This is a genomic window from Streptomyces sp. NPDC001231, from assembly GCF_042896885.1.
Classification (GTDB): Bacteria; Actinomycetota; Actinomycetes; order Streptomycetales; family Streptomycetaceae; genus Streptomyces.
In genome coordinates, this window is the sequence record NZ_JBIAXS010000017.1 from 138,921 (window position 1) to 185,770 (window position 46,850).

General features: G+C 72.3%; 42 protein-coding genes (1 of these 42 only partly in view). 18 read left to right on the forward strand and 24 right to left on the reverse strand.

Annotated features, from left to right (window positions below):
• From ACFY3J_RS21760 to ACFY3J_RS21785, 6 genes are all read left to right on the forward strand, one after another.
• On the forward strand, nt 1–139 hold the end of the coding sequence (locus ACFY3J_RS21760) for an APC family permease (protein ID WP_384181884.1). Its footprint begins 1,397 nt before the window's first position; 139 of the gene's 1,536 nt are visible here — the last part of the coding sequence; the start codon falls outside the window, past its left edge; it ends in the stop codon at nt 137–139.
• Nucleotides 136–1,569 carry an FGGY family carbohydrate kinase gene (locus ACFY3J_RS21765; RefSeq protein WP_390841519.1) on the forward strand — a complete coding sequence of 478 codons (1,434 nt, stop codon included), beginning with the start codon at nt 136–138 and terminating at the stop codon, nt 1,567–1,569. The genes ACFY3J_RS21760 and ACFY3J_RS21765 overlap by 4 nt, the downstream gene beginning before the upstream one ends.
• Nucleotides 1,566–3,002, forward strand: a complete 1,437-nt coding sequence (locus ACFY3J_RS21770) for an NAD(P)/FAD-dependent oxidoreductase (RefSeq protein WP_390841520.1) — start codon at nt 1,566–1,568, stop codon at nt 3,000–3,002. The genes ACFY3J_RS21765 and ACFY3J_RS21770 overlap by 4 nt, the downstream gene beginning before the upstream one ends.
• Complete coding sequence (locus tag ACFY3J_RS21775; RefSeq protein ID WP_390841521.1) at nt 2,999–4,252, forward strand: NAD(P)/FAD-dependent oxidoreductase; 1,254 nt, start codon at nt 2,999–3,001, stop codon at nt 4,250–4,252. The genes ACFY3J_RS21770 and ACFY3J_RS21775 overlap by 4 nt, the downstream gene beginning before the upstream one ends.
• A gap of 152 nt (nt 4,253–4,404) precedes the next feature.
• Nucleotides 4,405–5,913, forward strand: a complete 1,509-nt coding sequence (proP, locus tag ACFY3J_RS21780) for a glycine betaine/L-proline transporter ProP (RefSeq protein ID WP_384182195.1) — start codon at nt 4,405–4,407, stop codon at nt 5,911–5,913.
• Between the two features lie 107 nt (nt 5,914–6,020).
• Nucleotides 6,021–6,704 carry an adenosylcobinamide amidohydrolase gene (locus ACFY3J_RS21785; protein WP_384181876.1) on the forward strand — a complete coding sequence of 228 codons (684 nt, stop codon included), beginning with the start codon at nt 6,021–6,023 and terminating at the stop codon, nt 6,702–6,704.
• 168 nt (nt 6,705–6,872) lie between these two features.
• On the opposite strand, the gene paaE is transcribed toward ACFY3J_RS21785, so the two are convergent.
• From paaE to paaN, 10 genes are all read right to left on the reverse strand, one after another.
• A complete protein-coding gene (gene paaE, locus ACFY3J_RS21790) occupies nt 6,873–7,991 on the reverse strand; it encodes a 1,2-phenylacetyl-CoA epoxidase subunit PaaE (protein ID WP_390841522.1) in 1,119 nt (372 codons plus the stop codon).
• Complete coding sequence (gene paaD, locus ACFY3J_RS21795; RefSeq protein WP_384181872.1) at nt 7,991–8,503, reverse strand: 1,2-phenylacetyl-CoA epoxidase subunit PaaD; 513 nt, start codon at nt 8,501–8,503, stop codon at nt 7,991–7,993. Before paaD ends, paaE begins: the two co-directional genes overlap by 1 nt.
• On the reverse strand, nt 8,497–9,363 hold the full coding sequence (paaC, locus tag ACFY3J_RS21800) for a 1,2-phenylacetyl-CoA epoxidase subunit PaaC (protein ID WP_384181870.1): 867 nt from the start codon (nt 9,361–9,363) through the stop codon (nt 8,497–8,499). The genes paaD and paaC overlap by 7 nt, the downstream gene beginning before the upstream one ends.
• A 13-nt stretch (nt 9,364–9,376) precedes the next feature.
• Entirely contained in the window at nt 9,377–9,679 is a 303-nt protein-coding gene (paaB, locus tag ACFY3J_RS21805; protein ID WP_384181868.1) for a 1,2-phenylacetyl-CoA epoxidase subunit PaaB, read from the reverse strand.
• Nucleotides 9,676–10,689, reverse strand: coding sequence for a 1,2-phenylacetyl-CoA epoxidase subunit PaaA (gene paaA / locus ACFY3J_RS21810; protein WP_384181866.1), 1,014 nt, complete (start codon nt 10,687–10,689; stop codon nt 9,676–9,678). The genes paaB and paaA overlap by 4 nt, the downstream gene beginning before the upstream one ends.
• Nucleotides 10,690–10,865: 176 nt before the next feature.
• A complete protein-coding gene (locus ACFY3J_RS21815; RefSeq protein ID WP_390841523.1) occupies nt 10,866–11,705 on the reverse strand; it encodes an enoyl-CoA hydratase/isomerase family protein in 840 nt (279 codons plus the stop codon).
• On the reverse strand, nt 11,696–12,556 hold the full coding sequence (locus tag ACFY3J_RS21820) for a 3-hydroxyacyl-CoA dehydrogenase family protein (RefSeq protein WP_390841524.1): 861 nt from the start codon (nt 12,554–12,556) through the stop codon (nt 11,696–11,698). The genes ACFY3J_RS21815 and ACFY3J_RS21820 overlap by 10 nt, the downstream gene beginning before the upstream one ends.
• On the reverse strand, nt 12,553–13,308 hold the full coding sequence (locus tag ACFY3J_RS21825) for an enoyl-CoA hydratase/isomerase family protein (RefSeq protein WP_390841525.1): 756 nt from the start codon (nt 13,306–13,308) through the stop codon (nt 12,553–12,555). Before ACFY3J_RS21825 ends, ACFY3J_RS21820 begins: the two co-directional genes overlap by 4 nt.
• Complete coding sequence (locus ACFY3J_RS21830; protein WP_384181858.1) at nt 13,305–14,528, reverse strand: thiolase family protein; 1,224 nt, start codon at nt 14,526–14,528, stop codon at nt 13,305–13,307. The genes ACFY3J_RS21825 and ACFY3J_RS21830 overlap by 4 nt, the downstream gene beginning before the upstream one ends.
• Nucleotides 14,521–16,233: a phenylacetic acid degradation protein PaaN gene (gene paaN, locus ACFY3J_RS21835; RefSeq protein WP_390841526.1), complete on the reverse strand. Its 1,713-nt coding sequence runs from the start codon at nt 16,231–16,233 to the stop codon at nt 14,521–14,523. The genes ACFY3J_RS21830 and paaN overlap by 8 nt, the downstream gene beginning before the upstream one ends.
• 95 nt (nt 16,234–16,328) lie before the next feature.
• Between paaN and paaI the strand changes: the two genes are divergently transcribed.
• Nucleotides 16,329–16,817 (forward strand): hydroxyphenylacetyl-CoA thioesterase PaaI, encoded by a 489-nt coding sequence (gene paaI, locus ACFY3J_RS21840; protein ID WP_384181854.1) that lies wholly within the window; start codon nt 16,329–16,331, stop codon nt 16,815–16,817.
• Complete coding sequence (gene paaK, locus ACFY3J_RS21845; RefSeq protein WP_384181852.1) at nt 16,814–18,160, forward strand: phenylacetate--CoA ligase PaaK; 1,347 nt, start codon at nt 16,814–16,816, stop codon at nt 18,158–18,160. The genes paaI and paaK overlap by 4 nt, the downstream gene beginning before the upstream one ends.
• Nucleotides 18,161–18,218: 58 nt before the next feature.
• Here paaK and ACFY3J_RS21850 read toward each other — a convergent pair whose 3' ends face one another.
• The 3 genes from ACFY3J_RS21850 to ACFY3J_RS21860 form a co-directional block, all read right to left on the reverse strand.
• Nucleotides 18,219–20,552: an FG-GAP-like repeat-containing protein gene (locus ACFY3J_RS21850; RefSeq protein WP_390841527.1), complete on the reverse strand. Its 2,334-nt coding sequence runs from the start codon at nt 20,550–20,552 to the stop codon at nt 18,219–18,221.
• Nucleotides 20,553–20,813: 261 nt separating this feature from the next.
• Nucleotides 20,814–21,011, reverse strand: a complete 198-nt coding sequence (locus ACFY3J_RS21855; protein ID WP_384181848.1) for an antitoxin — start codon at nt 21,009–21,011, stop codon at nt 20,814–20,816.
• A gap of 118 nt (nt 21,012–21,129) precedes the next feature.
• Entirely contained in the window at nt 21,130–23,553 is a 2,424-nt protein-coding gene (locus ACFY3J_RS21860) for an endonuclease/exonuclease/phosphatase family protein (protein WP_390841528.1), read from the reverse strand.
• A 437-nt stretch (nt 23,554–23,990) separates the two neighbouring features.
• Here ACFY3J_RS21860 and ACFY3J_RS21865 point away from each other — a divergent pair, with 437 nt between their 5' ends.
• On the forward strand, nt 23,991–24,548 hold the full coding sequence (locus ACFY3J_RS21865; RefSeq protein WP_390841529.1) for a DoxX family protein: 558 nt from the start codon (nt 23,991–23,993) through the stop codon (nt 24,546–24,548).
• Nucleotides 24,549–24,935: 387 nt separating this feature from the next.
• Nucleotides 24,936–25,820 (forward strand): neutral zinc metallopeptidase, encoded by an 885-nt coding sequence (locus ACFY3J_RS21870; protein WP_384181842.1) that lies wholly within the window; start codon nt 24,936–24,938, stop codon nt 25,818–25,820.
• A 60-nt stretch (nt 25,821–25,880) separates the two neighbouring features.
• Here the strand turns inward: ACFY3J_RS21870 and ACFY3J_RS21875 are convergent, their stop codons facing one another.
• A complete protein-coding gene (locus ACFY3J_RS21875; protein WP_390841530.1) occupies nt 25,881–27,308 on the reverse strand; it encodes an alpha/beta fold hydrolase in 1,428 nt (475 codons plus the stop codon).
• Between the two features lie 269 nt (nt 27,309–27,577).
• On the opposite strand from ACFY3J_RS21875, the gene ACFY3J_RS21880 reads away from it, so the two are divergent.
• The 4 genes from ACFY3J_RS21880 to ACFY3J_RS21895 all read left to right on the forward strand — a co-directional run bounded on the left by ACFY3J_RS21880 (nt 27,578) and on the right by ACFY3J_RS21895 (nt 32,269).
• The gene (locus tag ACFY3J_RS21880; RefSeq protein WP_390841531.1) at nt 27,578–28,564 is read left to right on the forward strand and encodes an ArsR/SmtB family transcription factor; all 987 of its coding nucleotides are present in this window, start codon (nt 27,578–27,580) and stop codon (nt 28,562–28,564) included.
• A gap of 235 nt (nt 28,565–28,799) precedes the next feature.
• On the forward strand, nt 28,800–30,527 hold the full coding sequence (locus ACFY3J_RS21885) for a PHP domain-containing protein (protein ID WP_390841532.1): 1,728 nt from the start codon (nt 28,800–28,802) through the stop codon (nt 30,525–30,527).
• Nucleotides 30,524–31,168, forward strand: a complete 645-nt coding sequence (locus tag ACFY3J_RS21890; protein WP_390841533.1) for a hypothetical protein — start codon at nt 30,524–30,526, stop codon at nt 31,166–31,168. The genes ACFY3J_RS21885 and ACFY3J_RS21890 overlap by 4 nt, the downstream gene beginning before the upstream one ends.
• A 132-nt stretch (nt 31,169–31,300) precedes the next feature.
• Nucleotides 31,301–32,269, forward strand: a complete 969-nt coding sequence (locus tag ACFY3J_RS21895; RefSeq protein WP_390841534.1) for a LysR family transcriptional regulator — start codon at nt 31,301–31,303, stop codon at nt 32,267–32,269.
• Between the two features lie 40 nt (nt 32,270–32,309).
• Here the strand turns inward: ACFY3J_RS21895 and ACFY3J_RS21900 are convergent, their stop codons facing one another.
• The 3 genes from ACFY3J_RS21900 to ACFY3J_RS21910 form a co-directional block, all read right to left on the reverse strand.
• On the reverse strand, nt 32,310–33,605 hold the full coding sequence (locus ACFY3J_RS21900) for an MFS transporter (protein ID WP_384181830.1): 1,296 nt from the start codon (nt 33,603–33,605) through the stop codon (nt 32,310–32,312).
• The gene (locus ACFY3J_RS21905; protein WP_390841540.1) at nt 33,602–34,222 is read right to left on the reverse strand and encodes an isochorismatase family protein; all 621 of its coding nucleotides are present in this window, start codon (nt 34,220–34,222) and stop codon (nt 33,602–33,604) included. Before ACFY3J_RS21905 ends, ACFY3J_RS21900 begins: the two co-directional genes overlap by 4 nt.
• Before the next feature lie 204 nt (nt 34,223–34,426).
• The gene (locus ACFY3J_RS21910; RefSeq protein ID WP_384181828.1) at nt 34,427–35,632 is read right to left on the reverse strand and encodes a cytochrome P450; all 1,206 of its coding nucleotides are present in this window, start codon (nt 35,630–35,632) and stop codon (nt 34,427–34,429) included.
• 472 nt (nt 35,633–36,104) lie between these two features.
• On the opposite strand from ACFY3J_RS21910, the gene ACFY3J_RS21915 reads away from it, so the two are divergent.
• Nucleotides 36,105–36,776 (forward strand): GntR family transcriptional regulator, encoded by a 672-nt coding sequence (locus ACFY3J_RS21915; protein WP_390841535.1) that lies wholly within the window; start codon nt 36,105–36,107, stop codon nt 36,774–36,776.
• A 9-nt stretch (nt 36,777–36,785) separates the two neighbouring features.
• Nucleotides 36,786–37,793 carry a 1-aminocyclopropane-1-carboxylate deaminase gene (locus ACFY3J_RS21920; protein WP_384181824.1) on the forward strand — a complete coding sequence of 336 codons (1,008 nt, stop codon included), beginning with the start codon at nt 36,786–36,788 and terminating at the stop codon, nt 37,791–37,793.
• A gap of 774 nt (nt 37,794–38,567) precedes the next feature.
• Here ACFY3J_RS21920 and ACFY3J_RS21925 read toward each other — a convergent pair.
• The 6 genes from ACFY3J_RS21925 to oxc all read right to left on the reverse strand — a co-directional run bounded on the left by ACFY3J_RS21925 (nt 38,568) and on the right by oxc (nt 44,856).
• On the reverse strand, nt 38,568–39,320 hold the full coding sequence (locus ACFY3J_RS21925) for an SDR family NAD(P)-dependent oxidoreductase (RefSeq protein WP_384181822.1): 753 nt from the start codon (nt 39,318–39,320) through the stop codon (nt 38,568–38,570).
• Nucleotides 39,321–40,102: 782 nt separating this feature from the next.
• Nucleotides 40,103–41,230, reverse strand: coding sequence for a CapA family protein (locus ACFY3J_RS21930; RefSeq protein WP_384181820.1), 1,128 nt, complete (start codon nt 41,228–41,230; stop codon nt 40,103–40,105).
• A gap of 44 nt (nt 41,231–41,274) precedes the next feature.
• Entirely contained in the window at nt 41,275–41,736 is a 462-nt protein-coding gene (locus ACFY3J_RS21935; protein ID WP_390841536.1) for a hypothetical protein, read from the reverse strand.
• A 20-nt stretch (nt 41,737–41,756) separates the two neighbouring features.
• Nucleotides 41,757–41,990 (reverse strand): hypothetical protein, encoded by a 234-nt coding sequence (locus ACFY3J_RS21940; protein ID WP_141364837.1) that lies wholly within the window; start codon nt 41,988–41,990, stop codon nt 41,757–41,759.
• A gap of 175 nt (nt 41,991–42,165) precedes the next feature.
• Nucleotides 42,166–42,600: an NAD-binding protein gene (locus ACFY3J_RS21945; protein ID WP_384181816.1), complete on the reverse strand. Its 435-nt coding sequence runs from the start codon at nt 42,598–42,600 to the stop codon at nt 42,166–42,168.
• 522 nt (nt 42,601–43,122) lie between these two features.
• A complete protein-coding gene (oxc, locus tag ACFY3J_RS21950) occupies nt 43,123–44,856 on the reverse strand; it encodes an oxalyl-CoA decarboxylase (protein WP_384181814.1) in 1,734 nt (577 codons plus the stop codon).
• A gap of 282 nt (nt 44,857–45,138) precedes the next feature.
• Here oxc and ACFY3J_RS21955 point away from each other — a divergent pair, with 282 nt between their 5' ends.
• Nucleotides 45,139–45,507, forward strand: coding sequence for a hypothetical protein (locus tag ACFY3J_RS21955; protein WP_384181812.1), 369 nt, complete (start codon nt 45,139–45,141; stop codon nt 45,505–45,507).
• Nucleotides 45,508–45,659: 152 nt separating this feature from the next.
• On the opposite strand, the gene ACFY3J_RS21960 is transcribed toward ACFY3J_RS21955, so the two are convergent.
• A complete protein-coding gene (locus ACFY3J_RS21960) occupies nt 45,660–45,833 on the reverse strand; it encodes a hypothetical protein (RefSeq protein ID WP_390841537.1) in 174 nt (57 codons plus the stop codon).
• A 244-nt stretch (nt 45,834–46,077) separates the two neighbouring features.
• Between ACFY3J_RS21960 and ACFY3J_RS21965 the strand changes: the two genes are divergently transcribed.
• Nucleotides 46,078–46,767: a GntR family transcriptional regulator gene (locus tag ACFY3J_RS21965; RefSeq protein WP_384181808.1), complete on the forward strand. Its 690-nt coding sequence runs from the start codon at nt 46,078–46,080 to the stop codon at nt 46,765–46,767.
• Nucleotides 46,768–46,850 lie beyond the last annotated feature (83 nt).

The window sequence follows — 46,850 nt, forward strand, 5'->3', positions numbered from 1 at the left end:
TGCCGTCTACTTCACCGGTCTGCTGATGCGGCGCGGGCGGGACGGGCTGACCATGCCGGACATGGTCGACGTCGACCGCGCCCTGGACGCCGCCGACGGCACGTCCGCGGGCGCCGCCGCGGAAGGGAGCGCACGATGACCGCGATCCTCGCCATCGACCAGGGCACCTCGGGCACGAAGGCCATCGTGGTCGACCCCGAGGAGGGCACCGTCGCCATCGCCGAGGAGACCGTCCGCCCCACCTATCTGAACGGCGGCGGGGTCGAGCAGAACCCGCACGAGCTGCTCGACTCCGTCCTCAACGCCGGCCGCCGCGCGGTGAGCGCGGCCGGCCGTCCGATCGCCTGCGTGGCCCTCGCCAACCAGGGCGAGACGGTCCTGGCCTGGGACCCGGCCACCGGAACACCCCTGACCCAGGCGCTCGTGTGGCAGGACCGGCGCGCGCAGAGCGTCTGCGACGAACTGGCCGAGCACGCCGAGAGCGTCGCCCGGCGCACCGGCCTCGTCCTCGACCCTTACTTCTCCGCGCCCAAGATGGCCTGGCTGCGGCGCAACCTCACCCGCGACGGGGTGGTGACGACCACCGACACCTGGCTGGTGCACCACCTCACGGGGGAGTTCGTCACCGACGCCTCCACCGCGAGCCGCTCACTCGTCCTCGACCTGGACACCGCCGCCTGGGACGAGGGACTCCTGGACCTGTTCGGCCTCGGCGGCGAACGGCTGCCCCGCATCGCCGCCTCCGACGAGGTCGTCGGCACCACCCGGGCCTTCGGCCAGGAGCTGCCGGTGGCCGGGCTGATCGTCGACCAGCAGGCCGCCCTGGTCGCGGAGCGGTGCCTGGAGCCGGGCACCGCGAAATGCACGTACGGCACCGGCGCGTTCCTGCTGGCGAACAACGGCCTGAACCCGGTGCGCTCCAGCGCCGGACTGACCACCTCGGTGGCCTGGCGGGCGGCCGGACGGACGCCGTACTGCGTGGACGGCCAGGTCTACACCGTCGCCTCGGCGGTGCGCTGGCTCCAGGACCTCGGCCTCATCCAGTCCGCGACCGACCTGGACAGGCTGGCGGCGGCCGACGCCGAAGGGGTGCTGTGCGTGCCCGCGTTCGCCGGCCTCGCCGCCCCCTGGTGGGCGCCGGAGGCCACCGCCTCCTTCACCGGAATGACTCTGGCCAGCCGACGCGAACACCTCGTCCTCGCCGTGCTCCAGGGAATCGCCGCGCAGGTCGCCGAGCTGGGCACCCTGGTCGCCAAGGACCTCGGCCGGCCCCTGACCCGGCTGCGCGCGGACGGCGGACTGACCAACTCCGCCGTGCTCATGCAGGCCCAGGCCGACATCGCGCAGATGCCGGTCGACATCTACCCCCACGCCCACGCCACCCCCCTGGGGGCGGCCGCACTGGCCCGCTGCGCCCTCGATCCGGCGCTCGGGCTCGAAGAAGCCGTCGGCGACTGGCAGCCGACCACCGTTTACGAACCCCGCTGGTCCGCCGACCGGGCCGAGGAGTTCCGCACCGCATGGGCGCAGGCCGCGACGGCCCGCGCCGCCGAGGGAGACCATTCATGACCGCCACCCCGCACCGCCCCCACGACGACGTCTTCGACGTCGCGGTGATCGGCGGAGGCATCGTCGGCGCGGCGATCGCACGCGAACTGTCCGGCTACGACGTCCGCATCGCGCTGCTCGACGCCCGCGACGACGTCGGCGACGCCACCAGCAAGGCGAACACCGCGATCCTGCACACCGGCTTCGACGCAAAACCCGGCACGCTCGAATCCCGCCTGGTCGCCCGCGGCTACCACCTGCTGAGCGCCTACGCCGAAGCCACCGGCATCCCCGTCGAACACACCGGTGCCGTCCTGGTGGCCTGGACCGACGAAGAACTCGGCGCGCTGCCCGGACTGAAGGAGAAGGCCGAGGCCAACGGCTACACACACTGCCGGATCATCGACGCCGACGACGTCTACCGACTGATCCCCGACCTCGGCGAGGGAGTCCTGGGCGGGCTGACCGTGCCGGACGAGTCCATCATCTGCACCTGGACCACGAACCTCGCCCTGGCCACCGACGCCCGGCAGCGCGGCACCACGATCCTGCTCGAACACGCCGTGACCGGCGTCGACGAAGGGGTCGAGGCGACCACCCTGCACACCTCGGCCGGTGACGTACGGGCCCGCTGGGTGGTGAACGCCGCCGGTCTCGGCGCCGACCACGTCGACCGGCTCTTCGGCCACGACCGCTTCACCGTCACCCCCCGCCGCGGTGAACTCTTCGTCTTCGACAAGCTCACCCGCCCCATGGTGAACAAGATCGTGCTCCCGGTGCCCACCTCCCGGGGCAAGGGCGTACTGATCTCCCCGACCATCTACGGCAACGTCATGCTCGGCCCCACCGCCGAGGACCTCACCGACCGAACCGACACCGCCACCTCCGAGGACGGCTTCGACTTCCTGCTCACCAAGGGCGAACGCCTCATGCCGCGCCTGCTGGCCGAGGAGGTCACCGCCAGCTACGCCGGGCTGCGCGCCGCGATCGACCACCCCGACTACCTCATCGAAGCCACCCCCCGGCAGCGCTACCTCCTCGTCGGCGGGATCCGCTCCACCGGTCTGACCGCCGGCATCGCCATCGCCGAACACGCCCGCACCCTGCTGGAGGAGGCCGGCCTGGCCCTGCGCCCGCGCGCCGACCTGCCCGAGCCGCCGCGGATGCCCAACATCGGCGAAGCCACCCAGCGCCCCTACCAGGACGCCGGCCTCATCGCCCGCGACCCCGCCTACGGCAGCATCGTCTGCTTCTGCGAACGGGTCACCGAGGGCGAGATCCGCGACGCCTGCCACGCCCCGGTACCCGCCCGCAGCCTGGAGGGCCTGCGCCGCCGCACCCGCGCGATGAACGGCCGCTGCCAGGGCTTCTTCTGCGGCGCGGCCGTCGCCGCCCTGCGCGAGAAGCACCACACAGACGACGGCTGCCACAGCCAGCACAAGGACAACCGATGACCCACCAGCCGCCCCTGACCACGCCCGACGTCCTCATCATCGGCGGCGGCCCCGCGGGCCTGACCGCCGCGGCCGAACTGGCCGGACGCCGGGCCGGCCGTGTCCTCGTCGTCGACCGGGAGCAGGACGCCGGCGGCATCCCCCGGCACAGCGACCACACCGGCTACGGCCTGCGCGACCTGCGCCGCGTGATGACCGGACCCGCCTACGCCCGCCACCTCGTGCGGCAGGCCACCCTGGCCGGAGCGGAGATCCGCACCCGCACCATGGTCACCGGCTGGGCCGACGAGGACACCGTCGACGTCACCAGCCCCGACGGCCGCTACCGCATCCGGCCGCGGGCCATCGTGCTGGCCACCGGCGCCCGCGAACGGCCCCGCACCGCACGCCGCATCCCCGGCGACCGCCCCCACGGCGTCTACACCACCGGCCAGTTGCAGAACCTCGTCCATCTGCACCACCAGCCCGTCGGCAAGCGGGCCGTCATCGTCGGCGGCGAACTCGTCAGCTGGTCCGCGGCCGTCACCCTGCGCGAGGCCGGCTGCACCCCCGCCCTCATGGTCAGCCAGTACCAGAAGGCGGAGTCCTACGCCGCCTTCAACGCGGCCGGACGCACCGTGCTGCGCGTCCCCGTCGCCACCCGCACCCGCGTCACCCGCGTCATCGGCAAGGGCCGCTGCCAGGCCGTGGAGATCGAGCACCTCGACACCGGCCGGCGCCGCACGGTCGCCTGCGACACCGTCGTCTTCACCGGCGACTGGATCCCCGACCACGAACTCGCCCGCTCCGCCGGCCTCGCCCTCGACGAAGGCACCCTCGGCCCGCTCACCGACACGGCGCTGCGCACCAGCCGCCCCGGCGTCTTCGCCGCCGGCAATCTGCTGCACCCCGTCGACACCGCCGACGTCGCCGCCCTCGACGGCAGGCACGTCGCCCAGCAGGTCGTCCACCACCTGAACGGCGAGGACCGGCCGGCCGAGGGCGTCCGGCTGATCGCCGACGCACCCTTCCGCTGGGTCGCCCCGCAGATCCTGCGGCCGAACGACCCCGCACCCGCCCGGGGGCGCCTGCTGCTGTGGACCGACGAGTTCGTCCGCTTCCCCAAGGTGACCGTCCGCCAGGACGGACGAACCCTCGCCCGCCGCACCCTCGCCTGGCCGGCCGCCCCCGGCCGCGTCTTCCGCGTCCCGGCCGGCCTGCTCGTCGACGTCTCACCCACCGGAGGCCCGGTCCACATCGGTCTGCACTGATCCCGGGACGGCCGCTCGCGGGCACACCCGGTGCCCGTGTGGGGAATGTCGCTCTCTCCCGGGTGAACCGTTTGCTGCCGACATGAGTGAGCAAGCGGACCCATGGACGTCTGCGCGCCCAGGAGACGCCCGGGAGAGAGGAGAAGACCCAGATGGTGGACAAGGAAGCCGGCGCCGCCGCGGCGGATGCCGATCCCGAGGCTCTCAAACGCCACCGCACGCTGTTCAGGGCCGTCAGACGGCGCCGGAACCCTCCACTGCGGCGCACCGACATCACCGTCACCGACGAGGCCGCCGTGCAGCGGGCCGTGAAGGCCGCCTCGCTCGGCAACGCCATGGAGTGGTTCGACTTCGGCATCTACAGCTACCTGGCGGTCACCATCGGGCACGTGTTCTTCCCGTCCGGGAACGGCACCGTCCAGCTGCTGTCGTCGTTCGCGACCTTCGCGGTGTCCTTCCTGGTGCGGCCCCTGGGCGGCATGGTCTTCGGCCCGATGGGCGACAAGATCGGCCGTAAGAAGGTCCTCGCCCTGACCATGATCATGATGGCCCTCGGCACGTTCGCCATCGGCCTGATCCCCTCCTACGCCACCATCGGCTTCTGGGCCCCGGTCCTGCTGATCCTCTTCCGGCTGGTGCAGGGCTTCTCCACGGGCGGCGAGTACGGAGGCGCGTCCACGTTCATCGCCGAGTACGCGCCGGACCGGCGGCGAGGCTTCTTCGGGAGCTTCCTCGAACTGGGCACGCTGGCCGGCTACGTCGGTGCGGCCGGCCTGGTGACGCTCCTGACCGCGCTGCTCGGCAACGGTGGCATGGACTCCTGGGGCTGGCGCGTACCCTTCCTCGTCGCCGGCCCGATCGGGCTGATCGGCCTGTACCTGCGGCTGCGACTGGACGAGACGCCCGCGTTCCGGAAGCTGGAGGACGACTCCGTGCACCGGGCGTTTGAGGCGGCCTCCACCGTGGAGGCGACCGCCAGGGGAGACGTGGCGAAGATCTTCCGGAACCACTGGCCGACGCTCATCCTGTGCGTCTGCCTGGTCGGCGCCTACAACATCACCGACTACATGCTGCTGTCGTACATGCCGACCTACCTGTCGGACCGGATGGGGTACTCCGAGACGCACGGCCTGCTGATCCTCATCGCCACCATGGTCGTGCTGATGCTGCTGATCAACCAGGTCGGCAAGCTGTCCGACCGGCTCGGCCGGAAACCGGTCCTGATGACCGGCATGCTCGGCTTCCTGCTGCTCTCCGTCCCGGCGTTCCTGCTGGTCGAGCAGGGCAGCCTGGTCGCGGTGTCCGCGGGGATGCTGATGCTGGGGCTGTCGCTGGTGTGCCTGCTCGGGACGATGTCCGCGGCGCTGCCCGCCCTGTTCCCCACCCAGGTGCGCTACGGCTCGCTGTCCATCGGCTACAACCTCTCCGCCTCCCTCTTCGGCGGGACGACCCCTCTGGTGATCACCGCGCTGATCTCGGTCACGGGCAGCGACCTGATGCCCGCGTACTACTCCATGGCCGCGGCGCTCGTCGGCGTGATCTCGGTGGCGTGCATGAAGGAAACGGCCCGCCGACCGCTGGACGGCTCCCCACCGTCCGTCGCGACCCCGGAGGAGGCCGCGGAACTGGTCGAGAGTCAGGCCCCGCTGCCGAAGTTCTGACCGGCCGCCGCGAGAGTGCGGGCGGGCAGCGGGACCCGGCCCGGTGGGCCCGGGCCTCTCCGCGTAGCATCAGCGGGCCCGTTCCGTCAGCAAGGAGTGCCGAGCCCGTGACCTCCGTCGTCGCGCCGTCCACGGCTGCCGCTCTGCCGGCCCCGCGGTGGCTGACCCGTACCGAGGACGGGCTGCGGCTGCCCGCGCTGCTGTGGCACGCCGGCCCGGGGTGGCGGATGATCAGCAACGCCGTGCTCGGCGGCGGCATCGGAGTGCGCGGCTGGGTCCTCAACGCGCAGGTGGCCCACGGCTATCGGCGCACCGACCCCGAACGCCACCTCGCCGAGCTGGCCGACGCGGCAGGCCTGCACGGCCCGGGAGTGGGCCTGATGACCGCCGCCGACATCGCGGCTCACGGCAGCGCGGGCGACGGCGGCGCCACCGCGGTCGCCACCGCGGGCGTCCGGGTGCGCGGTTGGGCCGCTTCCCCGGCCGCGGGAACGACCGGCCCGAACGCGCCCGGCACCATCAACGTCGTCGCCGCGCTCCCGGCTGCCCTGTCGGACGCCGCACTGGTCAACGCCGTGGTCACCGCGACCGAGGCCAAGGTCCAGGCGCTGCTGGAGGCGGGCTACGACTGCTCCGGCACCCCCACCGACGCCGTGTGCGTGGCCGCCCGTACCCCGGGCGCCGGCGACGAGCTCCACACCTTCGCCGGACCACGCTCACTGTGGGGCGCCCGCCTGGCGCGCGCCGTTCACCGGGCGGTGAGTGAGGCCCTGCCCACTCCGGGGGAGTGAGGAGCGGAGCGCGCTGCGACTGCCCCCGGATGCCGGGTTCCGGCGTGGAGGGCGGGCCTCACCAAGAGCATCGCGGCCGCCGCGCCGACGAGTTCGAACGCGTACGGCGCCCGGCCGGTAGGCGGCCGCCACCGCGCCCCGGCGCCGCCCACGACACTCAGGTGGCTCTCAGCTGTCGAAGTCGACGGTCAGGGAGTCGGACACGGGGAACGTCTGGCAGGTCAGCACATAGCCGGCGTCGACCTCGGAGGGCTCCAGCGCGTAGTTGCGGCGCATGTCGGCCTCGCCGTCGGTGACCAGGGCGCGGCAGGTGCCGCACACGCCGCCCTTGCAGGCGAAGGGCATGTCCGGGCGTACCCGTGTCGCCCCGTCCAGGATCGTCGTCTCGCGGGAGAGCGGGGACGTGGTGGAGCGGCCGTCGAGCGTGATGGTGACCTGGCTGACCGGGCCGTCGCCCGTGGCGTCCTCGTGGCGGACCGCGCGGATCGGCTCGTCGTCGGCGAAGAACAGTTCCTGGTGGACGCGGTCCGCCGGGACGCCGAGGTCCCCGAGCAGCTTCTGCGCGTCGCGGACCATGCCGTGCGGGCCGCACAGCCACCAGTGGTCCGCGCCCTTCACGTCGACGAGCCCGTCGATGAGCGCGGCCAGGCGCTCGGCGTCCAGGCGCCCCGAGAGGAGTTCGGCCTCGCGCGGTTCGCGGGACAGGACGTGCCCGAGCTGGAAGCGGGTGGGGTAGAGGTCCTTCAGGTCGGCGAGCTCGTCGGCGAACATCACCGTGTCGGTACGGCGGTTGCCGTAGAAGAGGGTGACCCGGGAGCGGGAGTCGGCGGCCAGCACGGACTCGGCGATGGACATCATCGGGGTGATGCCGGAGCCGGCGGCGATCAGGACATGGTGGCCCGGTTCGGCGAGGTCGGGGGTGAAGGCGCCGGTGGGGGCCATCACCTCGACGGTGTCGCCGGAGCGGACCTCCTCCACCAGCCAGGAGGAGAACAGGCCGCCGGGCACCACGCGCACGCCGATACGGGGGCGGGCGCCGACGGGGGAGCAGATGGAGTACGACCGGCGCTCGTCGCGCCCGTCGATCTCGCGGCGCAGCGTGAGCGACTGGCCGGGCCGGTAGGCGAACTCCTGCGCCAGCTCCTCGGGTACGTCGAAGCTGACGGCGACCGCGTCCGCGCACAGCGGCTGCACCGCGGCGACCCGCAGCGGGTGGAAGGCCGGACGGCGGCGCCGCGCGGGGGCGGCGGACACGTCGGTCTCCGTCGTCGTGGTGGTCGGGGCCATCAGATCTCCTTGACGTACTCGAACGGCTCGAGACAGCTGCGGCAGCGCCACAGTGCCTTGCAGGAGGTGGCGGCGAAGCGGGACGTCTCCTCGGTGTCCGACGACCCGCAGCGGGGGCACGCCACCGCGCGCCGGATGACGGACAGCTCCAGCGGCACGGGGCCGCCGGCGCGCCGGGGCGCGCTGCCGGGAGGCGCGATGCCCGCCTCGGTGAGCTTGCGCCGGCCCTCGGCCGTGATCCAGTCCGTCGTCCACGGCGGGTCGAGGACGGTACGGATCTCCACCTGCGCGAAACCGGCCGCACGCAGCCGCGCGGCCACGTCGGCGCGCATCTCCGCCATCGCGGGACAGCCGGAGTAGGTGGGGGTCAGCCCGGCGACCACCGTGCCGTCCGGCCGCAGCTCGACGGTGCGCAGCACGCCGAGGTCGGCCAGGGTGAGCATGGGCAGCTCCGGGTCCGGGACCTGCTCGGCCACGTGCCGCGCACGCCGCTCATCCAGTGCGGTCACCATGTCGCCTCCGGGTGCGCGCGGGCCACGCTCTGCAACTCCTCCAGCAGCGGGGCCAGATGCTCGGTGTGGTCGCCTTCCCTGCCCTGACCGGGCAGCGCCTCGGCCTCGGGCAATTCCAGCCCGGCGGCGTCGAGGACCTGCCCGAGCACGGCCGCCGTCTCCTCCCGCACGTCCGCCGGGTCGACGCCGAAGCCCGGTCGCGGCGCGAAGAGTTCGGCCGTGTACGGGGCGACGGCGGCGAGCGCCGCCCGCATCCGCCGGTGGGACTCCTCCGTGCCGTCGCCCAGGCGCACCGCCCAGTCCGCCGCGAACTGCCGGTGGTAGGCGAGCTCGTTGACGCCCTTGGCGGCGATCGCCTTCAGGACCGGGTCCTGCGTGGTGGCGGCGAGCCGCTGGAAGACGGCCAGGCGCCAGCAGGACAGGACCAGCAGCCGGGTGACGGAGAACGCGAAGTCCCCGTTGGGGAGTTCGGCGAGCCGGACGTTGCGGAAGTCCGCCGCGTCCCGGAAGTAGGCGTAGGCGTCCTCGTCCCGGCCGGTGCCGTCGACCTGGCCGGCGCGTGCGTACAGCAGCCGTGCCTGGCCGAGCAGGTCGAGGCCGATGTTGGCCAGGGCGACCTCCTCCTCCAGCTCCGGGGCCCGGGTGCACCACTGGGCCAGGCGCTGCGCGCCGACCAGGGCGTCGTCGCCGAGGGCGAGGCAGTACGCGGCCAGCGCGGCGGGCTCGACCGTGTCCGGCACGGTGGTGTCGACGCCGTGCAGCGGGTCCTCGAAACCGGTGCCGAAGGCCCAGCGGGCGTCCGACTCCCCGTGGTCCTCGGCCAGGGACAGGTAGACGTGGTCGTCGGTGACGTCGCTCATGTCCGTCCTGCTCCTAGATGTGCGGGACATCGTCGGGGATGTCGTAGAAGGTGGGGTGCCGGTAGACCTTGTCGGCGCTGGGCGCGAAGAAGGGGTCCTTCTCGTCGCGGGTGGAGGCGGCTATGTGCTCCGAGAGCACCACCCAGATGCTCACGCCCTCGTTGCGCCGGGTGTACAGGTCGCGGGCGTGGGTGAGCGCCATGGCGTCGTCGGCCGCGTGCAGCGAGCCGACGTGCACGTGGTTCAGGCCGCGCTTGCCGCGGACGAACACCTCGTACAGCGGCCAGCTGCCCTTCGTCCCCTCGGTGTTGCTCATGCCGCCGTTCCTTCCTCGTTGTTCATGGCATCCCGGGTGGCCCCGGACCGGGCGGCCTGCTTGGCCGCGTGCGCGGACGCCGCCTCACGCACCCAGGCACCGTCCTCGTGCGCGGCCTTCCGCCGTGCCACACGTTCCTCGTTGCACGGCCCGTCGCCGCTGATCACGCGCTTGAGCTCGGACCAGTCGGGGGTGCCGAAGTCGTGCCGGCCGCGCTCCTCGTTCCAGCGCAGCTCGGGGTCGGGCAGGGTGACGCCCAGCTTGGCGGCCTGCGGGACGGTCATGTCGACGAAGCGCTGGCGCAGTTCGTCATTGCTGTGCCGCTTGATCTTCCAGGCCATCGAGGCCGCGGAGTTGGGGGAGTCGCCGTCGGGCGGCCCGAACATCATCAGGGACGGCCACCACCAGCGGTTCACCGAGTCCTGCACCATCTCGCGCTGGGCGTCGGTGCCGCGCATCATCGTCATCAGCAGCTCGTAGCCCTGCCGCTGGTGGAACGACTCCTCCTTGCAGATCCGCACCATGGAGCGGGCGTAGGGGCCGTACGAACTGCGGCACAGCGGCACCTGGTTGCAGATCGCCGCGCCGTCGACGAACCAGCCGATCACGCCGACGTCCGCGAAGGTCGGCGTCGGGTAGTTGAAGATCGACGAGTACTTCTGCCGGCCCTCGATGAGGCGGTCGGTGAGGTCCGCGCGGTCGGCGCCCAGGGTCTCGGCCGCCGAGTACAGGTACAGGCCGTGCCCGGCCTCGTCCTGGACCTTCGCGAGGAGGATGGCCTTGCGGCGCAGCGAAGGGGCCCTGGTGATCCATTCACCCTCGGGCTGCATCCCGATGATCTCCGAGTGGGCGTGCTGCGCGATCTGCCGGATCAGCGTCTTGCGGTAGCCCTCGGGCATCCAGTCCCGGGGCTCGATCCGCTGGTCCTTCGCGATCGTCGCGTCGAACTGCTCCTGGAGCCGCTGCTCCGCGCAGTCGCCGCTCGACACTGCGCCGTGTGACGTGGTCATCGATACCAGCTTCCCTACCGACCATTCGTTCGGGTAATAGTCTGTCGAATTTTCCCGGCCCCGGCAACCCCTGAATCCGGGATCGCCCGACCGCACAAGGCCGCCGGGCGGTGCGAGGGCCGCCACCGCGTGCGGCGGCCCTCGCTTCGGCGGCCTTCTGCTCAGCTGCCTTCTGCTCAGCGGCCCTCGAAGGACGGCTTCTCCTTGGCGAGGAAGGACCGCACGGCCCCCCGGTGGTCGTCGGTGGCGCCGAGGCGCTCCTGGGCCGCCGCCTCACGCTCCAGTACCGCGCTCAGCCCCGCCCCGGCCGCCGCGTACCGCAGCAGCGACTTGACCTCGCCGTAAGCGGCGGTGGGCCCCGCCGCCAGCCGCCGGGCCAGCGCCAGCCCCTCGGCCGCCGCCTGCCCGTCGGGCACGACCCGGTGCACCAGCCCCCAAAGCTGTGCGTCCCCGGCGTCGAAGCGGTCGCCGAGCAGCATGAGGGCGGCGGCACGCGACGGGCCGACCGCCTGGGCCAGCGACAGGCTCAGACCGCTGTCCGCGGCCAGCCCGATCCCGGTGAACGCGGTCGAGAAGCGCGCGCCGTCCGACGCCACCCGCACATCGGCGCACAGCGCGAGACCCAGTCCGGCCCCGACGCACGCGCCCTCCACCGCCACGACCACCGGCACAGGCAGCGCGTGCAGCGCTTCCACCAGCGGGTTGTACTCGGCGCGCACCACGGCGAACGCCGACGCCGGGTCGCGCTCCAGGGCCTCGGCGTGCTCCTTGAGGTCCTGTCCGACGCAGAAGTTCCGGCCCTGGGCGGTCAGCAGCACCGCGCGCACCGGCTCGCCGTCCCCGTCGCCGGCCACCCGGCGGACGGCGGCCAGCAGCCCGGACCGCAGGGCCGCGTCGAGCGCGTTGCCCGCTGCGGGCCTGCGCAGTTCGACGACCGCGACGCCGTCCTCGACGCGGTAGCCGACCCCCTGCCCCGCCGCGTCGGGCGAGGCCGCTTCGGGCGGGATCACTGCCATGTGTAGAACCCCTGTCCCGACTTGCGGCCCAGTTCGCCCCGGGCGACCTTGTCGCGCAGCAGCTGCGGCGGGGCGAACCGCTCCCCGAGCGTGGCGTGCAGGTACTCGGCGATGGCCAGGCGGACGTCGAGCCCGACCAGGTCGGTCAGGCGCAGTGGTCCCATGGGGTGCTTGTAGCCGAGGCTCATCGCGTCGTCGATCGCCTCCGGCTCCGCCACCCCCTCCTCGACCATGCGGATCGCCTCCAGGCCGAGCGCCAGGCCGAGACGGCTGCTGGCGAAGCCGGGGGAGTCCTTGACGACGACGTCCTTCTTGCCCAGCGCCCGGGTCCAGTCCAGGGCGGCCCGTACGACCTCGGGCGAGGTCTCCGGCGCCACGACGATCTCGATCAGTTCGGAGGCGGGCACGGGGTTGAAGAAGTGCATGCCCAGGAAGCGGCCCGGCACCTTCAGCGCCGCGGCCAGTTCGGTGACCGACAAGGAGCTGGTGTTGGTGGCCAGCACGGTCGCGTCGTCCACCGCCGCCTCGGCCGCGGCGAGCAGCCCGGCCTTCAGCGCCGCGTTCTCGGGCACGGCCTCGACGACCAGCCCGGTGCCCGGCGCCAGCCCGTCCACGGACTCGGCGGTCGTGACCCGGGCGAGCACCTGCTCGGCGGGCTCGGCCAGGCGGCCGCGCTCGGCGGCCCGCCGCAGCCCGGTGGCGATCCGGTCCACGGCGGCGGCCGCGGCCCGCGCGCCGCTCTCCACGACGGTCACCGACGAGCCGGCGGCCGCGAACGACTGCGCGATACCGGCACCCATCCGGCCACCGCCGATCACCCCGACGACGGCGGGCACGGTCGGACTGCTCATGCCTTGCTCCTGTTCGTCTTCTCCAGGAAACGCGTCATGCGGTCCTGCTTGTCCTGTCCCTCGAAGAGCACGGCCTGCGCCAGGTCGTCGGCGACCGGGTGCGCGCCCGGCGCGTCGACGACGAGCTTCGTCAGACGCAGCGCGGCGGCCGAGGACCGCGCCATGCGGTCCAGCAGCGCGTGCGCCTCGTCCAGCAGCTTCTCCGCCGGTACGACGTCGATGACCAGACCCGCGGCCAGGGCGGCCCGGGCGTCCAGGTTCCGCCCGGCGAGCAGCACCTGCTTGGCGACCGACTCGCCGACCAGCTCCGGGAGCCGCCAGCACGCCCCGGCCGCCGCCAGGATGCCGAGCCCCGGCTCCGGATTGCCGAAGACGGCGTCGGGTCCCGCGATACGGATGTCGCAGGCGTAGGACAGCTCCGCCCCGCCGCCCAGCGCCCAGCCGTCGACGGCGGCCACGGTCGGCATGGGCAGCCTGCGCACCCGCTCGAACAGTCGGCTGTTGATTCCCTGAAGCGCCTCGTCCCGGCCCCGCCGCAGCAGCTCCGCGATGTCCGCGCCGCCCGCGAACACGTTGCCGTGGCCGGTGAGCAGCAGCAGCTTCGGATCGTCCTCCAACAGGTCGCACACCGCGTGCAGTTCACGGATCATGAGCCCGCTGATCGCGTTGCGCGCCTCGGGGCGGTGCAGGGTCACCACGACCCGGTCCCCGCGCTCCTCGACGAGCAGCGTCTCGTACGCGTCCCGGCTCATACCCGCTCCACCAGCATCGCCACGCCCTGTCCCACGCCCACGCACAGCGTCGCCAGGCCCCGGCGGGCGTCCTCGCGCTCCAGGCGGCCGAGCAGCGTGAGCAGGATGCGGGCGCCCGAGCAGCCCAGCGGGTGGCCGAGCGCGATGGCGCCGCCGTCGGCGTTGACCCTGTCCTCGTCGAGCTTGAGCCGGCGTACGACGGCCAGCGCTTGCGCGGCGAAGGCCTCGTTGAGCTCGACGGCGTCCAGGTCGGCGGTCTGCCAGCCGGCCCGGCCCAGCGCCTTCTGCGTGGCGGGAACCGGGCCCAGGCCCATGAGGTTGGGCTGCACGCCGGCCGAGGCGGAGGTGACGACACGGGCGCGCGGGGTGAGCCCGTACCGGTCGACGGCCGCCGCGCTCGCCACGACCAGGGCCGCCGCCCCGTCGGACAGCGGGGAGGCCGAACCCGCGGTGACGATGCCGTCCTTGCGGAAGATGGTGCGCAGGGAGCCCAGCTTCTCCAGCGTCGTCGACGGGCGCGGCCCCTCGTCGCGCTCCACCAGGCCGTCCTTCACCGGGACCGGGACGATCTCGCGGTCGAAGTGCCCGGCCTCCTGGGCGGCGACGGCCCGCCGGTGGCTGCGCAGCGCGAAGGCGTCGGAGTCGGCACGGGTGATGCCGTCGAGGGCGGCGACCTCCTCGGCCGTCTCACCCATCGACAGGGTCGTCCTCACCGTCTCCGGGCCCGCCCCGGCGGGCACCGCGCGGTCGGCGGCGGCGAAGCGCGGGTTGGTGAAGCGCCAGCCCAGCGAGGTGTCGTGCAGCTCGCCCGGCTTGGCCCACGGGGTGCCCGGCTTCTCCATCACCCACGGGGCGCGGGTCATCGACTCCACGCCGCCCGCCACGACGAGGTCGGCCTCGCCGGACCGGATCGCCTGGGCCGCCGAGGCGACCGCGGTCAGGCCCGAGGCGCACAGCCGGTTGACGGTGTAGCCGGGCACGGTGTGCGGGAGCCCGGCGAGCAGGACGGCCATCCGCGCCACGTCGCGGTTGTCCTCGCCCGCCTGGTTGGCCGCGCCCAGGATCACCTCGTCCACGGCCTCGGCCGGGATCGCGGCGCGGCGCACGGCCTCACCGACCACCAGCGCCGCCAGGTCGTCCGGGCGTACGGAGGCCAGGGCGCCGCCGTAGCGGCCCTGAGGGGTGCGGGCCCCGTCGATCAGATAGACCTCGTCAGGCATGGGTGCTCTCCTCGATGGCGACGGGGCGGCGCGACTGGAGCGTCGCGAAACGACCGGTGACGAACGCGGGGTCGGACAGGGTGGCGCTGGCCGCGGGGTTGGCGGCGCTGCCGTGGAAGTCGCTGAACGCGGCGGACTGGTTGACGAAGACCTGGCCGGTGAGGTTCTCCGACAGGTGCACTCCCGCCTCCAGGGCCGCCGACTCGGCGGCGGCGAGGACCTCTTCGCTCGTGGAGTGCACGGCGGCGGTCAGCGCGCCGTGGGCGCGCACCGTCTCACGGAAGATCCGCAGGCTGTGCTCGGTGGAGTCGGTGGCGATCACGAAGGAGACGGGCCCGAACCACTCGCGGGTGTACGTCTCCTCGTCCGGCCCCGCGTCCAGGCGCGCCACCAGCGGCGTGCGGACGGTGGCCTCCGGGTGCTCGGGGTGCTCCACCGGCTGCGAGGCGTGCACCGTGGTGCCCAGTGCCGCCGCCTTCTCCAGTCGGTCGAGCACGCCGTCGTTGACGATGGCGCCGAGCGTGCCGGCCGCCCGGTCCGGGTCGCCGAGCAGCTTGTCCAGCGCGGCGCCCAGGTCCGCGGCGAACTCGTCGGCGGTCCTGACGCCCTGGTCGGTGGTGATGCCGGCGCGGGGGATCAGCAGGTTCTGCGGGGTGGTGCACATCTGGCCGCTGTACAGGGACAGCGAGAAGGCGAGATTGCGCAGCAGCCCGCGGTAGTCGTCGGTGGAGTCCAGGACGACCGTGTTCAGGCCCGCCTTCTCGGTGTACACGGCGGCCTGGCGGGCGTTGGTCTCCAGCCAGTCGCCGAACTCCGTGGAGCCGGTGAAGTCGATGATGCGGACGTCCGGGTGGAGCGCGAGGGAGCCCGCGGTGCGCTCGCCGGGCTCCTCGGCGGCGAGGATCACGAGATCGGGGTCGAAGCCGGCCTCGGCGAGGACCTCGCGGGCGGTGCGCACGGTGAGCGCCAGCGGCAGCACGGCGCCCGGGTGCGGCTTGATCACCACGGGGTTGCCGGTGACCAGGCTGGCGAACAGGCCCGGATAGCCGTTCCAGGTGGGGAAGGTGTTGCAGGCGATCAGCAGGGAGACACCGCGTCCGACCGGCGTGAACTTCTTGTCCATCACCAGCGCCCCGCCCTTGCGCTGGGGCTTGGTCCAGCGCGCCGAGCGCGGGTGCCGCTTCTGCTCCGCCCAGGCGTAGGCGACGGCTTCCAGGCCGCGGTCCTGCGCGTGCGGGCCACCCGCCTGGAACGCCATGACGAAGGCCTGTCCGGTGGTGTGCTGCACGGCGTGCGCGTTCTCGAAACTGGCCGCGTTCAGCCGGGCCAGGATCTCGGCGGCGACACCGGCGCGTACATCGGGGCCCGCGTCGCGCCAGGGGCCCGTGGCGGCCTTGGCCGCGGCCACCGCCTCCTCGGGCGAGACCCGGGGGTAGCCGATGCCGAGGCCGAAGCCGTAGGGGGAGGTCTCGGCGGCCCGAACGGTCCCCTCCCCGGGGTGCCCGGGCAGCGCGAACGGCTTGCCCAACTGGTCCCGGAAAGCGGCCTCACCGAGCTTCGGGGCCTCCTCGCCGTACACCGACTTGCTGGGCGACTCCGGGTACGGAGTCCAGTGGTCGCGGCTCTCGGTGGCCGCGACCGCCGCCTCCAGCAGCTCACGGTGGCGGGCGAAGAAGTCGACGGGCTCGGGAGTGGTGTGGGGCATGCGGTCCACCTCTTGACAGGCAGTGGTGATGCTTGATTACTTGGCTTTGCCGACGCTAACCGAATGTTCGGTCGGTACACAAGGTGGTGGAAAACGTGACGCAGGCCACTGACGTCGAACCCGGTCCGGTCGAGACGATGTTCGCCGCGGACCAGGCTTCCCGGAATCTCGGCATCGAGCTGACGCACCACGGCGAAGGGACCGCCGAGGTGCGGATGACCGTGACGCCGGCGATGGTCAACGGGCATCGGATCGCCCACGGCGGCTATCTCTTCCTGCTCGCCGACACCGCGTTCGCCTGCGCCTGCAACAGCCACGGACCTGTGACGGTCGCGGCGGCGGCCGACATCGTCTTCATCGCCCCGGCCCATGAGGGCGACGTCCTCGTGGCGACGGCCTGCGAGCGCACCCGGTACGGGCGCAGCGGGATCTACGACGTGAGCGTGCGGCGTATCAACGACGGCCCGCGCGAAGCGCGGTCCGTCGAGGGTGGTGGCGGGAGACGGGCGGGCGACGAGGTGATCGCGGAATTCCGCGGGCGTAGCCGCAGCCTACGAAGCGAGAAGACGAAGGAGTCGCAATGAGCAGCGAAGTGACGGCCCCGGTGGATCAGGGGCCCCGGCTGGGACAGCCGCTCCCGGACGAGCTGCTGGACAGCGGCGAGCGCATGACCCGAGAGCAGCTCCGTGATGTGCAGCTCAGCCGGCTCCGCGCGACCCTCCGCCACGCCTACGACAACGTCGAGCTCTACCGCAAGAAGTTCGACGAGGCCGGCGTGACCCCCGACGACTGCCGCTCCCTCGAGGACCTGGCCCGCTTCCCCTTCACCACCAAGGCCGACCTGCGCGAGACCTACCCCTTCGGCATGTTCGCCGTCCCCATGTCCGAGGTCCGGCGCATCCACGCCTCCAGCGGCACCACCGGCCGCCCCACCGTGGTCGGCTACACCGAGAACGACCTGTCGACCTGGGCCGACCTCATCGCCCGCTCCATCCGCGCCGCGGGCGGCCGGCGGGGCCACAAGGTCCACATCTCCTACGGCTACGGCCTGTTCACCGGCGGCCTCGGCGCGCACTACGGTGCCGAGCGCGCCGGATGCACCGTGATCCCCGCCTCCGGCGGCATGACCGCGCGCCAGGTGCAGATCATCCGGGACTTCGAGCCCGAGATCATCATGGTCACGCCCTCCTACATGCTGACCCTGCTCGACGAGTTCGAGCGGCAGGGCGTGGACCCGCGCACCAGCTCCCTCAAGGTCGGCATCTTCGGCGCCGAGCCCTGGACGGAGGCGATGCGCCGCGAAATAGAGGAGCGCATGGACATCCACGCCGTCGACATCTACGGACTGTCGGAGGTCATGGGCCCGGGTGTGGCGCAGGAGTGCGTGGAGACCAAGGACGGACTGCACGTCTGGGAGGACCACTTCCGTCCCGAGGTCGTCGACCCGATCACCGGTGAGGTGCTGCCCGACGGCGAGAGCGGCGAGCTGGTGTTCACCTCGCTGACGAAGGAAGCCCTGCCGATCATCCGCTACCGCACGCGTGACCTCACCCGCCTGCTGCCCGGCACCGCTCGGCCCGCCTTCCGCCGTATCGAGAAGATCACCGGCCGCAGCGACGACATGATCATCCTGCGGGGTGTGAACGTCTTCCCGAGCCAGATCGAGGAGGTCGTGCTGCGCGTGCCCGACGTCGCCCCGCACTTCCAGATCCAGTTGACCCAGCGCGGCCGCATGGACCACATGACGGTCCACATCGAGGCCCGCCCCGGGGCCGGCCCGGAGCAGCGCGAGGCGGCCGCCCGGACGATCACCAAGGGCGTGAAGGACTCGGTCGGCATCAGCGTCGAGGTGTGCGTGGTCGATCCGGAGACCCTGGAGCGCTCGGTGGGCAAGATCCGCCGGGTCCGGGATCTGCGCCGGGGATGAGGCCCGCCCCTGGCCGCCGCGGGGCCGGTGGACACGACCACCGGTCGCGGCGTGACGGTCAGGGAGCCAGGTTCTGCCCGAGATGGGCACCGGCGGGTGTGCCCAGGGCGGTGTCGCGCAGGGCGACGGTCCGGGCGAGGCCGAAGCCGCTGCCGCTGACGGGCGTGTGGAGCAGGAGGCCGTTGCCCGCGTCCTCGCCTTCCGCGCCGAAGACGAGCCCCGCGCGTCCCTGGCCGGTCATGTCCGTCAGGGCGACGGAGGAACCGAACCGGTCGCCCGTCTCCGCCGCGTCCAGGATCCCGGGGGTGTCCTGGTTGAGGGCGAAGGATCCGGTGGCCGTCAGACCGGACGCGGAGCCCCGGAGCAGGGTCGCCTGCCCGGCGTCGCGGTGGTGGACGCCGTCGCGGGTGAGGCCTTCTCCGGGGGCGCCGACGAGGACGTCCGCGTAGCCGTCGGCGTCGTGGTCCCCGACGGAGACCGCCTCGCCGAAGCCGTCACCGGCCCGGTCGCTGCCCGCCACGCCCACACCGTCCTGGTGGATGACCTTCATACCGGCGGTGGTGAGCCCGTTCGCCGTACCGCGGACCATGGTGACCTGGCCCCCTGCCGCGCCGCCGGACTCCGGGGGGTGGGGCCGGCCGATGACGAGGTCGTCGTAGCCGTCGCCGTTGATGTCGCCCGCGGCGACGCAGCGGCCGCCCCGCACAGGGAGGACGCCCCGTTCGGTCGGTCCGTGCGCGGAGCCGGCGAACCACACCACGCGTCCGGTGCCGTCGGCGTCGGTGTAGGCGAGGGCGACGTCCGCGTAGCCGTCCCCGTTGAAGTCGCCGGTCGAGGCGTCCGGATGGGAGACCGGGCCCTTGGCTGTGGTCAGCGGTCCGGAGGTGGTGGCGCCCGCGGTCAGCCGTACGCTCCACATGCCGCCGTTGCCGGTGCCGGCCGCGAAGACGTCCGCGCGGCCGTCGCCGTCGAAGTCGCCGACGGCGACCGCTGAGCCGAACCGCGCCCCGGCCGCTGTGTCGCCGGAGGCGGTGTAGGAGAACCCGGAGTCCAGACCGGGCCCGTACAGGACGGTGACCGAGCCCCGGTCGGCGTGACCGTGGTCGTCGTCCTTTCCGGGCGCACCGATCGCGAGGTCGGCGTAGCCGTCGCCGTTGACGTCGCCCCACGCGGTCGCGGCGCCGAAGTTGTCGCCGGGCGCGGAGGAGCCGGGTACCCCGGGACTGTCCTGAGTGATCGTCACCTTCGAGGCCGCGGCCGGGCCGTCGAGGCCCCCCGGGATCACCGTCACGCCGCCGGCGCCGCCCGACGCCCTGGGCGTACCGGCCGCCAGGTCGCCGGTGCCGTCGCGGTTGAAGTCGGAGGTGGGCGGCGCGTGCGAGATCCCCGGTCTCCCGGCCAGCTCGGCGATCCGGGCGGGCTCCCCGGTGGTCCCGCCACCGGTGGCACGGGCACCGCTGCCGGAACCCAGCGCGACCTTGCCGGCCGGGTCGATGCCGTACATGCCGAACTTCCACGCCACGATCCGCGCGATGGCGTCCCGCGCGGCCGGGCTCGGCTTTGCGGTCGTGAAGTCGCCGATGAAGGAGATGCCGACCGTGCCGGTGTTGGAACCGCGCTCGTGCGCGCCGACCACCGGCAGGTCCGTGCCGCCGCCGCGGCCCTCGAAGACCTGACCGCAGCGGTCGACGACGAAGTTGTAGCCGATGTCGTCATAGCCGCGTGCGAGGTGACCCTGCTGGAGGGTGCGCAACCGGGCACGGGACTGGGCGCAGGAGAGCTCGTTGTCGCTGCCGGCCCCGGTGTCGTGGACGATCGCGGCCCGGATCCGCGTTCCGTACCTCGGCGTGCTGCCGTGTCCGGTCCAGGCTTCCCACTCCGCCTGGGTGATGACCGGCGGCCGCACCACCGTCGACGGGCGCGCGGCCGGGACGGAGCGCGGTGCGCCGCCCGGCGCGGACCCGGTGACCGGGGCGGACTTGCTGGACGAGGCGGGCGCGGACCCGGGCGCGTCCTCGGCCCCGGTCGTGCCCCCGGACCCCGTGCCGGGGTCCAGCAGCTTCACGTCCAGCCCTGCGGGGAGCCCTGTGGCGGGCGTGCCGTCGCCCCTGAGGACGCGCACCTCCACACCGTCCGCGTCACCGGTCCACACGGAGGCGGTGCCGCCCCGGACCCCGGCCCGTCGGACCTCCGCCCCGTCGGCGGACAACGGGTCGTCCGGCAGCCTCTGCCAGTCCGACCACTCGCCGGTCGCCACCGAGCGGGAGCGCAGTTCGGCGGTGCCGCCCAGTTCGGCCTGCGGGTCGTCCCAGGTCAGCAGCGCGGCGCTGTACCGGTCCGTGTCCCACTGCGGCAGCCCCTCGCCCCAGTCTGCCGGCCGCAGCGTCTGCACGGACGGTATCCGCCCGTGACCCCGCGGCTGTTCGGGCGGAGACGCCACCGCGAAGGTGACGACTCCGGCCCCTGTCAGCACGGCGGCCCCACCCGTCAGCCACACTCGCCGGTTCAGGCTCCGTAACGCGTTCGCCCGCCCAGTTCGGCGACCCACCATCCCACCCCATGAAAGTCCGACGTTCGGCACGCGTGTCACAGCTGTCACTAGCCAAGCGCACGGACCTCACCAGGTGTCACACCCGCGGGTGACGGCGTGCGCTCAGCCCTTGTGCTTGCCCAGCTTGTCCACGGCGTCCTGTGCCTTGTCGACGACGGCGTCGATCGTGCTGCTGTGCTTGCCGCCGGTCTTGCCGTCGATGAACTCGCCGGCTTTCTCCAGTCCGTCGGAGATCTTGTCGCCGTGGGCTTCGGCGATGTCCTCGACCTTGCCCTTCAGGTTCTTCAGCTGGTCGAACATGCGGGTGCCGCTCCTCTACGGGGCTGTAGTAGCTCGGGACGCCATGATCTCACGACGCGGGCCCGGCACCTCGCCTCGAGGTGCCGGGCCCGTGACCCGAACGCGCCGGGGGGAGCGGTTACTTGAACCGGACCACCTGCGGGTCGTGGTCGCTCATCTGGTCGTAGAACTCGGCGTTGATGTGGACGACCTCGTAGGAGGGCTTCTTGATGTTGGACGAGACCAGGATGTGGTCCAGCGTCTGCGAGTTGCCGTCGTACACGTAGCTGTACCGCTCGTTCGCCGGCAGGGTGTTGATCAGATCCGTGAGGACCTTGCCGGAGGTCAGCGTGGCCAGCGGCTTGGAGAACTGGTAGTCGTTCAGGTCGCCCAGGACGACGACCTTGGCCTTCTTGTCCTTGGACAGCAGGTCGGAGACGAAGGCGTTGACCTCCTTGGCCTGCTTCGTGCGCTGGACCTCGGAGCTCAGCGTCGGCGGCTGGAAGACGCCGTGCGACGGCTGGTCGCCGCCCTTGGAGTTGAAGTGGTTGGCCACGACGAAGACCTGCTCACCGCGGAAGGTGAACTCGCCGACCAGCGGCTTGCGGCTGCTCTTCCAGGCGTCGGAGGTCGGGTTGATCCTGCCCGGCGAGACGGAGAGCCGGACGCCCTTCTTGCCCTCGGCGACGGCCTCGACGCCGGTGGTGGAGTCGCCGCCCGGGCGGTCCACGAAGGTCACCCGGTCGGGGTTGAAGAGGTAGACGACGCGGATGTTGCCGCCGGGCTGGCCACCGTCCTGGTCGTTGACCGGGTCGATGGAGCGCCAGTCGTACGCCGGGCCGCCCGCCGCCTTGATGGCGTCGACGAACTTGGCCATGGTCTTGTCGGCCGCGACCGTGCCGTCGTCCGTGGCGCCGCTGTTGTCCTGGATCTCCTCCAGGCTCAGGATGTCCGGGGCGGCCAGGTTCTTGACGACGGCCTCGGCCAGCCGGTCGAACTTGCGCTGCGGGTCCGACGGGGCGAGGTTCTCGACGTTGTAGGTGGCGACGGACAGCTCGTCCGCCTTGCCCGGCTTCGCCACGTCCGGGGTCAGCCCGCCGGAGACGGTCTTGCCGAGCTTGGTGGCCTGGACGCTGTAGCCGCCGTAGTTGGAGTAGTCCAGCGGGCCGGAGGACGTCCCGGTGAGGGTGTCGCCGACGTTGGCCTGCAGCTTGTCACCGGTCAGCGAGGTGAGGAGCAGCCGCCCGGAGTTGGGGTCGGCGTAGCCGGTGAGGACGGTGCCGCCGTGGTAGGACGGGTTCTGCTGGGGCTTGGTGGTGATCCACGTCTCGTTGTAGGCGTTGCTGGCGCCCACCACGCGGGAGTCGCCGACCTGCACCAGCATGCCCTCACGGGACTCCAGCCAGTCCAGGGCGTACTTGTCGGGCTTCAGCTCCAGGGACTCGATGCTTCCGCCCGGGACCTGCGGGGCGTAGGCGTCGGCCAGTGTCGTCGAGTTGACGACCTCCGCCGCGGGCAGCGTGTTGCCGGAGGACAGGACGACGGCCTTGGGGCCGGTCAGTTCGGTGACGGACTGCGCACCGTTGCTCTGGCCGCCGGGGTAGTACTCGCTGACCTTGCCCGAGACCAGCACCGAGTCGCCGACCTTGACGACGGGGGTGGCGGAGCCCGTGTACACGAAGATGGCCTCGCTGGTGGCCGGGTTCGTGTCCGCGTCGGAGTCCTGGATCCAGTAGCCCTTCGTGCCGGTGCTGCGCACGCCGGTCACCACGCCGGGCACGTTGGTGACGGACTCGCCGTTGTGCGGGGAGATCCGGGTGGTGCCCTGGATGTCGTGGACGCGCAGGCTGCCGGGCGCGGTGTCGGTGGGCGACGGGGTGGGGGAGGGCGACGGGTCGCCGGAGCCCTCTCCGGTGCTGTTGCGCGGGCTGGGCGCGGAGCCGGTGAAGTCGGCCGAGTTGTCGTCCGTGTCGGTGAAGGCGGCGTCGCGCGCGACGGAGGTGGTGTTGCCCGCACCGGTGGCGGGGTTGCCCTCGCGCACCACGGCGGTGCCGAAGCCCGCCAGGTCCTTGATGCTGCCGTCGGCCGCGCAGTCCTCGGCGGTCAGGCAGGTGAGCGCGGTCGTGGAGTGGACCAGCGCGATGGTGCCGCTGGTCGCCGACATGCTGATGGTGCCGGTCGCGTCGGGCGTCGGCAGGGCGGCGTCGCCCGCGGTGCCCTTGGCCTCCTGGATCAGGTAGGTGCCGCCCGAGGGAATGGCCCCGGTGAGCGGGGTGACCTGCCATTTGGTGGTGGGCGAGGGCGATCCGCTGAGGTACTGGACGGACCAGCCGCTCAGGTCGAACGATCCGGTGCCGGCGTTGCCCAACTCGACGAAGTCGTGGGTGAAGGGCGCGCCGGAGTTGCCACCGCCGCCGTAGACCTCGGAGATGACGGCGTCCGGGGACGCCGCCTGGGCGGTGAGAGGCAGAGCGATGAGCGAACCGGCGATACCGAGGGGAAGCGCGACGAGGCCGACCTTGGCAGCTCTGCCGCGCAGGGACAGCGGTATGTGTGAAGACACGTGGGGCTCTTTCGTGGAGTTGAGAAAAAAAGACGCGACTGAACCGTGGGAGGTGACAGGAGACTCGTGGGTCGGCAGGAAAGATACGCGCGTAGATTCCCCGCAACAAGACGTAGGACCGACCAAGGGACAAGCGTTTCCCCAGTTGTTGGCCGGAAGTCACCGGAACGACCGACTTGTCACCCGGGACAGCTGGGGCGTACGGCGACGAATCACCGCACGGCGGCAGTTGGAGAGGCCCGTCCCGGCCCATCCCGGCCAATCCAGGCCCGGCTGGATCCGGCCAGGCCCAGATGCACGACCGTGCATGCTGCGGAAGGATCGGTACGGGGGAAGAGGGCGGGCACACGCCGTCGCGCGGCTCACCCCCGACCGGTGCCTCGGCGTGGCCGAGCTGGGGGCAACGCCCGTTCCGGCGTTCTTACCGGAGCACTGCCATGTTGTCGAAGCGCATTCTGTACCGACCGCCTCGTTCCACGGAGCCGGTGGCACGGCACGCCGCCGCGGTCACGGCGACCGCCGCCGACTGCGGTCTGCTGCTCATCAGGCTCACCATCGGCCTGCTGATGGCCGGGCACGGCGCGCAGAAGCTGTTCGGGCTCTTCGGAGGGCGCGGCCTGACCGCGACCGGTCAGGGGTTCGCGGCCCTCGGCTACCGTCCGGGAAAGTTGTTCGCCGCGATCGGCGGTCTGTCGGAGTTCCTGGGCGGCCTCGGTCTGGCCTTCGGGCTGCTGACCCCGCTCGCGGCCGCCGCCCTGATCGGAGTCATGATCAACGCGATGGCGACCGTCACCGGCGTCCACGGCCTGTGGGAGACGGACGGCGGAGTGGAATACAACATGTGCATCGCCGTCGTCGCCCTGGGGATCGCCGCCATCGGCCCGGGCCGGCTGGCCGTCGACCGGTTCTTCCGATGGGGCGCGGGCGGCTGGAGCGAGGCGGCCCTCGCCCTGGCCCTGGGCGGCGCGGGCGCCGCGGTCACGCTCAGTCTCTAGTGCCGCGGCAGGCTACGTTTGCCCGTAAAGGAGCGGCGTCCGGTGCGTGCTCTGGGGGTCCCCCCTGCTCGAAGAGCTTGGGGGAGTGCCGGCCGGAAGTCCTCGTACTGGACCGTACTTGGGCTTTCGGCCGGTGCGGCGAGAGGGCGTGCCGGGCGTCGCGACGGGGCGAACGTTGCCTGTCGGGGCACTGGCCCGCCCCGCGGCGCCGGGGACACGCCGAAGACCCCGCGGCGCTCGGAGCCCCAGGGTCCTGGGCCGCCTGCGCGCCGCGGAAGTGACGGTCCGTGAGGTGTCCGTGGAGCGTCGCCGCCCACCCTCACACGACCAGTCCACGACACCGGGCAGAATGGGGGTGATCACCAACCCCCAGGAGACGAACGACCCATGGAATTCCGCGATGACGTGGATCTTGATGCTTCTCAGGTCGAAGACCGCGGCAGCGGCGGCGGTGGCATTCCCGGAGGCGGGCTCACCATCGGCGGCGGCGTCATCGGCGTCGTCGTCCTGGTCGTCGCACTGCTCCTGGGTGTCAACCCGGCGGGTCTCCTGAACGGCGGCGGCTCGAACTCCGCCACGCAGCAGCAGGGAGAGGACCTGAGCGCGAAGTGCCGGAAGGGCAGCGACGCCAACCAGTCGGAGAAGTGCCGCGTGGTGGGCGTGGTCAACAGCATCCAGCGCTACTGGCAGGGTGCTCTCCCCGAGCACTTCCAGCAGTCCTACACCAAGGCCGGCACCCACCTGGTCTCCGGCACCTGGAGCACGGGGTGCGGCCGGGCCACCTCCGCCATGGGCCCGTTCTACTGCCCGGCCGACCGCGGGGTCTACCTCGACCTCGGTTTCTTCCGTGACCTGGAGGACAGGTTCGGCGCCAAGGGCGGCCCCTTCGCGCAGGCGTACGTCATCGGCCACGAGTACGGGCATCACGTGCAGAACCTGCTGGGCACCATGAACCGCGCCGGCCGGGACCGCACGGGAGCCGACAGCGGCTCGGTCCGGCTGGAGCTCCAGGCCGACTGCTACGCCGGGGTCTGGGCCAAGAACGCCGTCACCACCGGCTTCTTCGACAAGCCGTTCACCGACACCGACATCCGCGAGGCCCTCGACGCCGCGGAAGCCGTCGGCGACGACCGCATCCAGGAACGCACCCAGGGCCGCGTCGACCCGGAAGGCTGGACCCACGGCAGCTCGCAGCAGCGGGTCCACTGGTTCACCACCGGGTACACCGCGGGCTCCCCGGCCCGGTGCGACACCTTCACCGGCGCCATCTGACCAGGTGAAGGCCCCGGCCGGGTTCCCCCGGTCGGGGCCTTCACCGTCCGTGCGGTGCTGTCAGCGCCGGTCCAGCAGGAAGTCGAACACCGCCTGGCGGCCCCTGTCGTCGGCCGCCCTGCTCTGCACCGAGTGCGCCGCACCCGGCACCACCACGACCTGGGCCCGCGGCGTCAGCCTCTGCTGGTCGTAGAGCCATTCCAGCGGAGTCGACAGATCCCGGTCCCCGCCGAGCAACAGGACCGGCACGCCCGGCAGCCTGCGGTGCTCCGGCGGCAGCGGCGGCACCGGTGTGCGCGGCCAGTGCAGACAGCTCAGCATCGAGCCGAGGCCGGTCGCCGTGGCGGCGTCGAAGGGGCCGTAGTCGGCCGGTGTCAGCTCCGCAGCGGCCTTCTCCAGCGCCTCCTGGCGTCCGGCCACCGGAGCGTCCGCCCTGCCCCAGGGGTAACGCCCGTCCAGGCACAGGGTGGAGGCGTGCAGTCCCTGGCTCAGCTCCTCGGCGCTCGCCGCGCTTCCCTCCCGCACGCCGGCGATCAGCCCCCGCAGCATTCCGGGGTCGCCGTTCGCCGCCTTGTGCAGTGCGTCGATCATCTCCGCGTAGTCCGGGTCCACGAACTCCCAGGTCGTCAGCGCGTCCAGCACGTCGACGCCGTTGCCGTACCGGGCGACCACCTCGGCCAGGTCCGCCGCCGGGTCCGTGGCGCAGCCCGTCGCCCGGCAGGCCGCTGTCAGCACACGCGGCGCGGCGCGCAGGGCGGCGCGGTCCATCGGGTCGTAACCGGTGTGCGGCACCACCGAGTCCAGGACCAGCCGGTCCACGTGCTGCGGGTGGGCCAGGGCGTACCGCTCCGCGGTGTACGTGCCGTACGACACGCCGTCGAGCGTCATCCTGCGCACGCCCAGGGCCCGGCGCAGCAGGTCCAGGTCCGCGACCGTGTCACCGGTGCCGTAGAAGCGGCGGTCCGGACCGATGGCCGCGGCGCAGTCCGTCACCGCCCGGGCCGTGGGCGGGGTCAGGTCGGACGAGCCCATCTCCTCCTGCAACTGCGGGCACCGCAACGCGGCGTCGCCGGTGCCGCGTTGGTCGATCATGACGAACCGGTAGTCCTTCAGGACCGGCCTCAGCTTCTCGCTCAGCCGCTCGACGAACGGCACGCCCGGCTGCCCGGGACCGCCCGTGAGGAAGAGCAGTACGCCCTTCGGGGCCTTGACGTTGTCCGCCATCGCGACCTTCAGACCCAGCCGGCCCGGCACACCGCCGCTGTGGTCCAGCGGGACGGTCAGCGTGGCGCAGGTGAAGCCCTTCAGGCCCGGGCAGGCCGCGGCGCCGGAGAGTCCCCCGCTCTCCCCGGCCGGTGCCGCGGCTGCCCGGTCCTGTGCCGCGGACGTGCACGTCCCCGACACCATCAGCAGGCTGACGGCGGCCAGTACGGCCGTTCCCAGCCTCGCGGGTCCCCCGTTCCCGCGCCTCCTCGGGACCTTCCGCATCCCCCGCCGATCCCGCATTCCCCGCCGACCCCACATCCCCCGTACCCCCGTGTCGTCGGCCCGTGCCGCCGGCGTCCCCGACGTCCCCCGTGTTCCCGGCATCCGCGCATCCTCCGCATCCGGTGTCCGGCCTTCGGCGCCGCACCAGCCTGCGCCGAACGGGCCTGCCGGCGCGAGCTTCCGTGCGAGGATTCGAGCACGTTCGAAGCGAACCGATGCGGAACAGAAGCAGAACCGAAGAGGAACGAAGCGGCGTCAGGGGGAGGGCCGTGATCGAACTCATCGTGGACGCCGGGGGGTTGGCACGTACCCGGTTCGCCGTCTCACCGCTGCACGAGGTCGCGGCGACACTGCTCCCCTGGGGCCTGCGCCCGGCCACGGACACCGACCCGTGGGTCGCGCGCGCCCGGCGCGTGCTGCGCCGGGCACGGCTGCCGCTGCTGTCGGAACTGGCCCTGGACGGCGGCGGCTACGTGCCGGACTTCCTCAACCCGCATCCCACCGGACCCTCGCCCACCGTCGAGGAGGAACTGGAACGGGTCCGCGACACCCCGCCCGATCGGGTCATGTTCGAGCTGGAGGCGCTGCGCGACGGCCGCCCGGACAGCGGCCTGGCCGGTGCGGAGCTGCCCCCGCCGGTGGCACGGGCCATGGCCCGGGGCGGCGGATACGTCGCCCGGCAGGTCGCGGAGGAGCTGGGGCGCTACTGGGATCTGGCCTTCGCCCCGTACTGGGAGGCCGCTCGGGCGGTCCTCGAAGCGGAGGTCGACCGCTGCGCCGGTGTGCTGGCCCGGCACGGCGCGGCCGCGCTCTTCAACTCCCTGCATCCCGGCATCGCGTGGTCCGACGGCACGCTGCGCGTCGACAGCCGGTTCACCGTGCGGCTGGCCGTGCCCCTCCTCATCGTGGTGCCGTCACTGGTGGTGTCACAGCCGGCCGTGGCCGTGGACCCGGTACGTGGCGGACGCAGGCCGCCCATGGTCGCCTGTCCCGTGCGCGAACGGGCCACCGCCCCCGAGCCTGCGTCCCCCGAGCTGTCCGGACTGCTCGGTCCCACCCGCGCCGGACTGCTCACGGCGCTGGCGCTCCCGGCCTCCACCACGCAGCTGGCACAGCGCCACTTCCTCAGCCCCGCCACGGTCTCGTACCACCTGGGCGTACTGCACAAGGCGGGTCTCGTCACCCGAGCCCGCTCCGGACGCGCGGTGCTCTACCACCGCACCCCGGCGGGTTCCCGGCTGGCGGCCACCCGCTAGGCCCGAGCGTCGACCGCCGGCCGTCGTACGCGCTCGCCCCCCGGCAATGGCCTGTTCCGCTGGGTCCGCCGGCGCCGATGCCGGCGCCGCCACCGCGTCCGGCACCGTCCCACGTCCGGGTGCCGCCCGCCGTACCCGTCGATGTCACCGGCCGTTCCCACCGTGTTGGCGGCAGGGGCCCAGCATGGGCGCCGCTCGAACACGCTTTTAACGTACAGACGGCAGGAGTTCGGACATGGGCCACGGCCACAGTCACGCCCACGGGCACCACCACCACGACCACGGGCACGGCACGGGCGGCGGGTCGCTGCCGCCGGCGCTCGACCTGGAGGTCCCCGACACCGAGTTGACGCCCGATGAGCTGTCCCGCCGGTCCATGCTGCGCCGTACCGGCCTGCTCGGTGCCGGACTGGCGGCGGGCAGCGTGCTCGCCGGTGCCGGACAGGCGGCCGCGTCCCAGGGCCAGGACCAGGGTCAGAACCAGAACCAGCAGTCCTCGCAGTCCTCCCGTTCCGGGGGATACCTGTGGCTGGCCGGCGACCACCACATCCACACCCAGTACAGCTCCGACGGCAAGTACCGGGTCGTCGACCATGTACGCCAGGCCAACGCGCACGGCCTGGACTGGATGGTCATCACCGACCACGGCAGTGAGCAGCACGCCAAGATCGGTGTGGAGAAGGTCAACCCGGACATCGTCGCCGCCCGCGGGCAGATCTCCGACACGCTGGTCTTCCAGGGCCTGGAGTGGAACATCCCGGCCGCCGAGCACGGCACCGTCTTCGTCCACCCCGGCACCAACGAGGTCGCCGTGCTGAAGGAGTTCGAGAACTCCTTCGACGGGGCCGTGAAGAAGGCCACCGCCGCCACCCCGGCCAATGAGGCGCTCGCCATCGCGGGCGTCAACTTCCTCGCCGAGCAGGTCCAGCGCCGCAAGGTCAAGGATGCCCTGTTCCTGGCCAACCACCCCGCCCGCAAGGGCATCGACTCCCCGCACGAGATCCGTGCCTGGCGCGACGCGCAGCCGACGATCGCCGTCGGCATGGAGGGCGCCCCCGGCCACCAGGCCGCCGGCCTGCCCGCGCCGGGCGGTCCCGGCTCCGGCCGGGGTTACTACGACGGCAGCCCCGGCGCCGACTCCTTCTCCGGCTACCCGCTGGAGAGTTACCGCACCTGGGGCGGCTTCGACTGGATGACCGCGACCGTGGGCGGTCTGTGGGACAGCCTGCTGGCCGAGGGCAAGCCCTGGTGGATCACGGCCAACTCCGACTCCCACAGCGTCTACGCCGACTCCTCCGTCCGCGGGCCGGGCAGCGACTTCAACGCCAACGGCCGCTACGAGGACCCCGTCCACGGCGGCGCGCTGAACCTGGGCGACGGCGACTTCTGGCCCGGCCAGTACTCCCGCACCCACGTCGGTGCCGCTTCCTTCTCCTACCAGGCGGTCATGGAAGGCATCCGTGCCGGCCGCGTCTGGGTCGACCACGGCGGGCTGATCAGCGGCCTCAACGCCCAACTGCGCTCCGGCGGCAAGGCCGTCACCCTCGGCGACGCGCTGCACGTGCGCCGCGGCAGCCAGGTCGACCTGGTCGTCGAGATCAGCCTCGCCAACGGCCCGAACTGGGCGCAGTTCGTGCCGAAGCTGGCCCGGGTCGACGTGATCCAGGGCGACGTCACCGGCCGGGTCTCCGACAAGGACGTCTTCACCACACCGGACACCAAGGTCGTGAAGTCCTTCGAGGTGAACAAGTCCACCGGCTCGGTGCGTCTGACGTACTCCCTCGGCCGCGTGGACAAGCCGGTGTACGTGCGGTTGCGCGGTACGGACGGCAACCGCACCGCGGTCGGTCTGCGCGGTGCCGCCGTGGACCCGGCCGGACCGGCGATGGACGTGGTCGGCGACGCCGACCCGTGGAAGGACTTGTGGTTCTACTCCAACCCGATGTGGGTCCTGCCCGCATGACCGGTACGCCCGGCGGACCCGGCGTCCCCACCGTGATCGGTGTGGACGCCGGGTCGGCGGACCTGCGCGGCGCCGACCACCTCGCCCAGGACCTGGTGGCGCGGCTCGGCCTGCCGGACGCCACCGTCGCCTGCACGCACCCGGTCCGCAGCGGCGATCGGCCGCACATCGCCGTCTCCCTGGCGCTGCCGGACGCGGACACCGCGGCCTCGGTATGGCACCGGCTCGTCGCCCTCCTCCCGCTCCTCGCGGACGAGGAGCGGCCGCCGTCCGGCGCGGCCCTCGGCACACTGCGGCACGGCCCGGCGCCGTACGCGGACGGCGCCGCCCTGGCGGCGGCCGAGCAGCAGACCCGCGAGCAGGGCCGCGCCGTCGTCTACCCCGGTGTCCAGCGTCTCGTCGGCACGGTCCCGATGAGCTTCCTCCTCCAGCACACCGCGATCGACCGGGTCACCGTCGTCGGGGCGCCGTCCGGCCCCGGCAGCGGCCCGGAACCCGACACCTCGGTGAGGACTCGCGATCACGTGCGTCCCCTGTGGCAGGGCGGACAGCTCGTGCTGCCGCTCGTGCCCGCCGCGGGCGGCCTCCTCGCCCCCTTCGAGGTGCCCGACCCGACGCCCTGCTGCGCCGATCACGCCTGACGTCCGCCCGGGCCGGCGGCATGCGGCGGAAGAAGTCCTTCCGCCTCGCGGTCCCAGCAGGTCACAACGGGTCCGCGGGGCAGTAGGGTCCGATCCATCGAGCCCCGTGTCGTGGTCGAAGGAGGGGCAACCGTGGATCTTGAGGCGCTTCGTTCTTTCCTGGCGGTGGCCAAGCACCGCAGTATCTCCAAGGCCGCCGCCGGCTCGTACGTCACACAGCCGACGATGAGCCAGCGGCTGCGGCGGCTGGAGGAGAGTCTCGGTTTCGCGTTGTTCGAGCGGGGCTGGAAGGGCGCGGTGCTGACCCCGCAGGGCGCGTACTTCCTGCCGTACGCCGCCCAGCTCATCCGGGATCTGTCCAACGCCTCAGCGGTACTGGGCAAGAAGGACCCGTCCCGGCCACGGAGCTTCGCCGAGGTGGCCGGTCATCCGCACAAGGTCGTGTTCGGCGTGGACAACTGGCTGCCGGAGCGGTCCGTACGGGCCGTGGTGAGCAGCGCGCTGGACATGTACGGCGCGGACGAGTTCCGGGTGACCAGCCGGCCGGCCACGACGGTGATCGACCTGCTGGAACTCAACCAGCTGGACGCCGGGCTGTTCTACTCGACGGAAGCGGACCACCCGTTCCACACCGACGTCGTCGGCATCGAGGACATGGCGCTGGTCCATCCGCCGGGGACGGTTCTGGAGGAGGTCAGCGCCCCGGCCCTGAAGGAGCTGCTGTCCCGCTACCGGTTCGCGCTGTTCGACAATCCGGTGCTGACGCACCACGCGAGGATCACGACCACGCTGATCGAGACGTACGAGATCTCCCGCTTCCACGTGGTGGACGACTACCGGACCATGCACGCGCTGATCCGGCTGGGGGAGTGCATCACCGTGGTTCCCGCCGGTGTCGTCCTCGGCGACCGGGGGCAGCGGGCGACGGACCTTCCCTCGGCCTGGCTGCCCGGACTGCTTCCGCGGATCAACGTCACGGTGGGGGTCAGCGACGCGGGCCGGGACCACGGGGTGACCGGGGCGTTCGCGGCGTCCGTCGGGCGGTTCCTCGACGAGGACCCGCCCGGTGCCCCGGACGGCGATCTGCCCGGGACGGGGTGACCCGCGCCGACGCCGGGTCGTCCGCTTCCCGGGCAGGTCTTCAGCGCGTGGCGGGACCGGGTTCCGGCTGGACGCCCGCGGCTGTCGTGACGGCGGCGTCCTCGTCGCCGGTACGGCCGGTCTTCTTCGGCGCCGTCTCCTGGAGGAAGGACGCGGCCACCACGCACAGCAGCAGTCCGCCGAGTGCCAGGTAGAGGACGGTGTGGATGCCGTGGTGCTGGGCCAGGTATCCGGCGACGGACGGGGCCACGCCGCCGCCGAAGATCTCCGCGACGCCCATCACGGTGCCCGCCGCGGCGGCCATCAGACCGGCGGGGACGGACTCCACGGTCACGGTTCCGGCGAGCAGGGCCAGACAGCCGTTGGCGCCGAAGGCGACGAAGAACAGCAGCAGGAACAGCAGCGGCACCACCGGCCCCTGGAGGATGAAGCCGACCAGCATGCACATCGCCATCAGCAGCGCGACGACGACCACGGGCTTGCGGCCGAACCTGTCGGACAGCCCCGGAATGACCAGCTGGCCCGCGAAGGCGCCGAACCCGATGCCGGAGGCGATGAGGCCCATCTGGCTGGTCCCGATGCCCTGGTGGTCGACCAGGTAGCTCGGCACCATCGCGCTCAGCACGAAGATGCACGTCATCGCGCCGCACAGGGCGAGGATGGCCAGCCGGATGTTCCGGTAGCGGAAGACGTCCAGCCAGCGGGTCTTGTCCTGGGCGGCGGGGGCGACGGCGGATTCGAAGGCCGGCAGCTGGTGGGGCTCCCGAATGGTCCGGAAGACGAACCACGCCAGGACCAGGCCGGGGATCAGCATGAGGCCGAAGACCCAGTGCCAGCTCGGCAGGACCCGCAGCAGCTGGGTGGCGATGATCGGGCCGAGGCCGATGCCGAACAGGGCGAAGGTGCTCTGCTGCATGCCCATGTTCAGTCCGCGGCGCTCCGGCCGGGACGCCTCCGCCGTGGCGGCCACCGCGGTCGGGGTGAAGGCACCTTCGGTGACGCCCATGATGACCCGCACCATCAGGAGGCTGACGAGTCCGCCGACGAGCCCCGTCAGCAGTGAGCAGACCGAGAAGAACACGATCGAGCCGACCAGGATCCTGCGCCGGCCCAGCCGGTCGGAGAGGCCGCCTATGAGAAGGGAGGAACAACCCCAGGCCAGACCGAGAACTCCGATGATGTTCCCGAGGTCCTGGTAGTCGAGCCCGAGTTCCTTCATCATCGAGGGGAACAGCGGGCTGATGATCCAGCGGTCCAGACCGACGAGGCCGAATCCGAGGGAGAGCAGCACGACCGCCGAGCGTTCGTAGCGGACGTCGTATTCTCTGGGTCTCATGCCGCTCTCCCCTCGCGGTTCGCACGGATTTCCGCGACCAGTTCCCCGGTGGTGAGCACCCGGCCGAAGAATGTGGCGATGGTCTTCTCCGTGGCCGCCTGGGCCTCCTCGCTGAGCGCCCCGGTGGCGTCGCCCACGAAAGCCACCTTGAAGTCCCGCATGTAGGCCCCCCGTGCGGTGGAGTCGCAGCAGACCTCGGTGAGGGTGCCGACGATGATCACGGTGTCCACCTCGCGCAGACCGGAGATGCTGGTCAGCACGTTCTCCAGTTGCGTGTTGTGGAATGCGTCGTAGCGGTGCTTGACGACGACGACATCGTGGTCCTCCGGCTTCAGGTCGTCGACGACCTGCGAACCGAAAGTCCCCTCGCGCATTCCAGCGCTCAGCAGCGCCGGGTTGTAGGTGGATTCCAGCGGAGACACATTGAACGTGTCCAGCAGAATGTGCCGGGTGTAGACGACCGGAATACCGGCCGCCCGGCACTCGGCGATGACCTCCTGCATCCGGGGTATCCGCCGGCGTGCCATCGGCACTTCCATCGGATATCCCTCGAGAACAAAGTCGTTCTGCATGTCGATCACGAGCAGAGCCGTCTTCTGCGGATTCACGCGCCACATCGCGTTCAACGGATGAACTCCTCTTGCGTTTCGAATACGGAAGGCCGAAGAGCATGGCCCGAGGATTGGGCCAGAGCCTAACCGTGAAACGCACCCTGCCAGTCATAGGAATTCTTTATACCGTCGCGGGGGCGGCACTGAGTGCCCGCGGTCCGATCAGCCGAGGCCGTGCGGCGTCCGAGATGCCCTGCCTGGCGGGCGTCCCTACCAGGCCACCGGCAGCTCCAGGGGGAACCGCCTGATCGTCTGCTGGTCCCAGCGAACCTCCTCCGGCGGCACCGCGAGCCGCAGCCCCGGGAAGCGTTGCATGAGCCGCCCGATGGCCACTTCGAGCTCTGCCATGGCCAGAGGCATCGCGATGCACCGGTGCCCGCCCCAGCCGAACGTCATATGGGGGGAGTTCGGCCGGTCGACGTCGATGTCGTGCGGGTCCGTGTAGCGCTCCGGGTCGCGGTTGGCTGTCAGGTACGACACGTGAACGTAGTCGCCCGCCCGGATCAGCACACCACCCAGTTCCACGTCCTCGAGAGCGACCCGGGGGATGCCGACCCCCTTGCGGAACGGGATGTGGCGGAGCAACTCGTGCAGCACGTCGGTCAGGGCCCCGGGCCGGCTCCTGACGCGTTCCGCCAGCTCGGGCCGGGTCAGGAGCAGATACACGATGTCGCTGATCTCGCAGGTCGCCGTGTCCTGGCCGCTGAGCGCCAGCATGAGCGTCATGACCGCCAGTTCCCGGTCGTCCAGCTGCTCCTTGCCGTCCCGCGCCGCGGCCATCGCGCTGATGATGTCGTCGCCGGGCGACTTCCGCCGCTGCGCGACGAGCTCGCCGAAGTAATCCGTCAGATCCTTCTTGGCGCGCGCCGCGGCCTCCTTGGTGTCCGCACCGACGACGAGCAGCTGGTGCACGGCCTTCTGGATCCGGGGCCATTCCTCCCGCTCGATGCCGAGGAGGTCCAGGACGGTGTGCTGGGGAAGCGGGTCGGACAGGTGCCGGATCAGGTCCGCCGGCGGGCCCTCCTCCTCCATGCGGTCCAGCAGATCGTCCGCGAGCCGGACGATCCGGTGGCGCATGGCCTCCACCTGCGGCTGGGTGAAGGCCTGTGAGGCCAGGTGACGGACGCGGCTGCTGTACGGCGGGTCCATCACGTTGATCGACTCGGGCGACACGATGGGCTCCGGCGTCATCCGGGGGTAGTCCCGGCCGATGATGCCCGCCCGGCTGAACCGCTGGTCGGTGGTCACCTGCTTGACGGCGTCGAAGCCGGTGACCAGCCAGGCGTCCGCGTCGCCGTAGCGCAGCCGGATCCGTGCGGGGGTGTCGCGGCACATCAGGTCCGCGAGGGAGGGGTCGAACTCCAGGGCTTCGCTGAAGTCGAACGGGCAGACGGCCGTCTCGTTGTCCGTGGTCATCAGTCGGTTCCTTCGGCATGGGTGCGACGTCGGTGGTGTCCACGGCCCGGCGAAGGCTTCCGGCGAGCCTCACGGCGCCGCCGACCGCCGCGTAGGACGAGGCGGGCCGTTCCTCGTTGGCGATCGACACCGGGCCACCGCTGAGCGCGGCGGCCCCTCCGCCGCCGAGCGGTGGGAAGGTGACGGAGGCGGTGGCACCCGGCCCCCGAGGTGCGCACGATCCTCCGGGACGGCCGGACGGAGCGCGCGCCGGCCCGGCACCCCGGTGAGTGCGGGCGCCGGGGCCGCCGCGGCCCCATGTCGTTGCCTCCTCGCTGATGGAAACACGCGAGCCGGTGCGGACCGGTGACCCGCTCCGTCAGTGCAGCCAGGTGGGCTAACAAGCCTCTGCGTGACGGCGGCGCCGGTATCGGAAGCTCCCCCGCCGACGCACCCTTGACAGCTCTCTGCCATGCAGCGTGCAATATATTGCATGCCAGTGCCACAGAGCCGGGGGCTCGTCTCCAGGTCCCTCCTCCGCGACAACGCCTACCGGGCCATCCGGGACGCCATCGTCGACGGCACCCTCGCACCGGGGGAGCGTCTCAACGACAGCGACCTGGTGGAGTGGCTGGGCGTCAGCCGCACACCGGTGCGGGAGGCCCTGGCACGTCTGGAGCAGGCCGGTCTGGTGCGGACGAAGCCCGGCCGCTACACCATGGTCAGCCCCCTGGACGTCCGGGCGGCACGTGCGGCCCAGTCGGTGACGGCGGCCATGCACGAACTCGCCGTCCGCGAGGCGATGCCCAACCTGTCCGCCGCCGAGCTGGACGCCATGCGCGAGGCCAACGCGCGCTTCGACGACGCTCTGCGCCGCAACGACGTCGACGCGGCGATCGACGCCGACGACGCCTTCCACGGCGTCGCCGTCACCGCGTGCGCCAACCCGGCCGTCCGCTCCGTCCTGGAGCAGTTCACGCCGGTGTTGCGGCGGGTGGAGAGACTGCGCTTCTCCTCACTGAGCGGCCGCGGCTCGGTCGCCCAGCACGACCGGATCATCGCGTTGTGCGAGGCCGGAGACGTCGAGGGGGCCGTGGCCGCCACCCGCACCAACTGGCAGACGCTGCTGCCGCTGCTCGACACCCTGCTCCCCGACACCGACTAGGAGCCACAGATGTCCCTCGAGTCCTTCGAGCGCACCCCCCTGCTGTTCGGCCCCAGCCCGGTCCACCCGCTGGACCGGCTCAGTGACCATCTCGGCGGTGCCCGTATCTGGGCCAAGCGGGAGGACTGCAACAGCGGGCTGGCATTCGGCGGCAACAAGACCCGCAAACTCGAGTACCTGGTCCCCGACGCGCTCCGTCAGGGCGCGGACACCCTGGTCAGCATCGGCGGCGTCCAGTCCAACCACACCCGGCAGGTGGCCGCGGTCGCCGCGAAGGTGGGTCTGAAGGCCGTCCTGGTCCAGGAGAGCTGGGTCGACTGGCCGGACGCGGTCAACGACAAGGTCGGCAACATCCTGCTGTCCCGCGTCATGGGCGCCGACGTACGCCTGGTCCAGGCGGGCTTCGGCATCGGCTTCAAGGACAGCTGGCACCAGGCCCTGGAGGACGTCCGCGCCGCCGGCGGCACTCCCTACGCCATCCCCGCCGGAGGCTCCGACCACCCCCTGGGCGGGCTCGGATTCGCCAACTGGGCCTACGAGGTCCAGCGGCAGGAACGGGAACTCGGCGTCTTCTTCGACACGATCGTGGTGTGCAGCGTCACCGGCAGCACGCACGCGGGCATGATCGCCGGCTTCGCGGGCCAGGACCGGCCCCGCCGCGTGCTGGGCATCGACGCCTCGGCCAAGATCGACGAGACCCGCGCCCAGGTGGAGAAGATCGCCCGCAACACCGCCGAACTCATCGGCCTCGGCCGGGAGCTGCGCGACGACGAGATCACCGTCCTGGAGGGCTGGGCCGGCGACTTCTACGGCATCCCCGTCCAGTCCACCCTGGACGCCATCCGCCTCACCGGTCGCCTCGAAGGCATGATCATCGACCCGGTCTACGAGGGAAAGTCCATGGCCGGACTCATCGACCTCGTCCGACGCGGGGACATCCCCAAGGACTCCAACGTCCTCTACGCCCACCTGGGCGGCCAGCCCGCCCTCAACGCCTACAGCGGCGCCTTCCACTGACCCGGGCAGGCACCCGGCCCCGCCGCGCAACCTGATCGGGTGACACCCTGCCACCCACCCGTGCCCCCGGGGCCGACGACGGCCCGGCCCGGGGGCCCTGGGCCAGGGGGAGGTGAGGCTCTGGGACTGTGGGCCAGGCGGCGGGGCGGCTTCGGCGGGCTGACGGCTCGGACGGCGGTGTGGCTTGGGCGGGTCATGGGTCAGGTGGTGCTGCGGGTCCCTGCGGGTCGGGGATCAGATGGGCGGTGCGGCTTCGGCGGGCTGACGGCTCGGACGGCGGTGCGGCTTGGGCGGGTCATGGGTCAGGTGGTGCTGCGGGCCCGTCCGGGCTGGGGATCAGATGGGCGGTGCGGCCTCGGTGGGCCGGGGCGGACGGCGGTGTGGCTTGGGCGGGTCATGGGTCAGGTGGTGCTGCGGGCCCGTCCGGGCTGGGGATCGGACGGGCGGTGCGGCCTCGGTGGGCTGGGGATCGGACGGGCGGTGCGGCCTCGGTGGGCCGGGGTCGGACGGCGGTGTGGCTTCGGCGGGCTGAGGGGTCAGGCGGTGTTGCGGACCCCGGCGGGCCGCGGATCGGACAGGCGGTGCGGCCTCGGCGGGTCATGGGCCAGACGGGTGCTGCGGGCCCCTGTGGGCCGGGGGTCAGGTGGCGCTGCGGGCCCAAGCGGGTCGGGGTCAGATGGGCGGTGTGGCTCTGGCGGGCTGAGGGGGCAGATGGTGCTGCGGGTTCCTCCGGGCCCGGGATCGGACGGGCGGTGCGGCCTCCGCGGCCGGGGGTCAGACGGCTGTGCGGCCGCCGTCCGCGGGCAGCACCGCGCCCTGGACGAAGCTCGCGGCATCGCTGGCCAGGTAGGCGATCGCCTCGGCGATCTCCTCCGGTGCGGCCGGGCGCCCGGCCGGGGCTTCCGCGGCCAGGGCGTCGAGGGCCTCACCCATCCCCACGGTGCTCTCGGTACGGGTCGGACCGGGCTCCACGGCGTTGACCCGCACCCCGCGGGGGCCGAACTCGGCGGCCCACGCCTTGGTCAGCAGGTTCAGCGCCGCCTTGCTCGACCCGTACAGCGCCATCCCGGAGACGCCGTACTCCGCGACCATGGTGCTGACGTTCACGATCGCGCCGTGCCCGCGTGCGGCCATCGCCGGGGCGAGGGCCGCCACCAGGTGGAACGGCGCCTTCACGTTCAGGTCGTAGACGGTGTCCACCTCGTCCTGCGGCGTCTGCTCCGTGGGGCCGAACGGGTACACGCCGGCGTTGTTGACGAGGATGTCCACCCGGCCACCGCCCGCGCCGACGGCTTCCCCGGCCAGTTGCCGCACCGACTCCGCGGTGCGGAGGTCGGCGGCGACGAAGTCGGCCCTGCCGCCCCGGTCGCGGATTCCGGCGACCACGGACTCGCCGCGGGTCCGGTCCCGGCCCGCGACCAGGACGTGCGCGCCCCGCTCGGCGAGCAGCGCCGCGGTGGCGGCTCCGATGCCGCTGGTCGCTCCGGTCACCAGGGCTACGCGTCCGGTCAGTTCAAAAGGACCCATGAGTGTCGTTCTCCACGGTGAGACAAGTCCGGCACGAGATTCCGTTCCGCCTCATCGGCATTTCCGCCGTCCGCCATGAGGCCGGGGCGGCGGTGGCGCGTGCGGCCGATGGGGGGACTTGTGGCGGCCCGTCGTGCGGTGCTTGGCATGGGTGGGATGTACGAGAGGGCCCGCGTCCGCGTGATCACCAGCGAGGGACCGAAGACCGAAACACGCGGGAACCGGGGAAGCGCCACGGACGACGTGATCGTGCCGGGCACAGGTCCGGTCGGCCAGAACGCCGCCAACCGCCCACGCCCTCACCGTGGCCGTCGTGGAGCGGGAACTCGCTCCTACTGGGCGAGTGTTCCCAGCAAGGCGCTGCCGCGGCCGGTCATCGCCGACGCCCGCCGTGCGGACGGCGCCCGTCAGGCCGCCACCGGGCGGCTCGACACCGACCGGGTCTTGGCCCGCCGCGACCACTACGTCGCCGACTGGGCGACAGTGGACAGGCCCCGAGCGGGTCAAGTCGATCGGCGCGGACATCCTCGGCGGGCAGGGCCGGATCCACGGTCCCCGCCGGGGCACCGTCACCCGCGACGACGGTGCGCGGCAGACCCTCACCGCCCGTGACGCGGTGGCCGTCGCCACCGGCAGCCGGCCACGGCCGAGCCCCGGCACCCGCCGCCCACTCGGCGGACACGCTTGATCGGCGCCCGGTCGCGGCCCGTCGGCGCGGACGCCGGCCAACATTCAGTGGGGGCGGGCCGTGCACCCGGTAGCGCTCCAGTGCCGCACGGGTCTTACGGCTCCTGTGCGTTGGTCGTCGTGTGTGCCGCTCCCAGGGTGCCGTCCGGCCCCGGGGTGATGGCCACACCCGTGCTGATCCGGCCGAGGGTCGCCCGCAGCCATGCGCGGTCCTCCTCGGTGGCGGGTTCCAGCCGCATCCGCCGGGCCCGCAGCGGCACCATGCGCAGGTCCGCGAGCCGTCCCGTGGCCGCCGTGAGCGAGGGGAAGTAGGCGATCCGCAGGTCGTCGCGGTACTGCTCGTAGCCGGAGATGCCCTCGTAGTCGTCGATGAAGTCGCCGCAGCCGTACAGGATCAGCCGGTCGCGGTACACCTCGACGGGACGGGGGTGGTGCGAGGAGTGCCCGTAAACGACGTCGACACCGCCGTCGACCAGCGCGCGGGCGAAGCGGATCTGCTCCCGGGGGACGTGGTAGCCCCAGTTGGACCCCCAGTGCACCGAGACGACCACGAGGTCCCCCGGAGACCGCACGCGCCGGACGCGCTCGACGACCACCGCGGCCGCCTCCGCCGTCGCCGCGGGGACGTACGCGACACCGGCGAGGTCCGCCGTCGCCGCCCAACTCCCCGGTATGCCGCTGGACGTCATGCCCAGGGCGAACACCAGCACGCGGACCCCGTCCGCGACCGGGCACACCGCGGGCGCGTGCGCCGACTCAGCGTCCCGGCCGGCGCCCGCCACCGGCAGCCCCGCACCCGTCAGGGAGTCCAGCGTCTCCAGCAGCCCCGCACGGCCGAAGTCCAGCGTGTGGTTGTTGGCCAGGACGCAGACATCGGGCCGGGCCACCTCCAGGGCGGGCAGGTTGGCCGGGTGCATGCGGTAGTGGACCTCTTTCTCCGGCGCGAACGCGTCGCCGCGTGTCACGGACGTCTCCAGATTCACGATCCGTACGTCCGGGGCGGCGGCCGCCAGTACCGGCAGGGCCTCGCCCCACGGCCACGCCGGTGGGACCGGGGCCGGAATCGGGCCGCTGGCCGCCTCCGCCAGCTCGACGTAGGACCGGGCGTCGCGGACCCAGGCCTCCCGCAGGGCCGGATCGCCGGGGCACGGGAGGATCTGGTCGACGCCGCGGCCGAGCATCACGTCGCCGCACAGGAACAGCGTCACCACGCCGCCGCGCATACCCCCACAGTAGTGGCCGGACGGCACGTCACCGCCCGGTGCGGCTACCGGCGGCGGCCACACTGCCGCCGACCGGCCGGGCGCGGGCACGACCAGGACGCGCGGTCGGTGAGCAGACCCAGCCCGATGGCGAGCAGCCAGGAGTCCTTCGCGAGCGGGATGCCCTGCTGGGTGGGCAGCGGGCTGCCCTTGGCGTGGGTGCCGGGCGTGCGCAGGTAGAGGCCGACCAGGCCCGAGGAGAACGCCGTCAGCCCCGCCCCGGCGATGCCGCTGGGCACCAGCGGTGTCAGCAGCACCGCGCCCAGTGTCACCTCCGCGGTGCCGAGGAGCCGGGTGAAGCGGTGGGGGGAGAGCCTGCGCAGGAACGGGTAGGCGTGGGTGGCCATCGCGTGCAGGCCCTCCTCCGTCTGCTCGTCCGCCGAGAGCTTGCCCAGTCCCGAATGGAGAATGAACGCCCCGGTCGCCAGCCGTGGAGGGATGTGGTGGGCCTTCAGTGGCAGTTCCATGGGTTCCTCCCGCCGAGGGGTCAGGCGTGGTCGACGAGTTGCGCGAATCCGCGCCGGCGTGCGCAGTTGGCGCAGCAGAAGAAGCGTCCGTCGGCCTGGAGGCCGTGGCCGAGGATGCGGCATTCGCAGTTGTCGCAGGTCGGGGCGATCCGCTGGGCCGCGCATTCGAGGCTGTCGAAGATGTGGACGGCGTCGCCCGCGCGGACCTCGAACGCCATCTCGTAGTCGTTGTCGCAGACCTCGCACACTGCCATGAGTCTTCACTCCTCGTTGTGCCGGACCGGTGCCCCGGCGTCGGATCGGGCCGCGGATCCCTGGAGTCGGGTCGCGTATCCCGAGCCGTATTCCACCAACGGCACCGGCCGGACCGGCCGCCGCGGCACAACCACTCCGACGGACCCCACGCCCCACAGGCCCGGCCGGCGCGTATCAGCGTCCCGCCCTTCGCCGGGCGACCTCGGCGAGCGTGGCCCAGTCGCGCTCGGACCAGCCCGCCGCGACGGCTTCGAGCAGGGCGTCCCGTACGAGGCTGCCGGTGGGCAGGGCCATGTCGCGCCGATGCGCCGCCGACAGGGCGAGGCCCACGCACTTGAGCCCGAGCGGGGTGGTGAACCCCGGTGGCGCGTAGCGCTGTTCGGCCATGAGCCCGGTGTAGGTGCCATGGACCGCTCCGGGGAACAGCGTCCCGCTGATCAGCTCGACGAACGCGGCGGCGTCGACGCCGTACGACTCCACCGGCGACGTCGCCTCCGCCGTGGCCTCGATCGCGGCGGCCAGCAGGAAGTTGACCGCGATCTTGACCACGTTGGCCCGTGCCGGGTCGTCCCCCGGTTCCCAGATCCGCCCGGCCAGCGGTTCGAGCACGGGCCTTGCCAGGTCCAGTGCCTCGGGGCGCCGGCGGCAAGGACGTTCAGCTTCCCGGCCGCCGCCACAACCGGCCCGGCCCAGCACCGGCGCCGCCACGTGTCGTCGCCCGACGCACAGGGGTCGTCACCGCGCGGCCCGCTCGTGCGGTCGGGTCGCGAACCGGGCCGAAGCCGTCGGCGAGATCACGCGCGCACACGCCGCGGAGACGCGGCGGTGGCGGAAGAGCACGGAGGGCGCCCGCACACAGAGGCGGTGCGCCGGCCCCCTCGGACTCGGCGGGTCCGGGCCCCTCGTGGGGCGGCTGCACCGCGCCGCCGCGCGGATGGGCGGGCCGCGGGGACGCCGGCGGCGCGCATCCGGGGCACTTTGGCGCGGGCCGGGCGCCGAGTGGGCGGCCGAGCATGGAGGATCCCCGGCTGACCCGCGAGGGTGCGGGTCAGCACGGGGTGCGGCGGCATTCCTTCTGGCGTCCCGGAAGACCGCGACGGGACTGTGTGTGCGGGCAGTCGCCGGGTTCGGTCAGCGCTGGACCGTGATGCCCTTCGGGTTGAGGTGGGAGATGTTGCCGCTCTCGGTCCCGTCCGAGGGGTCGATCACGCAGTCGATGAGCGCCGGGGCGCCCGAGGCCAGGGCTTCCCGCAGGGCGGTGGCGACCTCGTCGGGTGTCGTCGCCTGGTAGCCCTTGCCGCCGAACGCCTCGATCATGAGGTCGTGGCGGGCCTTGAGGGCGGTCGGCGCGGGGTCCGCGGAGGTGGAGGCCTCGTCACCGCGGTAGACGCCGCTGTTGTTGAGGACGACGGTGACGATGGGCAGGTTGTAGCGGCAGACGGCCTCGATCTCCATGCCGCTGAACCCGAAGGCGCTGTCGCCCTCGATGGCGACCACGGGGTCTCCGGTCTCGACGGCGGCGGCGATGGCGTAGCCCATGCCGATGCCCATGACGCCCCAGGTACCGCTGTCCAGCCGGTGACGCGGTATCCGCATGCCGATCGTGTTGCGGGCCAGGTCGAGCGCGTTGGCGCCCTCGTTGACGACGTAGGCGCGGGGGTTCTCCGCCAGGACGTCGCGGATCACCTGGAGCGCGCCGAGGAACTTCATCGGGTGCGCGGTCTTCGCGGCGTCGAGGCGCTTGGCCATCTTGGCCGCGTTCTGCGCGGAGCGCGCCGCGAGTTCCTCCCGCCACTCCTGCGCGGCCGGGATCCGGCCGGGCTTGCTCCGCTCGACCAGGGCCTCCATCACCGACGCGACGTCGCCGACGAGCGGGGCCGCGATGGGCTGGTTGCTGTCCATCTCGGTGGCCGCGATGTCCACCTGGATGAACTTGGCGGACGGGTCCCACTGGGGTGCCTCGCCGTGCCCGAGCAGCCAGTTCAGGCGCGCGCCGACGAGCATCACGACGTCCGCCCTGCGCAGGGCCAGTGACCGGGCGGTGGCCGCCGACTGCGGGTGGTCGTCGGGCAGCAGGCCCTTGGCCATCGACATGGGCAGGTAGGGCACGCCGGTCGTCTCGACGAACTCCCGGATCTGCTCGTCCGCCCGCGCGTACGCCGCGCCCTTGCCGAGGACGACCAGGGGCCGCTCAGCGCCGGCGAGCAGGTCGATCGCGCGGTCCACGGCCGCGGGTTCGGGCAGCTGACGCGGCGCCGGGTCCACGACCTCCCACAGCGACGCGGCCCCCTGCTCCTTGTCGATGACCTCTCCGAGCACCGCGGCCGGGATGTCGAGATAGACCCCTCCGGGACGCCCGGAGACCGCGGTGCGGATCGCGCGGGCCACCCCGCGGCCGATGTCCTCGGCCCGGTGGACCCGGTAGGCGGCCTTGACGAAGGGCTTCGCCGCCGCCAGCTGGTCCATCTCCTCGTAGTCACCCCGCTGGAGGTCGACCAGGTGCCGCTCGCTGGATCCGGAGATCTGGACCATGGGGAAGCAGTTCGTGGTGGCGTTGGCGAGGGCCACGAGTCCGTTGAGGAAGCCCGGGGCGGAGACCGTCAGGCAGATGCCCGGCCTCTTCGTGAGGAATCCGGCCGCCGCCGCCGCGTGCCCGGCGTCGCTCTCGTGGCGGAAGCCGATGTAACGCATGCCCGACGCCTGCGCGACGCGCGCCAGGTCGGTGATCGGGATGCCGACGACGCCGTAGATGTTCTTGACGCCGTTGCGCCTGAGCGCCTCGACGACCAGGTGGATCCCGTCGGTGAGAGCGGCCGGACCGTCAGTGTCCCCCAGCCCTGTTTCCGGCAAGGAAGCGTTGGTCATGGTCGGGATCCTCCCTGAACGTCACGAATGGCTTCGGGAATACTGTATTCAGTATCCCCGAGGTTGGATGCACTAGCAAGGATTCGCGTGGGGTGGTGTTCCCGGTCCGCGTCCTGCGGGGGCCGTCGCCAGGTCGCGAGCCGCGGCGGATCGGACACCGGTGCGGCGTGTCGCCGTCGCATTGTCAGTGACATGCTGGAAAATGCCGCGGGAAAGAGAGATCAACATCGCCCGAGCTGGGTAAGCGATCTTCAGTCCCAGCATCGAGGAAGGCCCCCGCTGATGCAGTCCATATCCGGCCCGGCCCGCGCCGTCGTCCTGCACCACCACAGCCGTGCCGGTGCCGCCCTCAGCCCCACGGGTGCTGACCTGCTGCGCATCATCTCCGACCCGGCCACGCTCGTGTTCCTCACCGTGCACGCGGGCGGACGCCGCAGGTACAGCTACTGGCAGCCGTTCGACCCCCGCACCGGCCGGGGAAGCTGCTACGTCGCGCTGCCCACGGACGTGTGCGACATGCTGCACTCCAGCGGACGGATCACGCTCGGCGAGCCCCTCGTCGACTCCACCAGGACCACCTACCGCGTCGGACCCGCGGACACCCCGGTCGCGCCGCGCCGCCCCCTGCGGACGAGCGTCCTCGCGGCATGACCGAGGGGGCCGGCGGTACGGGCTGCCGGCCCCCTCGGTCCTGCCGTCGCGTCGGACGGCGTCGGGTCGTGGATCCTGTCCGGTTCATCGCGTCGCGCTCCGTCCGGCGTGCCGGATCCGCGGTGGCGCGCCGTGCGCGCGTGCGCGTGTGCTCAGTTCCCGAGGCCGCTCTTCGACCGTTCCTTGGAGGCGCGGACCTTGCCCCGCGCCTCCAGTGCGGCTCCCTTGGCCGCCGTGGTCTCGTTGTGGAGCGCGTGCGCCACCTTCCTCACGGCCTTCCCGACCACCTGCTCGGCCGTGGCCCTGGCCTTCTCTCCGGCGCTCATGTCGGTCCTTTCCCTGACGCTCACCCACCCACCCGCCTGCCCGCGACTCCGGAGCGGAAACCGTCCGTGCGCGAGGATGGGAGACCGGTGGCGCCGGCGCCGTCGGCAGGCCGCGCGAACCGTGTCTGATGTGAACTGGGTCACAGTCGGTGTGAGTCCTGTGTGGGGCGGTGCGTCGGTAGACTGTAGACGAAAGTCAATCTCTCCCAGGCTCGGTCGGGCCGCTGATCAGGGGATGGAAGCCATGCTCTCCGCGGGTTTGCCGAGCGGTACCGTGCCGAAGCTGGAGCGGCCGGGTCCGCTGCGCGAGCGGGTCTACGAGGCCCTCCTCGAACTCATCATCACCAGGGTGCTCAAGCCCGGTCAGCATCTGATCGAGACCGAGCTCGCCGGGCAGCTCGGCGTCTCCCGCCAGCCCGTGCGCGAGGCGCTCCAGCGGCTCAACACCGAGGGATGGGTCGATCTGCGCCCGGCCCAGGGCGCGTTCGTGCACGAGCCCACCGAGGACGAGGCCGACCAACTGCTCGTCGTGCGCGGCCTGTTGGAGGCCGAGGCGGCGCGGCTGGCGGCGGCCGGGGCCGGAGGCGAGGCACCGGCGCGGCTGCGCGAGCTGTGTGAGGAGGGCGAGCGGGCCCTGCGGTCCGACGACGTCGACGCGGTGGTCGCCGCCAACGCCGCCTTCCACTCGTACGTGATGGAACTCGCGGCGAACTCCGTGCTCGCCGAACTGTCCGCTCAGGTGGACCGCCGCATGCGCTGGTTCTACACACCCATCGCGCGGACCCGCGGCGAGCACTCCTGGCGCGAGCACCGCGAGTTGATCGACGCGATCGAGGCGGGGGACGAGCAGCGCGCCCAGCAACTGATGCGGGCGCACACGGAGCAGACCCGCGTCACCTACCACGAGCGCGCCGGCTCCGAGGAGTGGGCTTGATCCGCTTTGACGGACATCGGAGATCAGGGGCTTCGGCCCCGGAAGGATGATGTCCATCATGGAGAGCATGGGGAAGAAGAAGC

What these genes read in the sequence shown, in the direction of transcription:
- ACFY3J_RS21765 (WP_390841519.1), top strand. Translation starts at nt 136, where the DNA reads ATGACCGCGATCCTCGCCATCGACCAGGGCACCTCGGGCACGAAGGCC.
- ACFY3J_RS21770 (WP_390841520.1), top strand. Translation starts at nt 1,566, where the DNA reads ATGACCGCCACCCCGCACCGCCCCCACGACGACGTCTTCGACGTCGCG.
- ACFY3J_RS21775 (WP_390841521.1), top strand. Translation starts at nt 2,999, where the DNA reads ATGACCCACCAGCCGCCCCTGACCACGCCCGACGTCCTCATCATCGGC.
- proP (WP_384182195.1), top strand. Translation starts at nt 4,405, where the DNA reads ATGGTGGACAAGGAAGCCGGCGCCGCCGCGGCGGATGCCGATCCCGAG.
- paaE (WP_390841522.1), bottom strand. Translation starts at nt 7,991, where the DNA reads ATGGCCCCGACCACCACGACGACGGAGACCGACGTGTCCGCCGCCCCC.
- paaD (WP_384181872.1), bottom strand. Translation starts at nt 8,503, where the DNA reads ATGGTGACCGCACTGGATGAGCGGCGTGCGCGGCACGTGGCCGAGCAG.
- paaC (WP_384181870.1), bottom strand. Translation starts at nt 9,363, where the DNA reads ATGAGCGACGTCACCGACGACCACGTCTACCTGTCCCTGGCCGAGGAC.
- paaB (WP_384181868.1), bottom strand. Translation starts at nt 9,679, where the DNA reads ATGAGCAACACCGAGGGGACGAAGGGCAGCTGGCCGCTGTACGAGGTG.
- paaA (WP_384181866.1), bottom strand. Translation starts at nt 10,689, where the DNA reads ATGACCACGTCACACGGCGCAGTGTCGAGCGGCGACTGCGCGGAGCAG.
- ACFY3J_RS21815 (WP_390841523.1), bottom strand. Translation starts at nt 11,705, where the DNA reads ATGGCAGTGATCCCGCCCGAAGCGGCCTCGCCCGACGCGGCGGGGCAG.
- ACFY3J_RS21820 (WP_390841524.1), bottom strand. Translation starts at nt 12,556, where the DNA reads ATGAGCAGTCCGACCGTGCCCGCCGTCGTCGGGGTGATCGGCGGTGGC.
- ACFY3J_RS21825 (WP_390841525.1), bottom strand. Translation starts at nt 13,308, where the DNA reads ATGAGCCGGGACGCGTACGAGACGCTGCTCGTCGAGGAGCGCGGGGAC.
- ACFY3J_RS21830 (WP_384181858.1), bottom strand. Translation starts at nt 14,528, where the DNA reads ATGCCTGACGAGGTCTATCTGATCGACGGGGCCCGCACCCCTCAGGGC.
- paaN (WP_390841526.1), bottom strand. Translation starts at nt 16,233, where the DNA reads ATGCCCCACACCACTCCCGAGCCCGTCGACTTCTTCGCCCGCCACCGT.
- paaK (WP_384181852.1), top strand. Translation starts at nt 16,814, where the DNA reads ATGAGCAGCGAAGTGACGGCCCCGGTGGATCAGGGGCCCCGGCTGGGA.
- ACFY3J_RS21855 (WP_384181848.1), bottom strand. Translation starts at nt 21,011, where the DNA reads ATGTTCGACCAGCTGAAGAACCTGAAGGGCAAGGTCGAGGACATCGCC.
- ACFY3J_RS21865 (WP_390841529.1), top strand. Translation starts at nt 23,991, where the DNA reads ATGTTGTCGAAGCGCATTCTGTACCGACCGCCTCGTTCCACGGAGCCG.
- ACFY3J_RS21870 (WP_384181842.1), top strand. Translation starts at nt 24,936, where the DNA reads ATGGAATTCCGCGATGACGTGGATCTTGATGCTTCTCAGGTCGAAGAC.
- ACFY3J_RS21875 (WP_390841530.1), bottom strand. Translation starts at nt 27,308, where the DNA reads ATGCGGAAGGTCCCGAGGAGGCGCGGGAACGGGGGACCCGCGAGGCTG.
- ACFY3J_RS21885 (WP_390841532.1), top strand. Translation starts at nt 28,800, where the DNA reads ATGGGCCACGGCCACAGTCACGCCCACGGGCACCACCACCACGACCAC.
- ACFY3J_RS21890 (WP_390841533.1), top strand. Translation starts at nt 30,524, where the DNA reads ATGACCGGTACGCCCGGCGGACCCGGCGTCCCCACCGTGATCGGTGTG.
- ACFY3J_RS21900 (WP_384181830.1), bottom strand. Translation starts at nt 33,605, where the DNA reads ATGAGACCCAGAGAATACGACGTCCGCTACGAACGCTCGGCGGTCGTG.
- ACFY3J_RS21905 (WP_390841540.1), bottom strand. Translation starts at nt 34,222, where the DNA reads ATGTGGCGCGTGAATCCGCAGAAGACGGCTCTGCTCGTGATCGACATG.
- ACFY3J_RS21910 (WP_384181828.1), bottom strand. Translation starts at nt 35,632, where the DNA reads ATGACCACGGACAACGAGACGGCCGTCTGCCCGTTCGACTTCAGCGAA.
- ACFY3J_RS21915 (WP_390841535.1), top strand. Translation starts at nt 36,105, where the DNA reads ATGCCAGTGCCACAGAGCCGGGGGCTCGTCTCCAGGTCCCTCCTCCGC.
- ACFY3J_RS21920 (WP_384181824.1), top strand. Translation starts at nt 36,786, where the DNA reads ATGTCCCTCGAGTCCTTCGAGCGCACCCCCCTGCTGTTCGGCCCCAGC.
- ACFY3J_RS21925 (WP_384181822.1), bottom strand. Translation starts at nt 39,320, where the DNA reads ATGGGTCCTTTTGAACTGACCGGACGCGTAGCCCTGGTGACCGGAGCG.
- ACFY3J_RS21930 (WP_384181820.1), bottom strand. Translation starts at nt 41,230, where the DNA reads ATGCGCGGCGGCGTGGTGACGCTGTTCCTGTGCGGCGACGTGATGCTC.
- ACFY3J_RS21935 (WP_390841536.1), bottom strand. Translation starts at nt 41,736, where the DNA reads ATGGAACTGCCACTGAAGGCCCACCACATCCCTCCACGGCTGGCGACC.
- ACFY3J_RS21940 (WP_141364837.1), bottom strand. Translation starts at nt 41,990, where the DNA reads ATGGCAGTGTGCGAGGTCTGCGACAACGACTACGAGATGGCGTTCGAG.
- oxc (WP_384181814.1), bottom strand. Translation starts at nt 44,856, where the DNA reads ATGACCAACGCTTCCTTGCCGGAAACAGGGCTGGGGGACACTGACGGT.
- ACFY3J_RS21955 (WP_384181812.1), top strand. Translation starts at nt 45,139, where the DNA reads ATGCAGTCCATATCCGGCCCGGCCCGCGCCGTCGTCCTGCACCACCAC.
- ACFY3J_RS21960 (WP_390841537.1), bottom strand. Translation starts at nt 45,833, where the DNA reads ATGAGCGCCGGAGAGAAGGCCAGGGCCACGGCCGAGCAGGTGGTCGGG.
- ACFY3J_RS21965 (WP_384181808.1), top strand. Translation starts at nt 46,078, where the DNA reads ATGCTCTCCGCGGGTTTGCCGAGCGGTACCGTGCCGAAGCTGGAGCGG.